Source organism: Pseudovibrio sp. Ad5 (genome assembly GCF_001623095.1).
Lineage (GTDB): Bacteria > Pseudomonadota > Alphaproteobacteria > Rhizobiales > Stappiaceae > Pseudovibrio.
In genome coordinates this window covers 1-55827 of the sequence record NZ_LMCH01000013.1, presented here as the reverse complement: position 1 = coordinate 55827, position 55827 = coordinate 1, and the positions used below count along the sequence as shown (strand labels likewise).

Here is a 55827-nt window from a genome sequence, read left to right as displayed (position 1 = left end):
TCGATGCGTGTTGCCAGCTCTTTCAGGCCTGTGGTGAGGATCTTGATCGTTTCTGGCCGGTTGGCCTGCGGTGAGATCAGCAGGCGGCGTCCCGGTACTGGCGTGAAGGGAATGGAGCATTGCAGTTTGGGATAATAGTTTCCGCCTGCACGCTGAAATGCTTCAGCCCATGGATAGTCGAAAACGTATTCGCCCTGACTGTGGCTTTTTGCATAGGTTGGGATGGCTGCGATGGGCTTGCCATTTTCTTCCCACCAGATGTGTTGCGGGATCCAGCCTGCGTCCCATCCGACACATCCGCTTTCTTCCAATGCTTGTAAAAAAGCGTGTGAAAGCATTGGGTTAAACTCGCAAACTTGAGAAGTTGATTCAGTTTGCGAGTTTGGTGCGGATTGGATCGTTTCAGGTGAATCGATCCAATCCTGTTGATCGTAAAGGATCGGCGGTGTGCCGGGATTTGCCAGTGCGTCCCAGTCGGTGCTGGGTATCTCATCTAATGATGAGAGAACTTTCAGAACGGGTGATGGTGGTACTGGCAAATCAATTGGTCCTAAAGTGGATCTTCGTCTGGATTGAAGCCCTCGAAGACAATCTGGTCAGCGTGTTTGGCCGCGTTGAGACGATCTTCTTTCGTTCTGACAGTCCATGTCATGGTTGGCAGGCCGTAGAACTCACGCAGGAAACTCGGACCATCTGCTGGCAGATCTTTCACGAAGAATGAGACGAAGTGTGGGTCTGTTCTTGCCATGTGCACCATCCAGGAGATTTTCTCGATCTCGTGTTCTGTCAGGTGCAGGTGATCGTTCTCGCTCAGCGTGGTCATGGAGATGCAGCCGCGCGGAATTTGCGGTGCGACGTCCTTCATGGTCCGAAGCATCTTCGGGTCAAAGGATTTTATTGCTGCCGGACCTTTATAATCGCTGAGGATTTTGGCGATGGTTTTAATGAACTCATCCTGACCTTCTGCAAGGTTCAGGGTTTTGATTTCAATAACCAGCGGCACCTTGCCATCGACCAGGTCGAGCAGTTCTTGCAGGGTCCACATTGGATCAGTGGAGCCGCGCATGGAGAGCTTGCGCAGGTCAGCCAAATCGAAGTCGATGACCTTACCTTCGCCGTGTGTCAGGCGCTCAAGGTTCGGGTCGTGAAATACGATGACCTGACCGTCTTTGGTTTCCTGAAGGTCGACTTCAATGGCGAAGTTGTTTTCAACGGCAGCTTTGATAGCAGACGGGGTGTTTTCAAGAATGCCTGCTTCTTTATTATGGAAGCCGCGGTGAGCGATCGGGCGGGCGGTGAGCCAGGAGAGATCTTGCATGGAATATTCGAACTTGTTTCTTCAATAAATGGGAAGTGTTTTGTGTGATCAGAACACAATTAATCAGCAACTTCGAAAATTGCTTCGATCTCAACTGCTGCGTTGAACGGGAGTGAGCCAGCGCTGACAGCAGAGCGTGCGTGACGGCCAGCATCACCCATTGCGGCAACCATGAAGTCAGATGCGCCATTGATGACTTTTGGCTGGTCGCCGAAGTCGCCATTGGAGTTGACGAAGCCAACGATCTTGACGAGGCGTACGATTTTGGAGAGGTCACCGGTGGCAGCTTTTGCCTGTGCCAGCAGATTGATTGCGCAAAGACGTGCTGCTTCCACACCATCTTCGATGCTCAGGTCAGCGCCAACCTTGCCGGTTTTTGCGATCTTGCCGTCCTGCATTGGCAGCTGGCCGGAGATGAAAAGCTGGTTTCCGGTTTTTACGAAAGGCACGTAATTGGCAGCAGGAGCAGCAGCTTCCGGCAGTGTGACACCAAGCTTTGCGAGGTTTTGCTGGATTGTATCAGACATTCGTTTTCCCTCCGGTCGGAATGTTCTTTTGCAATAAGTGATGCAAATCCACGAAAACTCAAGAGTTTATCTCTTCACGAAGCCGTGGTCTGCAAGGTGAGGCGCAGACTCACATTAGAATCACTATGGTTGCAAGAGTGCAGGGGGCGTTGTCTACGTGGGAAACGTGTATCTAATTTGAAAGATTTACCCTAGCACCGATTTCCTTGGTGGAATGTTTGCGTTGGCGGTGGCGTTTATGCACTCTTTGAGGCTGGAAGAGAGGCATGCCCACGTGTCTTTTGTTCCGACATGATCGGAGGTTTTATGCTGAAACTACGCTTGAGACATGGTCTTCGCGGGATTGCAGGTTCTTCCCTCTCTATGAGTTTTCTGCTGTTTCCCTCGTTAGGCAGTGCTGCCGATCTTCAGCCTCACAAAGCCGTTTATGACATGCGATTGTCGAGCGCCCAAAATGGTGCGGACATTTCTGATGTGAACGGGCGCATGGTCTATGAGCTTTCCGGTTCTGCCTGTGATGGATTTACTGTGGACCTGCGGTTTGTGGTGATGAGTGTTGATGACGAGGGGCAGGAGACAATCACTGATCTGCGCAGCACCTACTTTGAAGCTCCGGACAATTCTCAGCTTTCGTTTGCCTATAAAACCTTCATTGATGATTTTTTAGCCGAGCAAGCACAAGGTACAGCGGAGCATCAAAGCTCCAAAGTGGACGTGGATTTGAGCGGACCAGATGAGAAGACGCTGAGCTTTGATGGTTCCATCATGTTTCCGCTGCAGCATCTGCACAGCGTGATTGATGGTGCAGCTGGTGGGCAGCACTTTATGGTTTCCAAGCTGTATGATGGCAGTGTTACTGGTGAGCAGTTGTTTGAGGCCACCACTGTTGTTGGCCGCAAGCTGGCTGATCCTTTGGCGCAGCGTTCCGATCAGCTTTCCCTGCCGAATGCTCTGGGACATGCAGATGCCTGGCCGGTTTCTATCGCTTATTTCAATTTAAGCGATGGTGCGCGCGGTGAGCGGACACCGGACTACCAGTTACGGACAGTGCTTCATGAAAACGGAGTTACCAGAAGCATGAACCTGAATTACGGGGTGTTTGAGCTGGAAGGTGCTTTGGTTGAGCTGGACCTGAAGCCTATAGTGCATGTCAGCACATGTGGAAGCTCCGTGGCGCTGGAGGAAGAAGTGAGCGCACCGTTTGCAGGGGCGATCAAGAAAGAGCAGCTGCGGTAGCTTAGCGTTTGCTCGGTGATTTTATGGAGCGGCCAAGAGAGACGACTGAGCTGTCTTTGAATTTTCCGCGCAAGGCATCCATTGCCCGTTCTGCTTTGGCGCGTTTTTCTGCTTGTTCGTCCAGTAAGTCTTCCGGATCGGCCTGATCTGCCGGGCCTAAATCTCCAATCCCTACACCAATGAGGCGAAATCGCATTTTGCCGTCGGCCACATTGTGCAGCAGATCGTCTGCTGTGCGGAAAATCTTGTCGGCCAGTTGGGTGGGATCATGCAGCATGCGCGAACGGGTGATGGTTTTGAAGTCGGCTGTTTTGAGCTTCAGCGTGACGGACCTGCCGGATTTTTCTGCCTTCTTGGTGCGGTAGGAGACCTTTTCAGTCAGCGCCCAAAGGCTTTTTGAAAGCTGAGTGACGTCAGAGACATCCGTGTTGAATGTGGTTTCGCCGCTGATGCTTTTTGCGCCTCTGTTTGAGGAGACGTGCCGGTCATCTTCCCCCTGACACAGTTTTGCAAGGCGCAAGCCCATGGCGCCGTACTTGCGCGCAAGGTCTGTCGGGTCCTTGAGCTGCAGCTGGCCGATGGTTTTGATGCCGTCCCGTTCCAGCTTGCCCTGAAACACCTTGCCAACGCCCCAGATGACGCTGGTTGGCTGTTTGGCGAGGAATTCTTTCTTCTCTGCATCCCCAATGACCGAGAAGCCGCGGGGTTTGTCCAGGTCAGAGGCGATTTTGGCGAGAAATTTGTTGGGCGCGAGGCCGACGGAGACTGAGAGCCTGAGTTCTGTCTGGATCTTGTTCACGAACTGGACGAGTAGTTCTGCTGGTGTCGCGCCATGAAGTTTCTGTGTGCCGGAAAGGTCTAGGAAGGCTTCGTCAATGGATAGGGGTTCGACAAGCGGGGTGAGTTTTTCCATCTCTTCGCGAATTTGGCGGCCAACCTGAGAGTACAGTTCCATACGCGGTTTGATCACGACTGCGTCCGGGCAGGCATCGAGTGCCTTGAACATGGGCATAGCCGAGCGCACTCCGTAAATGCGGGCGATGTAACACGCTGCGGAGACAACGCCGCGCTGGCCACCGCCGACAATGACAGGACGATCTGCCAGCTCTGGGTTCTCACGCTTCTCGACGGAGGCATAAAATGCATCGCAGTCGATGTGAGCGATTTCGAGTGTATCCAGTTCTGCGTGGGCAAGGATGCGCGGGCTGCCGCATTTGGGGCATCGCGTCAGGTCTGCCCGAAACCTGTGTGTACAGTCCCTGCAGAGTGCTTTGAGGGGAGTGGTGGCCTCAGGTGCCATGGAAGCCAGACCTTAGATTATTTTTGGAGTTCAGGTGCAGGGTCTGTAGCATGACCTAGTCCTCAATCTCCCAGGAAATTCGTGCGCCGCCCACATAAAACACGGAATTGCGCATCTGGTCTTTGTCCCATTCCTCAATCGTCCAGTCTTTTGAGTTGACGGGATCAAAGTTCAGGAAAAACTTGTCTTGTAAAAACATGCCGACAATAGGGTGTTTGATCGTGGTGTAAGCGCCGCCGCCCGGTTCGTGGAGTTTGAACTCAAGACTCTCTTCGACCCTGATCTTCAGCGTGCTAATGGCCCCTTGTGGCGATGTTGCCGGGCGCTGGCAGTCATGTGCGGCAAACTCCAGAAGCATGGAGCCGGGGCCACCGGATACACCGGAGGTGAACAGGGCGCTTTGCAATATCGCCCCGTTTAAATGTCCAAAACGCTCCAGAAAATACTGAAGGGTCGTGCTTGAAAGTTGTTCCACGCTTGGATTCTCTGGTTTTGTGAAAGGTTCACTTACAGCTGTGAGCTTACCTTACCGCAGCGACCAGCAGATTTTCAATAAAATCGCCTGTTTCTTTCCAGCAATTGCTCTTCAGGGCAACGTTTGGCAGATCTCCGGCGGTTGCGAAGAAGCGTGAGTCAGCAATGAAATGTACGAGCTGTACGTGAGGTGTGCTTTTGCCGACGGAGATAATGTTGGTTGGGCTGTCGTCAATGAAAATAACCGGGTGATGGCCCCGTTTAGCGCACAGAGCCGCAACGGCTCCACCTTTCGGGCCTTCGTTGGTGACGAGCGGATAGTCCATGCCAAGACGTGCGAGCAGATTCTCACGGGCGGATTTGTTGTGGCTACCGGGCAAGTTGGTCAGGATGACGATGTCGCAGAGCTTTGACAGGCGCTCAAGCTGTTCAGCTGCATGTGGAACAGCTTCCTGCTTGCCGACTTCGCTTTCGAAGAAATCATGAATGACTGCCATGCAGGCATCGTCTGTCAGGTTCTCGCCAGTCTGCGTGTAGACCATGTTTGCCTTGAGGCGGTAGGCGGTTTCCTTGAAGGCGACGCCATGATCTTTCATGAAACGCTCAAGGTGCGGGATGAATTGCAACAGAACTTCGTCCACGTCGCAGATGAGGAGCGGATGGGCGCGTTTTTCGATCTCTTTGATTTGCTGCAATGCGTTGGCGTTTGCGGTCTCAATGTTGGGCAAGGAAATCTAAGCCTCCAGCAAGTTTAAGATGAGCTGCGGCAATCATGGTCGGGCGAACACCGGCACTTTCTGTGTAGGCGAGCAGTAGTTGCTCGTCCTGCATCAGGAATTCAAGGACGCCTGCCAGGAAGCCCGGCTCGGCTGCCGCGTCGCGAATCTCTTGAGGCCCAATCCCGGCTAAAGACAGGAAGCGACCGAGCTGTTCGGGCTCGCTGCCAAGAAATGTAAGGGCACCAATTGCAATTTCCTGTGCAGTATCTTCGGTCAAACTGCCGGTTTTGCCTAAATTCATTGGTGTTTGCCTTTCTGAAACGAATCCGAATTAACTATGTAGCAGGAAATTTAGTGTGGGACTTGTCCCAATGCCAGTCGCAACGCGGCTGCATCACACCTTTATTTATGGCTAAACCATTTTTGGGGCGGCATTCTGTGCAGGACTGAACTGATGCAAAAGACCGTGCTGATTGTTGAAGACAACGAACTCAACATGAAGCTGTTTAACGATCTGCTTGAAGCTCATGGATACGCGACCTTGCAGTCTCGCAATGGCATGGAAGCGCTTGAGCTCGCTCGTGCACATAAGCCGGATCTGATCCTGATGGATATCCAGCTGCCTGAAGTTTCAGGGCTTGAAGTGACCAAATGGATCAAAGAGGATGATGACTTAAAGATCATTCCTGTGATTGCGGTGACTGCTTTTGCCATGAAGGGGGACGAGGAGCGCATTCGCCAGGGCGGATGTGAGGCCTATATTTCCAAGCCAATCTCTGTTGGTAACTTCCTGGAGACAGTCTCAGGGTTCCTGAAGGACACATAATACAACCGTGATTAGTTGTGATTGTGGTTAATTGGTAAATTGTACTCAGCTAGAAGTTGTGGGTTTGCTGATCCTCAGAAAGCAAAGCTTTAGTAACCTGTTTGATCTTGCCAGTTTTTATTGAGTGAAAGACTCTCATCAAAAGTCGTAGGTCTTTGAAACTAGATGAAATCACCGAGTGAGTCTTGCGGGGACTGTTGGGTTTCTGTGCGTATGCCTCTTGATAATCGGCGGTTTCTTTCCTTTTGTTGTGTATAGGTGAAGAATCCCCTCCATTTTCAGGAGCGCAATTACCTTAAAGCTTTACTAAAGTCGTAAATGTTGCGATGGTGATATACGAAATCATCAACTTCATGAAATTATTGACTGTAAAATTGCAGTATTGGCCTTTGGTTGATTGAATAAGTCCCGGCAATACTGCTTCATAGTTTCCCTACGGAGCGCTCAGGTCCGCCGCATCTCCTGGGTCCGTGGGGTTGGCCGGCGAGTAAGCGGGTTCTGAGTGGCCTCCTCGTGTCATCCGGTTCTCGCCGGCCACCACTTCTTTCCAATAGTAGAGGATTGACGCTTACAGGCATGGGCCTGTGCATCTGGTGCTGTTTGCACTGGATTCTGCGCGTCTATGCCAGAGTTGGTGCGTGGAAGGCTTGCAGGAGGCGTGAAGCTGGTGTGATCGGTCATTCAGTCAGGGCGATTTTCTTATGTGTCAAAGTGATCGTGGTGGCCAATTCTCGTTGAATTTGAAGCGGAATTGACCGTATTGACCGGACTATACTCAGTCCAATTCCTCTTGTGTGAGGAAATGTTGTCCACCCCTGACAATTGAGTGGTTCGAGCGTGCAGGCGAGTTGGTTGAGGAGTGCTCAGTTCGCGATTCTTGTTTGCGCTTGAGTGCTGGAGGGGCTGTCGTGAGAACGCGCGCTTGAGAGCGCATACAAAAAAGGCGCTTGCAGACTGCAAACGCCTTTTTTGAAAATTCAGATGAATCCAAGACTTACTTGATCTTGGTTTCCTTGAACTCAACGTGCTTCTTTACGACTGGGTCGTATTTACGCTTCACCATTTTTTCGGTCATGGTGCGGGAGTTCTTTTTGGTCACGTAGAAGTAGCCGGTGTCCGCAGTGGACTGCAGCTTGATCTTAATGGTGGTCGCCTTGGCCATCGCTAAGGATCCTGTCTGTTTTCGGCCTTTTTAAGAAGTGGCCGGTTGTTTTGTTTGTCCCGGTGGCACCCTCACACCTTCGCTTCGGGTAGGGTGCGCTTCCGGGGAAACTTTGGGAATTCAGCGCGCACATTACTAATCACAGGGCTAAAGTCAAGATGCATTAGGGCGCTGAGCCGAGTCTTGTCCCCCTTATCAGGCATATAATTACATATGCGCCCAAGAATCCTGCAAATACCAGTGGTAGTCCGTCCGCACCCCACGCAGAAAGAGCAAGTCCGGTGCTGGCAGGACCCACCAACTGGCCAATGGAATACATGAGAACGAAGGCCGCATTGGCGGAAGCCAGATTAGCCCCGTCAAAGCGTGCACCAAGGTGTGTGAGGCCAACTGTGTAGAGCCCGGCCACGACGCCGCCCCAGACAAAGAGAAGAGCGCAAATGCCATAAAAACTGCCGGAGAGCGGGATCATAAGCAGTGCGCCGATCACACCAAAGGCTCCGCAATAGACCAACAGATGACGGCGGTTCATGCGATCAGAGAGCATTCCCAGCGGGATCTGGAGTACCATGTTGCCGGCAGCCATTGCAGAGACAAGCAGGGTCGCAGTTTGCGCTGTCAGGCCAATCTTGAGGCCGAACAAAGGAAGCAATGATATGCCTGATTGTTCCACAGCTCCGAAGACAAATCCGGCGAATGTGGCAGCTGGAGCTATCCACAAAAATGCATAGAGCTTTGAGGTCGCTTCACTTTCGATTCTCGGTGCAGCGTTGAAGCCGATCAACACAGGTAAGGCTGCAATAATGATGCCTGCGCTTGCCAGCAAGAATGGGAGTGCGCCTGTTGTGCCCGCAAATGCAAGTACCAGAGGCCCTGAGGCAAAGCCAAGGGCCAGCACAGTGGCGTAAACGCCCATGAGGAAGCCTCTGTGCTTTGAAGGTGCCAGTGCGTTGATCCAGAACTCGGAGAGGATGAAGGCAGAGGTTGTTGCTCCGTGGAACAACAGACGGAGTGGGAACCATGCCCAGAAGTTTTCAAACACAAAAAAGAAGGGCAGGGAGAAACCAGCGACCAACAGGCTGATCAGGAGCGCCTGAGGTGTGCCCAGTTTGCGTGCAAGGTAAGGGCCTACCGGAGTGGCAGCAATAGAGGCAACGCCGGAGAATGCGGTGTTGATGCCGATCCATGTGTCGCTGACACCGCGATACTCAAGCGTGAGTGCAAGCAGAGGCAGGCTTGCGGACAGGGAAAGGCCAACAGCTGTGATAGCCGCGATGGCTGCAATGATGCCGCGAACCTGTTTCGGTGAGAGGGAATTGGCTAAAGTGCCCGATGTCTGAAGCATTTACACAACTGCGTTTCAAGCTCGTTACGAGCAGGTGCTTTCGTCCATGTTGCGCTCATATACATTCACGCGTCATGTTCTAAAGCCGTGTTTCATGCGTGTTCTTGTCCGAAAAACAGATCTGCTTTCCGGGGATACGCTCTAAATGCTTCTATCAGGAAAAGTGCAAGGCGCAACACATAGTATCGTGGCGACATATGTTTGTTGCGCCTTGGGTAATCAGAATTAAATTTCTTCGCGCGCGAAGCCGTCATTCTTCCAGTAGTAGTATGGCACGGGGCCATCTGGAGAAAGATCCGGGTCTTTGGCAAGGCGATTTTCAAGATCTGTCAGGACAGCCAGAGTGATGCGCGGCAAGTCCAGCTCTTTGCACTGCTCAATTGGCAGCCACTGGAGCTCTTCCAGCTCTTCTGTTGGTCCAATGCCGGTTTCCAGCTTGTGCGCAATCTGGTCCGCCCATACAGCGAAGAAACGCGCATCAAAGCGACGGGTCCTGCCTGGAGGGGTGATTGCACGGGCAACGTAGCGAAGTGGCTCAAGATCCGGCAGGATGCCCAGTTCGTCAAAAGCTTCAAAGCCCGGACCTGCTGGTTCGCTTGGGCCTTCGGTTTTGCGGCCAACAAACAGGCCTGCCTCCTCGTAGGTTTCGCGAATGGCAGCAATTGCCAGTGCACGCAGGCGGCTTTCAGTCTTGATCTGCTTTTTGTCGTAGTTGAGCTTGGCGAGAACATCTGGATGATAGTCGCGTACATATCTGACGCGGCTGTCTTCAGAATCGACACGGCCACCCGGGAACACGAATTTGCCAGGCATGAATTTGTGCGCCATATGACGCTTGCCCATCAGCAGATGCAGGGAGCCATCGTCCTTGCGATCCAGAATAAGCAGTGTGGAGGCGTCTTTTGGCCTCAAAGGCTGAGCGGCCGGGTTGTTGTTTTCTTCCGCTCGCTCAACTTTGACTTCTTTCGTCAGGTCTTCCGTGGACATTCCTTACCTCTGATTGGCGCGTGTTGGGCCAAAACTAGGTGCTTTGCCGGCAGTTGCAAAGCCATCCATACGTAGTGCCCATTGCAAACCAACCAAGGCGCCCTTGATTGGGCGCAGTAGAGACAGAGACATGATGATGGTTAAAGGCAGCCAGACGGCCATGTGGAGCCACATAGGCGGTACGTAGGCCATCTCTACCCACATGGCCAGCGCAACGACGACGTGACCAACGATAAAGATTGTGAAGTAGGGCGGAGCGTCATCTGCGCGGTGGTGGTGAAGTTCTTCACCACAGTTGTCGCAGGACTGTTTCACGCTCAAGTAACCGTCGAAGACAGAGCCAATGCCACAGGAAGGGCATTTGCAGCGCATGCCACGCAGCACTGCTTCTCCGGTATTCCGATCTTGATGGGTATTCATTTATACCTGCCTTTTCCGTCCCGTAAATGCAGGGGAGCGCACGGTTTTTTTATGTGCGCTTCCGCTTATTTCCGTTTTTTGACCGGCGTAAACCTTTTGGCTTGCTGTTGTTTCTTGCTTGCCAACCCTTGTGCTTAGCAACCCGTCCCGCTGCTTCGCCCTTGGATTTGCCTTTTGTGAGCATTTCAAACCGTAAAGAGCCCGCAAATGGGGCGGCTTCCACCAGTTTGACCTGCACTGCGTCACCAAGTTGGTAGGTTTCACCAGTTGCTCTGCCCAGAAGGGCATGAGCCGATTCTACATATTCGTAGTAATCCATACCAATGGTAGATGCAGGAATGAAGCCGTCTGCGCCATTTTGTAGCAGTTTGACGAACAGGCCAGATTTGGTCACTCCGGCAATTCGCCCAGAGAATTCAGCCCCAATTCTCTCGCAAAGGTACAGGGCAATCAGTCGGTCAATGGTTTCGCGTTCAGCCAGCATTGCCCGTCGTTCTGCCGCAGAAATCTCTGCTGCAATGGCAGGTAGCTTCTCTTCGATGCCGTATGGCAGGCCATCGTCCCCGAGGCCGAGTGCACGAATGAGGGCGCGGTGCACTATCAAATCTGCATAGCGGCGAATAGGGGATGTGAAGTGTGCATAACGTCGGAGGTTCAAGCCGAAGTGTCCGATGTTCTCGGCATTGTACTCCGCTTGTGCCTGCGAACGCAGCACGACCTCTGACACCATGGTTGCGCTTGCGGTGTCTTTGAACTTGTCGAGAATGTTGTTGAACACAGAAGGACGCAGGCCGCCAATGTGAGGCAGTTTGACGTCCAGCGTGGAGAGAAAATCTCTCAGGTTCTCCAGCTTTTCCGGTGTCGACGCATCGTGCACACGATAGAGCAGGGCAGAGTTGCGTTTCTCAAGCTCTTCTGCGGCTGCGACGTTCGCCTGGATCATGCACTCTTCGATGAGTTTGTGCGCATCCAATCGGTCAGGAACGACGATCTGGTCAACGGTGCCGTCTTCTTTGAGCAGAATACGACGTTCCGGGATGTCGAGTTCCAGTGGCTGCCGTTTGTCTCGGCCACGCTTCAGGATCTCATAGGCAGCCCACAATGGCTCAAGAACCGGTTCCAGCAGTGGGCCGGTTTTGTCGTCTGTCACGCCTTCAATGGCTTTTTGGGCCTGTTGATAGGAGAGCTTAGCCGCGCTGCGCATGATGACGCGATGGAACGAGTGGGATGTTTTCTTGCCGTTCTTGTCAAAGACCATCCGTGTTGCGATGGATGGGCGGTCTTCGTTCTCGCGCAAGGAGCACAGATTGTTAGAGATGCGCTCAGGCAGCATCGGGATTACGCGGTCAGGGAAATAGACCGAGTTGCCGCGTAGCAGTGCTTCCTTATCCATCGGAGAGCCCGGTGTGACATAGGCTGCCACGTCTGCAATTGCGACGTAAACGATGCAGCCGCCTTCGTTCTCCGGGCTGTTGTCCAACTGAGCATAGACCGCGTCATCGTGATCTTTTGCTGTCGCAGGGTCGATGGTGAGAAGCGGGATGTCACGCCAATCTTCACGGCCCTTGTGGCCAACAGGCTTGATGTTTTCCGAAACAGCAATGACAGCTCCTGGGAACTCATTACGAATACCCTGTGTGTGCAATGCGATTTCGGAGACAGCCATTTCCGAAGTGGTGGACCCAAAGCGTTTGACGATGCGGCCACGTGGTGTGCCGTATCGTCCGACTTTGTGGACTTCGATCTTTACGAGGTCACCGTCTTCAGATTCCATCAGCTCACGCGGATCCAGATCGACAGCGCGCTGCTTGCGGTCAACTGGTTCCAAAGTTGCTGCTTTGGTTGCCTTGTTGATGCGCAGGATGCCAAGGACGTCGGTGTCCTGGTTCTCCAGGCGCTTCATCACGCGCACGACGTGTTTGGCTTCGGGGGATCCATCCTGATCGTCCAGCAGTTTCACAAGGGCGCGGTCGCCGATGCCTGGGACGGGGTTGAATTTGTTTTTGTTCTTTTGCGACAAGACGAGAACGTTCGGTGGCTCTCCATGCTCTTCATCCCAGTTCATCGGGATGCCGAGGAGCTCACCGTCAGCAGTTCTGCTTGTGATTTTTACAACAAAGACAGGAGGAAGATCGCCTGGACGCAACATGCGTTTCCGGCGTTTTTCGAGATGACCAGCTTCAGTCAAATCTCTCAGCATTCGTTTGAGGGGGATGCGCGCTGCGCCGACGATACCAAAATGGCGGGCGATTTCGCGTTTACCAGCTTTGCCGGGATTGTCGGCAATAAACTTCAGAATGTCTTCGCGGGATGGCATTTCTGCCGGTCCCTTGTGTCTTTTTTCAGTGGCCTTTTTTCGGCTCAATGTATCTCATCCAGTGCGGCTTTTATGCCGCGAAAAGGGGCTCCCGATGAACGGAAGCCCTTATGTTTCGTTGTCCGGAGAGTAACGGGGATCTTAATCCTTCTTCGCGTTGATCAGCTCGATTGCCTGTTCGCGGGTTACCGTCTCCGGGTCTGTTCCTTTTGGCAGGGAGGTGAACTCCTTGCCCCATTTGATCCGAACGCCGAGGCGGCCGCTGTCGCGCAGCTCCATCGCTCCACCATCCGGATGATCGCCAAGTTCTTTCAGTGCCCCTTTGGGCGCTGCTTTCTTGGCCGTTGTTTTCTTTGCAGCTGCCTTTTTGGCAGGCGCTTTCTTCTTACCTTTTGTTGCTGCCTTGGCGTTTACAAGCTCTGTTGCCTGTTCCAGCGTGACAGCTTCTGGTGCAACGTCCTTTGGAAGGGTTGCGTTGATCTTTTCCCACTTCACGTAGGGGCCATAACGACCGCTGTATACGTTGATGGCGCCGCCATCGGGGTGGTCACCAAGTTCTTTGAGAGGTTTTGCGGCAGCTCCGCGGCCTCCGCCCTTGGCACGCTTTTCTGCCAAAAGGGTTACGGCGCGGTTGATGCCGACGGAGAAGACTTCGTCCGGGCTGTCCAGGTTGGCATAGGTGCCATCATGTAGCACGAACGGTCCAAAACGGCCCAGACCTGCGGAAATGGTCTTGCCATCTTCTGGATGAGTGCCGACTTCGCGTGGCAAGGAAAGCAACTGAAGGGCTTTCTCCAGATCCAGATCGGCAGTGCTCCAGCCACGTGGCAAGGACGAGCGCTTTGGTTTGGCTTCTTCACCTAGCTGTACATATGGGCCGAAACGGCCTGTGCGCAAGGAGACTTCCAAACCGGTTTCCGGATCAATGCCCAAAACCTGAGGTCCGTCTGCTGCTGCACCCGCATCAGATGTGCCGCCTGAGGTGAGCTGACGTGTATAATCACAATGTGGCGGATTTTCGTTTGGTTCTTTGCCGTCTTTCTTGTTTTTGTTGTAGTTGGAACAACCAACAAACGCGCCGAATTTGGAGACTTTCAGTGACAAGCGACCGGTTTCACATTTCGGGCACTTGCGTGGATCAGAGCCATCTTCCTTGTCTGGGAAGACGTGTGCTTTGAGGGTTTCGTTCAGGGCATCCAACACTTCTGTGTTGGAGCGCTTAATCACCTCATCACAAATTTCGTGGAACGGGTTCCAGAAGTCACGCAAGACGGCCTTCCATTCCAGATCGCCAGCTGAAATCTTGTCGAGCTGGTCTTCAAGGCTTGCTGTGAAGTCATACTCCACGTAGCGATTGAAGAAGTCTTCAAGGAATGCAATTACCAGACGACCTTTGTCCTGTGGGATCAGGCGTTTCTTGTCCAGATCTACGTATTCGCGATCGCGCAGAGTTTGCAGCGTTGCGGCGTAGGTGGACGGGCGACCAATCCCCAGCTCTTCCATCTTCTTCACCAGTGTTGCTTCGGTGAAGCGTGGTGGAGGTTCAGTGAAGTGCTGGTTGGCTTCAATGCCTTTACGACCGAGGCTGTCGCCCTTTGTCATTGGCGGCAGGCGTTTGCTTTCCTCGTCTTCCTCATCATCTTTACCTTCCTGATAAAGAGTGAGGAAGCCATCGAAACGGACAACAGAGCCAGATGCGCGCAGGGCAGCTTTCTTGGCGCCGTTTGCAGCTTCAATGTCAACAGTGGTGCGCTCCAGAACAGCAGATTCCATCTGCGAGGCAATGGTACGCTTCCAGACCAGCTCATAAAGGCGTGCGCCGTCTTCGTCGAGGAACTTTGCCATGTCCCGCGGGTGACGGGACAAGTCGGTCGGGCGGATCGCTTCGTGCGCTTCCTGAGCGTTTTTGGCTTTGGACGTATACACCCGTGGCTTTTCAGGAACGTACTCATCCCCATAACGGGAGCCGATGACGGCGCGCGCGCTTTGAATTGCTTCTGGAGCGATCTGCACACCATCGGTACGCATATAGGTGATCAAGCCAGTGGTTTCACCGCCGATGTTCGCGCCTTCATAAAGCTTTTGCGCAACCTGCATGGTGCGTGCTGCTGCAAAGCCGAGCTTACGGGAAGCTTCCTGCTGAAGGGTAGAGGTGGTGAAGGGCGCATATGGATTACGTCGTTGTGGCTTGCTCTCAACATTGCTGACAGAGAAGCTCGCACCTTCAAGCATCTGCTTGATCGCTGTGGCTTCCTGCTCGTTCTTAATGTCGAGGCGCGTAATCTTCTGGCCGTCAAAATTGGTGATGCGTGCCTGAACCGGCGCGTTTTCCGGTGTGTTCAGGTTTGCCAGAATGGACCAGTATTCCTGAGAGAGGAATGTCTCGATCTCGTTCTCGCGCTGACACACAAGGCGCAGCGCAACGGATTGCACGCGGCCTGCTGAGCGGGCACCTGGCAATTTGCGCCATAGAACCGGGGAGAGCGTAAAACCCACGAGATAGTCGAGTGCACGACGAGCCAGATAGGCGTCGACAAGCGGCACATCCAGTTCGCGCGGATTTTTCATTGCTTCCAGAATGGAATTCTTGGTGATCGCGTTGAATACCACGCGCTCGACCTTCTTATCCTTCAGGACGCGTTTCTTTTTCAAAACTTCCAAGACGTGCCAAGAAATGGCCTCTCCTTCGCGGTCGGGGTCAGTTGCGAGAATAAGGCGGTCAGCCTCCTTCACCGCGTTGGCGATATCCGACAGGCGCTTTTGAGATTTGGAATCGACAGACCAAGACATGGCAAAGTCGTCGTCCGGCAGCACGGAGCCGTCCTTTGGAGGCAGATCGCGCACATGGCCGTAGGACGCCAGAACTATATAGTCCTTGCCCAGATATTTATTGATGGTCTTGGCTTTCGCCGGTGATTCCACAATGACTACGTTCATTGATTTCCTGGCTTTCGCGTAAATCTCGTCTTGGAATTGATAAATCAAAAACCGTTTTATGAGTCGAACCGACACAATCTCGGATGACTTCGCGGCTGTCAAATGGCCTTTTCAGATCAATTGGTCAAGAGCGGAAAAGCCACTCCCTTAATTTTCCTTGGGTCATATTTTGGTTGCGCTTGCTAATTTACGCAACCTAAGGTAATGGCTTCACTTGCTGTAACCCTCAGATTGCAAAGCGCTTTTTACCATCTGAGGCTTGTGTCATGGTTGCATAAGAAGGTTAAAAAGCTTGCGTAATTACCCGTTGCCGAAAAATGACAGAACAATCGAAACACGTGACGTAGCAGAGTACTGCGCCAAAATGTGTCGTGAATTGAGTGACATGGCGCGATCGCAGAGGCTCGACCTGCTGGGGTACTTATTGCTTCTGGCTCAAAAAGAAGCGGAAGCTCAAGTCGGTGGATTACCGGACCCTGTTGAGGTTGAGGACCTGGATCTCGAAAACAACGAAACCGACTAAGACGCAAAATTGTCACGCCCTGTCAGAATGTATCAAAGAAAGCTTGTTGGGTTTGTGGCGCTCCAAGCGTCCGGCCAGTTCGATCTCCAGCAGGATGAGTTGAAGCGTCTGTAAAGTGACACCGGTAAATCGCAGGAGTTCATCCTGATCTATGGGTGTCTCACTCAATGCATCGATGACTGCCTGTCTGTCCTGTTCTTTGGCATTGAGTGGGTTTGAGGCCTCGTCTGCATCTGCCTGCTCCAATGCTGGCCAGCTCATAGAAGGTTCATCAATCCCCTGATGAAGTGGCAGGGACATAGAGATTTTGGGTTCCATGATCTCCAAAATATCGTCAGTCGATTGAATGAGCGCAGCGCCTTGCTGGATAAGTTTGTTGGCGCCGACTGACCGAGGATCCAATGGAGACCCCGGGACTGCCAATATCTCTCGATTTTGCTCCAGTGCGTATCGGGCGGTGTGCAGAGATCCTGATTTTTCTGCGGCTTCAATTAAGATAACACCCAATGACATTCCTGAGATCAGGCGGTTGCGGCGGGGGAAATCCCGGGCTCTCGGGTTCCAGCCCATGGGCATTTCGCTGATGGCTGCTCCGTTGGCTGCGATCATCTTTGCAAAAAGCTCCATATTTTCTTTTGGGTAGATGGTGTCGATGCCTCCGGCAAAGGCGGCGATGGTGCCAGATGTGAGAGCGGCCTGATGTGCTGCGCTGTCGATGCCCCGTGCCAGACCTGAGATGATGGTGAAGCCTTCTGCTGAAAGGTCTCCAGCCAGTTTTGTTGCAAACTTTGCTCCGGCGACCGAGCAATTGCGGGCGCCGATGATCGCAAGCGTCTTTTGCGTGCCGGTGAGCTCTTGTTGCAACGGCTCTCTGGCTCGAACTGCGAGCAGAGGCGGCGGTGCATCAATGTGTCTGAGAAGGGGAGGATAGGCGGGCTCGCCCATGGCGACGAGGCGTGCGCCCATTTTATAGAGGGAAGCCAGTTCGGCTTCGGCTTTGTCCATAGAAAAAAGGCGATAAGTTTTCTTACCGCCTCTTCGGGATAACTCTGGCAGGGCATCAAGTGCCGCTTGTGCTGAGCCAAAATGATTAAAAAGCTCCCGAAATGTTCTTGGCCCGACATTCTCAGAGCGGATAAGGCGAAGCCACGCAAGCCGTTGGGTGTCACTTAGGTGTGGTGCCCGGCTTTTGGTGGCTGTCTCCATTTACATCATCCCTTGGAACCGATCTTGCTTTCCTTGCCTTTCAGCAGGCGGGCAATGTTCTCGTGATGTTTTGCCCATAGCAATATGCTGAGTAATCCCATCATTTGCGCAATTTGCCACTGATCGAAAGCCAGCAGAATAAAGGGAGTGACAAGACTTGCTACCAGTGCTGACAGGGATGAGAACTTGGTGATGTAGGCCGTTGCAATCCAGATGGCGATGAAGATGACGCCTACTGGCCAGAAGATGCCGAGCAGGATGCCGATGTAAGTAGCAACGCCTTTGCCGCCTTTGAATTTGAGCCAGACCGGGAAAAGGTGACCAAGGAACGCGCCTAGACCTGCAATCAATGCTGCTTCACCGCCCATGTAAAGAGCTACAAGTACGACTGCAGCAGTGCCTTTGAGCGCATCACACAGCAGAGTGAGGGCTGCGAGTTTCTTGCTGCCAGTGCGCAGGACGTTGGTGGTGCCAATGTTGCCGGATCCGATGTTTCGGATATCGCCGTGACCTGCCATTTTTGTAAAGAGCAGGCCAAACGGAATGGAGCCTAATAGGTAGCCAAAGGCCAATGCAGCCAGATAGTAGGGTAAATCAAGGGACCAGCTGATTGGATCAGGCACGGGTGTTCTCCAGTAGTTGAATATTAAAGCAGTATGCCTGTCCTCGCGGATGAGCATACTGCTTTAAAACTTTATCGTATCGCGTGCATTGTGCCAAAGCCTCGTGGGCTGGTTCAGAGCTACACGTTAAATTGCGTCGTGATCTAGGATGCCGCCTGCAACGATGGTTGTCAAAACCCGGCCTGTCAAAGTTTCGTCCTCAAAAGGGGTATTCTTTGAGCGGGAGCGGATTTTATCTTTTTCTACGATCCATGGTTTTTGCGGGTCGAACACGATCAGGTCTGCTGGAGCGCCTTTTGAGAGGCGACCAGCAGGAAGACCAAGACGGTCCGCTGGATTGCAGGTCATTGTTGCAAGCAGTTTGGAAAGTGAGATGTCCTCATTCAGAACGAGGCGCATTCCAGCTCCAAGCATTGTTTCAAGCCCTAAAGCACCATATTCGGCTTCTGCAAAGGGGTGACGCTTAGTTTCCACATCTTGTGGGTTGTGATCGGACATAATGATGTCGATTGTGCCATCTGCCAGTGCTTTCACCATGGCCTGACGATCATCTTCCGTGCGTAGCGGTGGCGACATCTTATGGAAGGTTCGGTAGGGGCCGATGTCGTTTTCGTTGAGCGTGAGATGATTGATGGAGATGCCTGCGGTGACATTGAGGCCGTCGTTCTTCGCTTTCTGGATGGCCTCAGCGCTTTGTGGGCAGGAGATCAGGCGTGCGTGATACTTGCCTTTTGCCATGGCAACGAGGCGCATGTCGCGTTCGATTGCGACGAACTCGGCTTCGCGTGGGATGCCGCCCAAACCCAGCCATGAAGCGCGCAGACCTGCGTTCATGACGCCGGAGCCTGCCAGATCCTTATCCTGAGCCTGATGAACCACCAGCGCGTCGAAGTCACGAGCGTAGGTCAGCAGACGGACCAGAACGGAGGAGTTGGTGATTGGCAGTCTGTCATTGGAAAAGGCGATGGCGCCTGCTTCCTTAAGCAAACCGATCTCGCTCATGTCCTTGCCAGCCAGGCCCTTGGTAAGGGCGGCCATTGGATGGACGTTGACAATGGCCGTGTCGCGGGCGCGGCGGAGCATGAAATCCACCAGTGCAGGATCATCAATCACCGGGTCCGTGTTGGGGCTGGTGAGGATGGTGGTTACACCGCCAACGGCTGCTGCGCGGCTGGCGCTCTCCAGCGTTTCGCGGTGTTCTGCGCCGGGTTCGCCTACGCTGACGCCCATGTCTATGAGACCGGGTGCGACGACAGCACCGTGGCAGTCAACGGTTTTTGCTCCATCTGGAGCACCTTGATTGAGAGCCTCTGCACCAGCGGCGAGAATGGTGCCGTCCTGTACAATCACTGCACCTGCTTCATCAACATTGTTTGCTGGGTCGATGATGCGGGCGTTTGTCAGGACCAGCGGGTTTACATTCTTGTACATGCGCGTGTCCTCTAGTGGTTGTCAGGAAGGTTTTGGGCAAGAGCTTCAAGCACTGCCATGCGAATGGCAACGCCCATCTCCACTTGCTCGCGGATTAGACTTTGCGGACCATCTGCAACTTCTGCTGAGATCTCGACACCACGGTTCATAGGGCCGGGGTGCATGACCAGAGCATCAGGTTTGGCGTAGGAGAGTTTTTCGGAGTCCAGACCGTGATAACGGAAATACTCACGAACAGATGGTACAAACGCACCGCTCATACGCTCGCGTTGCAAACGCAACATCATGACGATGTCGCAGCCCTTTAGTCCTTCGCGCATGTCTGTGAATACTTCGACGCCCATACTATGAATACCAGAGGGCAGTAGTGTAGAGGGAGCTATGACACGCACGCGGGCTCCCATATTGGAGAGAAGGATGATGTTGGAGCGTGCGACACGGGAATGGCGGATGTCGCCGCATATAGCTACTGTCAGGCCGCCGAGGGTTCCTTTGTGACGGCGGATGGTCAAGGCATCCAGCAGAGCCTGTGTTGGGTGCTCGTGAGGGCCGTCGCCGGCGTTGACGACCGCGCAGCCGACTTTGCGGGCCAGCAGGTGGACTGCTCCAGCGGCGTGGTGGCGAACAACCAGCAAATCAGGGCGCATGGCGTTCAGGGTTGCTGCGGTGTCGATCAGAGTTTCACCCTTTTTCACCGAAGAGGTGGAGACCGACATGTTCATAACATCCGCGCCCAGGCGCTTGCCTGCAAGCTCAAAAGAAGATTGGGTGCGGGTGGAAGCCTCAAAGAAGAGGTTGATTTGCGTTCGCCCACGCAGAACAGCTTTCTGCTTTTCTACCTGTCTGGAGACTTCGACGGCTTCGTCGGCAAGGTCCAAAAGGTAATTAATGTGGGGAGGCTGCAATCCCTCGATACCGAGGAGATGGCGATGCGGGAACGCTGAGGATCGATGTGTGGTTTTCTTGCTCATCGAAGACCCTTCTATAGGCAGAAACACCGAGTTCGTAAAGAGCTCAACAGATGTATAGTTTTTATTGTGCAAATCGCAGTTGCAACGTGCGCGCTAACCTATCAAAATCGCTGGGGCAACTCGCGGGAGGAAAAATGGATAAAGTTTCACAAGCCACTATGACGACAGGGGTAATTAATCAGGCCCCGCCATATTGTGGGTATAACCTTGCCGAGAGTGATCCAATTCTCCTTGCTGATCTGGGTGGCACGGGAACCAACGATTCTGCACGAGAAGAGCTTATCAAGTTTGGCGAGCAGTGTGGAGCCGCAGATGCACTGGATCTGGGGAGATTGGCAAATGTTAATGAACCGGTGCTGAAAACACACGATCCGTATGGTCGCCGTCTGGATGTTGTTGAATTTCACCCGTCCTATCACGCGCTGATGCGCCGCTCGTTTGAAGCTGGCCTGCACAGTGCGTCCGTTGAATCCATGGAACCGGGGGGGGAGCGTGCGTTTTATAATCGTGCGCGCAAGTATTTTTTGATGAGTCAGGTGGAAGGTGGACACCTTTGCCCAGTGACCATGACCAATGCCTCTGCCATGGCCCTCACTCAGGCGCCCGAGCTTGCCAAGGTGTGGAATGAGCGCATCCTGAGCCGTAAGTATGATCAGCGTTTTCGCCCTGCCAGCCAGAAGATGGGTGCAAGCCTTGGTATGGGTATGACGGAGAAGCAGGGTGGGTCCGATTTACGTCAGATCATCACTCGCGCTGAAAAAGTTTCTGACGATACTTATGTGATCAATGGACATAAGTGGTTCTTCTCTGCGCCAATGTGTGATGCGTTCCTTGTGTTGGCGAAGTTGGAAGAGGGGCCGACCTGTTTCCTCGTACCGCGTATTTTGGAATCTGGCGAAGTGAACGGGCTGGATTTCCAGCGCCTGAAAAACAAGCTGGGTAACAAATCCAACGCTTCTTCCGAGGTTGAGTTTAACAATGCTGTTGGCTTCCTTGTGGGGGAAGTGGGTAAGGGCATCAAGACCATTTTGAAAATGGTGACGCCTACCCGTGTGGACTGTTGTATTGGGTCTTCTGCCCTGATGCGGGCGGCGATTTCCAGAGCGGTACATCATACCTCCAACCGCAGTGCATTCGGTGCTCGCCTTATTGAGAAGCCACTGATGCAGCGGGTTCTTGCGGACATGTCTCTGGATATGGCTGCAAGTGAGGCACTGGCGTTGAAACTGTCGCATTGCATGGATTTGGAAGGTGAAGACAGTCAGGCTGCTGACTTCCTGAGGATCATCACGCCTGCTGCGAAATACTGGATCTGTAAGAGTGCAGAGAACGTTGCCGCTGAGGCGATGGAGTGTCTGGGTGGCAACGGGTACGTGGAAGACCACGATATGGCTCGTATCTACCGCGAAGCCCCAGTCAACAGCATCTGGGAAGGCTCAGGCAACATCATGGCGCTGGACCTGCTGCGTGCCATGCACCGCACTCCAGACAGCTTCATGAATGTGCTTGGCATGCTGGAAGCTGATCTTGGCCCTGCGGGCAAGGTGTCTGTTGAAGTGTTGCAGGCTGCCGCGCGCACGTGTCTGGAAGATGAGGGCGGTGCCCGGTTGCTGACGGAACAGCTGGCGATCACAGCTGCGGCTGCGGCGCTGAAAGAAGTTGCTCCTCCAGCGATTGCCAATGCGTTTATTGAGACCCGTATGGCAGGCCAGTGGCGTTCAAGCTATGGCATGCTGGATGCACGCTATGATGCCAAGGGCATTTTGGAGTGGCTTTACCCAATCAAGTAAGCCACGACCACTAACCACGTCGGAATAGTGATTGCGGCGGCGACTGTCTGAAGGGTCAGAATTTCGGCCATCAACTTGGCGTCGCCGCCCATTTTTCTTGCCAGAACAAAGCTTGCACCTGCTGCTGGAACAGAGAACACCAGCGTGACGATGGTTGCCGAGATTTCGTCAAGCCCAAGTGCAAGCGCGAAACTCAAGGCAATGCCCGGTGCAAGTACGTTGCGCAAAAGCAGAGCTGATGTGAGCGCTGGGCCCGGGCGACGTAACGCTCCCAAATCCAAAGCTGCGCCGACGCACAGAACTGCGATTGGCAGGGCGGCACTTCCCAAAAATGTCAGATAGTTTGCAATAACTTCCGGGATATAGCCACCGGAGGCGTTGATGAGGCCACCTGCTGCAACGCTGATGATGAAGGGGTTCTTGATCATCTCTTTTGCAAGCGTCTTTGGTGAGGGGACGGACCCTCCTGCATAGATCGACAATACAATCACGCAGAGCAGGTTTGCTGCTGGGATCATGATTGCCATGATGACCGCCACCAGTGCCACGCCTTCCTCTCCAAAACTATTGGCTGCAATTGCCATGGCGACAAAACCATTCCAGCGCACGACACCTTGAAAAATGGACGTGAAGCGTGGACCTTCGATTGCAAACTTCTGTTTTAGAAAGGGCTGTAAGACGAGGCAGAGAATGGCCAGAAGTGAGAATGTTCCCAGTACTGATATGGTGATTTCCATGACTGGCATTGCCGAGAAATCTGAGGTGCCCACATTGATCAGGATGATCGCGGGGAAGAGAACCCAATAGGCGAGATCTTCCATGCCACTCCATCGTTCTCTTGGGATGAGATTGCGATGACGGAGGAACCATCCTGTGGCTGTGAGGAGCAAGACAGAGATGATGGCTGACAGGGCAGAGAACATGCGTGTGCTTTTCAGGCTGTTGCACAGACAGGAAAGTGTCTTTGCAGGTGGAGGGACAAAGTGCGCATTGATGCGCGTATCCGTCTATTCACCTAGCCTGAAAAAAGCTGAATGGTAAAGCGCAGAGCGCCTTAAATTTTCTCAAGTGTTGTTGCTTGGGAACTGGGTCTACTCGTCTTCAAAGAGAGAAGTGCCGCCATAGTTGATGCGGTCCAGAAAGCCTTGCAGAATGTAGGACGCGGCCATCTTGTCGACCAGTTCGGCACGGCGGGCGCGGGAGCGGTCTGCTTCGATAAGTGTGCGTGTGACGGCAGCGGTGGAGAGACGTTCATCCCAATAGGTGATCGGGATTTCCGTTTTCTGGGCAAGGTTGCGCACGAACGCTCGGGTCGCCTGACAGCGCGGGCCCTCGGTGCCATCCATGTTGAGCGGCAAGCCGATGACGAGGCCAAAGACACTGTGTTCCTGACAAAGATCCAGCAGACGTTCTACATCCTGTGTAAACTTCTTGCGTTTGATGGTCTCCAATGGAGAAGCGATCTGTCGTCCAGAATCAGTAAGTGCCAGACCAATGGTTTTGGTGCCAAGGTCGATACCGATCAGGCGATCATCATCATAAAGCGCGTCGCAGAAATCTTCGAGAGAAAGAGAGGGATCATTTGCCATGGCGGCGGGTTAGCACGGCTTGAGAGCAACGCCAAGCAAGTAATCTATATTTTTTTCTCGGGGACATGCTGTTTCCTGCTGAACTGTACGACGGCTGTTCTGATAAAGGTAAGGGTGCAAGAAGATTGAGCAGGTGGATATAGGCGTGACGCAAGTGCAGTTTGAAGAGGGATGGCAGGGCATTCTGGCTCCTGAAATGGATAAACCCTACTTTCAGAAACTCCAGGCCTTTCTGGATGCTGAGGAAGCGGAAGGAAAGACCATTTTTCCTCCGACAACTGACTGCTACGCTGCCTTTAATGCTGCTGCTCTGAGTGATGTACGTGTCGTCATCCTTGGGCAGGATCCCTACCATGGGGAAGGGCAGGCACATGGACTTTCCTTCTCAGTTCGCAAAGGCGTGAAACTGCCGCCGTCGCTTCGCAATATCTACAAGGAGTTGGAAAGTGACCTTGATTTAGCACCAGCAACTCATGGGTGTTTAACGCATTGGGCGGAGCAGGGTGTTTTGCTGCTCAACACGTCTTTGAGTGTGGAGGAAGCCAAGGCCGGGTCTCATGCCAAGAAAGGGTGGGCGCCGTTTACGGATGCGGCGATCAAGGGCTTGTCCGAGGCACGGGAGCATCTGGTGTTTATCCTGTGGGGCGCACATGCTCAGAAGAAGCTGGATCTGATTGATGAGAGCAAACATCTGGTTTTGATGAGTGCCCATCCATCGCCGTTGTCGGCACGGCGCGGTTTTATCGGGTCGGCTCCATTTTCCAAAACCAATGCCTATCTGAAAGAACATGGTATTGCAGAGATTGACTGGAAGATCTCCTAGGGCATTACCGGAGTTTTGCCTGTGCCCGGTTACATTTAAGGGTTGTGTAACCAAATTCCTACTAGTTTAGATAATATTTTCGGTATCACGGATGTGCCGCGTTTCGGCGCTCCGCATTGGGGGATTGGTAGTATGGATTTACAGTTTCTGGGCCATTCTGCTTTCAAGGTTTACATTCCAGGGGCAACGCTTCTGATTGATCCGTTCTTGTCTGGCAACCCGAGCTTTCCGGCAGAGATGAGTGTGGAGCAGGTGAGTGAAGGTGTTGATCATGTTCTGCTGACTCACGGCCATGATGATCATGTGGGCGATACCATCGATATTTTGAAAGCGACTGGTGCAACGCTTACGGCGAACTGGGAAATCTGTATGTGGGCGCAGGACAAAGGTATTGAGAAGATCAATCCTATGAACCATGGCGGCTGCGTGAACATGGGGGCGTTTGGTGTGGCGCTTACCAATGCAGTGCACAGTTCTGCCTGTTCGTTTGATAGTGAAGGCTGCGTTGCGGATGTGTATCTGGGCAATCCGGCGGGTGTTGTGGTGATGGCTGAGGATGAGCCAACACTGTTACATATGGGTGATACGGATATCTTCTCTGATATGGAGTTGATCAACGAGATTTACCGGCCCCAGATTGGGATTGTGCCGATCGGGGATCGGTTCACCATGGGCGCTCGCACCGCATCGATGGCATGTCAGAGGTTCTTCGAGTTTCAAACCATCATTCCGTGCCACTACGGTACCTTCCCAATTTTAGACCAAAGCGCAGATCAGTTTACCGAATGCATGGAGGATGATGCGTTTCGGGTGGCTAAACTGAAGCCAGGGGAGACGGTGACAGTCAATAACAGTGTTGCTGCTTCATAGCTGCGTCGATTTTTGTTACTGGGACAAGAAAAGGCCTCAGCATGAACTGAGGCCTTTAAAGTTTGAAAGGGACACATTCCGCGTTTTTTTGCTTTCACCGCGGGAGCTACGCTTAGTTGGGGGCACGCGTAGCTTGAATGGCCTTCAAGGGAGCTTGGGTGGGGTTCGCTTAAAGGTCTGCTTCTGGCGTGTGTATGATTGTTGGCCAGTTTTCATTTGCCCGGGCGATGGAAGCGTTCGGGTCTTTCAGGAAGTGACGCTGTGCACCTGCATGGGCATTCAGGTAAAGTTTGCCGTCAACGATCTTCCATTGCTCTGGCTGGATCGGAATTTTTACTCCGAAGCTCACACCAGTTGCACACCAACCGCCATACTGAGGCGCGTACTTGGTTGGATCCTTTTTGAACTTGTCGAGATTTTCAGCAGAAGAGAACAGCCACGTCACGTCCTGATACTGCGTGGAATACTCTTTTTTGCCTGGGACTGGCTTGCCTTCAGTGAAATAAGCGACCGGATCAGTTCCTTTGATTGCGTAGCCTTCTTCAACGAAGTTGGTTACGTCATCGGCCATTGCCGTCATCGGAACAGTTACAAGTGCTGACAGTGCTAGTCCAACTGCAAGAACTGAAGATTTGATCGGCATGGGCAACTCCTTCGGACTGATCATTGAAGCCAAGTCTGGCTTGTTTCGTTTACCAGTTGATTAGGGGGAACCACTGGTTTTTATCTATGTTCTGAAAACACTATGCGTGAATACCTATCTTAAGGCCAATAACGCTTCATCACCGTTTTGAGAACTGGTTGTGAGGGGAAGGTTTACTCACTGCAAAGTGCATTTGAAGATGCGTAACTTGTTGTAGATGCAGCGTTAGTTTTGTTTATGTGTGCTTTGAGCTAATGGGTGCCATAAACGAAAGAAAGCCGCAGATTTCTGCGGCTTTCTCTAGGGCTCAATGCATATGCCACCATGAGATTTGGGGAGATGTCGGAATAGGCGCTAGGCATCGCCTATTGCAGCATATGCACTGAAGGAAACTTAGAGTTTGTCTGCTGGTACGTCGCGGATCTCAACCCAGTTTGTGTCTGCATTGGTGATCGTTTCGATTGTGCGGGACTGCATGCGCTTTACTGCACCATCGTGTGCGTTGAGGTAGAGCTTGCCGTCGACGATGTCCCAAAGCTCAGGCTTGGTTTCCAGCTTGCTGCCGAAGGATGCACCAACTGCACACCAGCCACCGTACTGCGGAGCGAACTTTGCTGGCTCTGCAACGAATTTGTCACGGTTTTCAGCGCTGGAGAATTTCCAGGTTACGCCGTCGTACTGAGCGGTAAATTCAGCTTTACCCTGAACAGGCTTGTTTTGTGTGAAGTATGCAACAGGATCGGTACCACCAATCGCATAACCACCAGAGGTGTAGGTCGAGATTTCATCAGCGAATGCGCCGAATGTGCTTGCGGACAGGGCGGCACCTGCAATAGCCGCTGCAACAGCGATAGATTTGATTTTCATTATATTACCCTCAATGAAACAATGAATTTCGCCGGACAAACAAAACCAGGTCAGGAAGAATGCTTTGTTTGTTCGACAACCTCGGCCTGCGGAAATTGCCCGTTCTTGCGAGGCCCAATCTTCTTGCCCCAGGAGGGTGTACAAGTGCCAATCAAGTGTCTTCACCAAGAGGAGAGCGGCTTTGATTTTTTATGATCGACTTGTAATGCTTTGAATTAACTCGGTAATTTCCCGTAGTGCCGGTTTTCTCCTACGAACGAGGCTGGTGAAAAACACAAAACCGAGAAGTTGGTCGATGCTTGTCTCCATGGTTGCAGTGGTATTCCAGTAAACGAAAACCTGTCTGAAGTGCGTGCGCTGTTCACCTTCAATGAGGGAAAGTTCCTCCACTAACGAAGGCTCTGAGAGCAGGGCAAGCCATGCGGTGCCTAACGGAGTGTCGTGCAGGGCGTTGAGGATGCCTGAAGTGGCGTCCTGCAAGTCATTATGAAAAGAAGACATACCGGGGTAGATGGGGGGAACCTGGCGGAACCCGTAGCGCAGGGCTTCGAGAGCCAGACCTGCTTTGTTTGGCCAGCGGCGATACAGCGCTTGCTTGGACGTGCCTGCTGTCTGCGCAATTTGCTGGGTTGAGGTGCCGTGATAGCCATCCGTTGCCAACGCTTTGAGCGTTGTGGTCAGGATCAGACGGGTGAGTTCGTTGTTTTGTGGGCGGCCTCTTGGTGTGGTCGGCTCAGGCATCAGGAAAATCTCTCTGCATACTCAGAGGGTGTGATGCCAAAGTTTCGCTGGAAGGCACGGCGCAAGTTTTGGATATGCCCGAAACCGGACAAATGAGCTGCCTGCTTGATGGAGCTGCGTTTGAGAAGGGCTGTTCTGGCAAGATCCAACCGAAGACGCTCTACGAACTGAGCTGGGGTTGCGCCAATATCTTCTTTCAGGCGGCGGTGCAGAGTGCGCGTGGAGACTCCAGCTGATTTTGCCATGTTCTCGATGGTCCAGTCTGCTTCCGGCTCTGACAGAATGATCTCAGAGAGTTTTGCGATGTTGGATTGACCGGCGGCTTGCAGGGAAAGGGCGGAGGAGAACTGGGCTTGTCCTCCGTTGCGACGCAGATAGACCACCAGCTCCTGCGCGGTCTTCAGTGAGATCGCTGCCCCTAAATCTTGCTCGATGAGGTGCAAGGTCAGGTCTATGCCCGCAGTGACGCCTGCAGAGCTGTAGACATTACCTGCATTGACGAAGAGTTGGTTGAGTCGCCAGTTCACATTGGGGAATTCTGTTTGTGCTGTTGAGGCGCGGCTCCAATGGGTGCTGGCTTGCTTGCCATCTAAAATGCCAGCGTCGGCCAAAATAAGTGCGCCGGAGCAGATGGAGATGATGCGCTCTCCGTTCGTTCTTGCCGCGGCTTTTTGAAGAAGCGAGCGAAGGGTATTGCTGCCCAGCTCTTTATCGACACGTCCTCCGGGGATGAGAAGATCAGCGGCTGGGTTCCAGTCGGATATCTTGCCATCAACGGCGATTTTGATCCCAGGCTGGGTTTCTACCGGCTGACCATCAACAGAGAGAATTCTGAGCTTATACTTGGGATGATAACTGTCTGCCGTCCAGAAAGCCTGCATCGGGCCTGCCAGATCCAGAAGGTTGATCCCGTGATACACGAGTGCATCGATATGACGGTAATGCTCGATTTGCTTATTTGGCATGATTTGAAGCTTTAATGTCCTAACTGCCAAATGTTGTAAGCGGTAATTTGAAGGAGGTCAAAGTTTCTTCGAGGAATTACTATGGGACTTTCAGAGGTGGCGGAGCCGGGAGCAGCCTACAGGGCACGCAACTTTCCGCTCATTTTAGTTGCAACAGCAATCCTTTCTATGCAGATGCCAATCCTGATTGCGATCAGCGCTTTGGCAGGGTCTTATCTTGCACCCCATCCCATCATGGCAACTGTGCCGCTTGCCTTGCAGATGTTTGGTAACTTTCTGTTTGCTACACCAATCTCGCTGTTTATGGGGCGGTATGGGCGTCGGAACGGGATATTGTTGGGTGTAGTCCTGAGCATTATCGGTTCGTTGCTCTGCGTTTATGCGCTTTATTCCAATCAGTTTGTTGTGTTGCTTGTTGGACATGTTCTTTTAGGCATTGCCACGGCGGCCTACACTTTTATGCGGTTTGCTGCGTCTGATAGCGCCAGCGAAAAGTGGAAGCCCATGGCGATCTCGCTAAGCATGTCTATGGGGTTGCTCTCTGCGCTGCTTGGCCCAAGCCTTGTTGGTGTGGTGAAAGATTTCGGCGGAGTCATTCCGTTTGTGGGCAGTTATCTGGCGTTGGCAGGTGTTGCTGTTGTGGGCGCATTGCCTGTGCTTGGTTTGAGCCTGCCACCTGCTTTGAAGAAAGATCAGACTACCAAAGGGTTTGTCGCGTCCTTGAAGGTGCTGCGCCGACCAGCGGTCTGGAGTGCGACAGCGTGTGCCGGGCTCTCTTTTGGTTTCATGACTATGCAGATGTCTCCGACACCGCTTGCGATGGACTATTGTGGGTTCTCTGTCGGTCAATCCAGCGATGTAATCCGCTGGCATTTGGTTGCCATGTTTGGTCCGAGCTTTGTTACTGGCTTTATCATCCGCCGGATTGGCACGACCTCGGTTATGGTGCTGGGTTTGTTGATGCTTGCTGGGGCTGGTGTGATTGGTGCGCTGAGTGTTGAGATTTGGGCCTTCTATGTGGCTTTGATCCTGTTGGGGGTTGGCTGGAACTTTGGTTTTATCGGCGCGACGTCTCGTTTGATTGAGGTTGTTGCACCTGAAGATGCGCCGCTTGCTCAAGGAGCCAATGATTCAGTCGTGGCGTTGGTTTCTGCAATCTGTGCGCTTTCAACGGGCATTTTGTTCAGCACTGTTGGTTGGGCAGGGCTTTCACTCTCGGCACTTCCCCTCTTGCTGGGGCTGGCGTTGTGGTTGGTGGTGTCGGGTGTTCGTAGCAGATCTCTGGAATATGCTTCTTAGTAATCGGTACTGAATGGTTCCGTAATTTTGAGAATATGAGGGATGAACAGCAGAGCAGTGATTGTTCTGCTGTTTTTTTGTGTTTATAGCTCTTTGCCATGAATTCGAGGCGGGCAGTCTTTTGCCCCCGTAATTTCGGAGTGAAACATGTCGGTTGATCTAAACACCGTAAAACGTGTTGCCGGTCTGGCGCGCATCAAGGTTGATGACGCGCAGGCGGAGAAAATGACTGGTGAGCTGAACACGATCCTTGGTTTTGTTGAGCAGCTGGATGAGGTGAATGTTGACGGCGTTGAGCCAATGACCTCTGTGGTTGAAACCACCATGAAGAAGCGCGCTGACGGCCAGAGCGATGGCGGTTATGCTGACAAGATTGTTTCCAACGCGCCGGTGCATGAAGACAACTTCTTCACCGTGCCTAAAGTTGTTGAATAAGCGCCCGATTTCACAAGGATAATGACTGTGACTGATCTTACCAAACTGACGATCGCTGAGGCGCGCGACAAGCTTGCTGCCCGCGATTTTACTGCAACTGAACTGACTGAGAGCTATCTTGGTGCCATCGAGTCCGGTAATGAGGCGCTGAACGCTTATATTGCTGTAACTGGCGATATTGCCCGTGAGCAGGCCAAAGCGTCTGACGCAAAAATCGCTGCTGGCGAAGCGCGTCCACTGGAAGGTATTCCTCTCGGCATCAAAGACCTTTACGCGACGAAGGGTGTTCACACTCAGGCGTGTTCTCACATCCTCGATGGCTTTAAGCCAGAGTATGAGTCCACTGTCACACAGAACCTGTTTGATGACGGTGCTGTGATGTTGGGTAAGTTGAACATGGATGAGTTCGCGATGGGCTCTTCCAACGAGACTTCCTTTTATGGTGACGTTGTGAACCCTTGGCGCCGCAATGGCACTGAGACTGCACTGGTTCCTGGTGGGTCTTCCGGTGGTTCTGCTTCTGCCGTTGCTGCTCATCTTTGTGCTGCGGCGACAGCATCTGATACCGGTGGTTCCATCCGTCAGCCTGCAGCGCTGACCGGTACTGTTGGCATCAAACCAACATATGGCCGTTGTTCTCGTTGGGGTATGGTTGCGTTTGCGTCCTCATTGGATCAGGCTGGCCCGATTGGCCGCAGTGTGCGTGACAACGCGATCCTGCTGAAGTCCATGGCTTCTGTTGATGCGAAAGACACCACTTCTGTTGATGCGCCTGTGCCGAACTATGAAGATTTCATCGGCAAGTCCATCAAGGGCATGAAGATCGGTATTCCTAAAGAGTACCACATGGACGGTATTCCAGAGGAGATTGAAGCACTCTGGCAGCAGGGTATTGCATGGCTGAAGGAAGCTGGCGCTGAGATCGTCGAGATTTCTCTTCCACACACCAAATACGCTTTGCCTGCTTATTACATTGTGGCACCAGCGGAAGCGTCTTCCAACCTGGCGCGTTATGATGGTGTTCGTTACGGTCTGCGTGTGCCGGGCAATGACATTGTAGAGATGTATGAGAACACCCGTGCAGCTGGCTTCGGTGATGAAGTGAAGCGCCGCGTGATGATTGGCACCTACGTTTTGTCTGCAGGTTATTACGATGCGTACTACCTGAAAGCGCAGAAGGTTCGTACCCTGATCAAGCAGGACTTTGACAATGCATGGGCTGACGGTGTGGATGCAATCCTGACACCGACCACTCCTGATGCAGCATTTGCTCCGGGCGAGATCACTGATCCAGTGACCATGTACATGAATGACGTGTTTACTGTGACAGCCAACATGGCTGGCGTTCCGGGCATGTCCATCCCAGCTGGCCTCAACAAAGACGGCCTGCCACTGGGCCTGCAGCTGATCGGTAAGCCATTCGATGAAGGCACCCTGTTCCAGGTTGGTGAAGTTATCGAACAGGCCGCTGGCCGCTTCGAGCCTTCCGCCAACTGGTGGAGCAAGTAAGCCTCAGCGCTGCTGCTATGAAATGAGAAAGGCCTCGGAGAGATCCGGGGCCTTTTTTGTAAGCAAAACAACTCCCCACCTCTGGTGGAGGTCTTTGACTTGTTGCTTTTGATGATCTGCTTATTTGCTTTGCTTAGGAACAACGTGTGCCTTCATGTAATCTGCCATTGCCGGTTGGGCTCTTTTGCCCGCCCTCATTCCACTTTGCACGCTAATCATTACGAGCTTTTGAACGAGCATTTCTTGTTTTTTCTGAAAGCGCTGGCCTTCAGGTGTTCTCAGTAACTCAAGAGCTTTCTTAAGTTCTTCAACCGTATAGGTCTCAAGTGAGAGAGTGCGGATTTCTTTCATCAGTTCTGGGAGTTCTTTTTTGAATTCGTCAACGAAGATTTCTTCAATCACTTGAAGGTGCTCATCCCCTAATTTTACATTTTTAGCCTTAAATGATGCTTCAATCTGTGTTCTGAAACCCTTCCCTGTTCGTGCTAGTATTGCTTCATCTGTTGCCTCTGTCAGTTGGAACAGTTCCTCCAGTAAGGCTTCTTTTGTGGGTTCTTCTGCATTAGCTAGGCTGAGAGAGAAAATGACAAAAAGTAATCCTAAAAGTAGGCGCATGAGATTTCCAATAGCTGTGTTTATTTAGTTCATGGTCGTATAGTTTAGCTAAGCTCAATTGGACAAGAGAAATCTGGGCCATTTGATCAAAGCGATAGCGTTGGCCTCACAATCATCAACCAAACAATCCCTAGTATCGCAACGAAAGCGGGGAAGCCGCAGGCGAACCAGATGCGGTAGAGGGTGTGGTAGCGGGGTGGTAATGGCGTGCATGTTTGGGCGGCTGATGCGGCGAGGTTTCTGAGTTGGATTTGTATCCAGACCACTGGGAGCCAGAATGCGCCAATAAGCACGTAAAGTGCGAGTGAGAGTACGATCCAACCTTCGGTCAAAGACCAACCAACTTCTCTTGCCAGCAGATATCCGGTGATGGGTTGAACGATCACAGCTGTGGCGGTGAAAAGTGTGTCAGCAATGACGACGGTTCCGGCTGTATGAGCGATGGCCGCAGCGTTTAACGTTCTGGCGGCTATCACCATGAAGAACGCAATGCCTGCCCCAGTTCCGATGAGGACACAGGCGCCGATGATGTGCAAGAACATGAGAAACTCGTAGGTCATCTTTCCTCCAGCAGCAGAATGGGAAAGAGAGCAAGGATCATGGCGGGGATTGTTTTCAGATAAGGGCCAAGCGGATCACCCCAGAGGTCCGTTGCCCACAATGTGCCGGCACCTAAGTAGCCAAGTGTCACCGCGATCATGCCAAGGCAAGCGAGGCGGGTGTATCTTCTAAAGAGGATGAGGCTGCCAAGCGTGACGTCTGCGATGCTGCCTGCAAAGACAAAGAGCAGACTTAGTGTTTGATCCATACCGCGTTCGGTCAGAACTCTCTGTGCATCGCTAAACTGGATTGCTCCGATGATACCAGAGGCAAGCCAGAAGAGAGAAAGGCAGGCGATGGTGAGGGGCAACAGAAGATAAAGTCTGGCAAACCAGCGCTCCTGCGTTGAGCTTGGTAGACACCTCAGTGTTTCATCCAGTGACTTGCATCGGAACCCACCTGCCTTTTGCCATGTGGACGTATCCGCGGTGATGCCGTTTTGCAGGGTTTCGATGGATGTGGAGCGCAGGGGAGCGCGCCATCCAAACGCACCAAGAGCATCCGCCAGTTTGCTTGTCGCAGTTAGGAGCCAGTTTGGTGTTGTGACGGCATAGCGCCATTGCGGGAAGCCTTGCCATGCTCTTATTGCTTTTGTGAGTTGCCAGAGGGATTGAGGTGTTTCTTCTGCGAGGTCTGCCGTTGTCCCTGTCGGTATTTTGCCAAGCGCGCAGTGTGTGACTGCTTGTGCCAGGTCGTCCAAGGCTATGGTTTGAATTTGGCTTTTGGGGAATACCTTAAAGCCGATGAGCGGCATCGCGCTGGCTGCTCGTAGAAGTGCTGTTCCGCCATAGGCTTGTGGTCCAAGAACAAGGGCAGGGCGCAGAATGATTGCATGCTCAAGCTGTTGCTTAATGATTGCATCGCCTTTTGCTTTGGTGCGGAAGAAATTGGTGGTTGCGTCAAGCGCGACGCCTGCAGCTGAGATTTGGATGAACAGCTTATCTGAGTTGATCAAAGCCTCGCACATATGTTCGACGGCTTGCACATGGATTGCTTCCAGATTGTCTTTGGCAGAGTCTTGCAGGGCGCCGGATGCGTTTATGACAACATCTGCTGCTTCAAAGATTTTGCTCCAATCCTCAGTGGTTGCTGTGGCGATATCCAGAAAGCGCCACTGTAATTCAGGAAAGCATTGTCGGGCGGCTGATTGGGAACGCCCAACCCCCGTGACATGAAATCCTGAGTGTTGGAGATGTTTGACGCAGGCTGCGCCGATGAAGCCATAAGCGCCGAGGACAATTGCTGATTTGCGGTTACTCATAAATTGAACTTTAAAAACAAAGACCAGACTCACTTTAATGCCTCAATCTAACACGAGGGCGTTCAGTTGAATGTATCTTATTTGTCAACTTAGTTGACAAATATGCCGTGCAGTGGTTTTGTGCGGGTATGGAAGAGCGGGACATGCAGAGAGATTCTAAACTGGCGGATCCGCTTTTTGAGGGGATACAGATCGCACAGCCTTTGGCGCAGTACGGTCTATTCCTGAAGGGCTTTTGCAGTGCCTGAGTGCTGATGAGGTGCAGGTGCACCTGAAAGTGCCGCGGGCGGTGCTTGGTTGTTTTTCCTCACTGACACAGTCGTAACTTGGAGGCATTGATGAGTATGTGGAGTGTTGTTGGTCTTGTGGTTCTGGTGCTTCTGATTGGTGCGGGATACACCGCGCAGCGCTTGATGCAGTTGCAGGGGCCGACGCAGGGAGACGTGATTGATAAGGCAAGCCGCAGTCAGTCTGCGTTACTGGTGCTGGATGTGCAGGAAGACTTTACAAAGGATACTAAGGCACGACAGTGGCCTGCTGCTTTTGTGGAAGAGCGGATTGCGCGGATTAATGCGCTGGCGGCAGATGCACAGACACGCGGGGAGCTCGTGATCACCACACGGTTGATCTATGAAGGAGGCTATACGAACTTCCTGATTGGATTGCTTGGCGAAGGGCTTGGGACAAAGGGCTCTGATGGACTTGAGTTGGATAAACGGCTCGGGTTTCAGCCGGACATGGATATTGTGAAGAGTGTGGGGGATGCATTTGCCAGTGAAGAGCTGGAGGCTTTCCTGAAGACGCACGGTGTTGGACGGCTCAGGATTGCCGGGCTTGATGGATGTTACTGTGTGAAGAGTACGGCGCTTGGAGCGCTTGGGCGTGGATATGCGGTGGAGTTGGCAGAGGATGCTGTGCTTTCCATTGATCCGAAAGGCTGGACGCAGTGCCGGGCAGAGTTGGTGAGCAAGGGCGTGCAGCTGGTGAAATCGGCAGAGCTGGCTGTGGCTCAGTAGGTTCTGATCTCACCTGCATTGTGCCGGTTGCACATTATCAACATGCACCCTACATGGGCATGGGAAAAGTCTGCGTCTGATGCAGGCTTTTTGCTTGTGTATCTGCGCGATGCATCTGGCTGTGGATCAAATTGAATGAGCTGAACCCTGGTATATTAAGCTGCCTACTAGATGTTGGGTGTTTTGCCGTTTCAAGACATACTGCCTCAAAATCTACACATTTGCCTTGGGGATTAATGCGGGAAAGGCTGTGGGTATATTGTTTAGATTGCTGCGTAATGTGCTATGGGTCTGTCTCCCAACAATAAAAGAGCAAACAGGAATAGCATGGCAGACGTTGAGTGCATCGTAATCGGTGCAGGAGTTGTGGGCTTGAGCGCGGCTTATGAACTAGCGCGCAGGGGACGTGAAGTTATTGTGCTTGAACAGCACGAAATCATCGGCTCCGAAATCAGTGCTCGTAATTCCGAAGTTGTCCATGCCGGAATTTACTACGCAAAAGATTCATTGAAATCAAAAGCTTGCGTGCAAGGTAAGGAGATGCTGTATTCCTTTTGTGAGGAATTTAGCGTGCCGTACAAGCGCGTTGGTAAGCTGATTGTAGCGACTGATGAAAGCCAGGTTTCCATGCTGGATGGCATTCGCGCACGTGCTGCTGCCAATGGTGTTGATGATCTTTTGATGCTCAATGAAGCACAGGCGCGGGGCTTTGAACCGCATCTGGCGTGTAAGGGCGCTCTGTTTTCTCCTTCCACAGGCATTGTGGATAGTCATGCGTATATGATGGCGCTGCAAGGTGGATTAGAGGCGCATGGCGGGCTTGTTGTTGTTGGGACAGAAGTCACCGAGATTGAAACCGGCATGCGCCCAAGTGAGTTGATGGGCGCTGACATTCTGGTGGAAGAGGATCTGGAAGCGGCTGATCATCACTTTGATGATGACGAGCATGAAGAGTTTGCTGCCAAGAACTTCAAAGGCGACGGCTTTACCGTTGTCATGAAGGATGGCTACGCGATCACTTGTCATGAGCTTGTGATCGCTGCAGGTCTTCACTCCAATAAGATGCTCTCCAAGCTGGCCGGGCACATGTCATGTAAAGTGCCGAAGCTTTACTATGCGAAAGGCAACTATTTCAGCCTTGCCGGAGATGCTCCGTTCTCGCATCTGATCTATCCTGTGCCAGAGCCGGGTGGGCTTGGTGTTCACCTCACGCTGGATATGTGCAATCAGGCACGTTTTGGCCCTGATGTGGAGTGGATTGACGAGATCGATTACGAGGTAAATGAAGAGCACGGCGAACGGTTTTATTCGCAGATACGTAAATATTATCCCGATCTGGCCGATGGCAGCTTGCAGGCGGACTATTCTGGTATTCGTCCTAAGTTGGTTCCTGCGGGTGCTGAAGCGGCCGATTTTGCAATTTGGGGTGAGGAAACGCACGGCATTCCGGGGCTGTTGACTTATATGGGTATTGAAAGCCCAGGCCTGACCAGCTCTCTTGCACTGGGCTCCATGGGCGCTGATCGTTTGATCGGCGCGTAACCTATTCCTTATAATCCTCTCGATAATGCTAGGGAAATGTAGGGTTTCCCTGCCTAAGCTGCTCTTTTCGTCTGGAAGAGCAGGTGCGCTTATGAAGCTGAGCCGTCGAGACTTTGTGAAAACCAGCGCAAGCGGCGGGCTTGCCGCAGGTGCAGCTACATTCATTTCCGGCAGTGCTGGCGCACAGCAATCTCAACCTGTTTTGCCTCCTGCTTCTGTCCCACAGGAAACAGCTTGCGCACAATCACTCCTTGGTGCAGGTGTTGCTAAGCCGGATTTTACGCTGGATGTGGATGAGAAACCTTACTCTCAGTATGGTGTCGATCTCAAAGGCATGCTTGTTGGTGGCACATGGCCAGGTACTCCTATCCGATATACGGAAGGGGATATGTTCCGGGTGCTCATCAATAACCGGATGAAACAGCCCACCTGCATTCACTGGCATGGAATCCTTTTGCCGTCTTTACAGGACGGTGTCCCCGATATTGCGCAGTTGCCCATTGAAGCGGGAACCTCTCAGTATTACGAGTTTCCGCTGGTTCAACAGGGGAGCTATTATTACCACTCCCATCTTGGATTGCAGGAGCAGTATGGTCTTCTGGGAGCTCTCATTATTGATCCTAAAGACAATCCATACTCCTATGATCATGATGAAGTGCTGATGTTTAGCGACATTCCACCAGCCGAAGGTAGAGAGATCATCAAAGGCTTACGAAGTGGCAGGCATCGGCCCGAGATCAAAGATGCTTATGAGCCTCCCAATTCCAAAGACTTTGATATTGATGTTGTGAATGCTGGTTACACTCTGAATGGACAACCCAACTCCAAACCGTGGACGTTGACCGTCAAAAAAGGAGCGCGTTTGCGGCTGCGGTTGATCAACTCGTCCGGCAGCACCTTCTTCAGAATTTCTATTGATGGACTGAAGTTCTCAGTCATTGAAGTTGATGGCAACCGTATGCAACCTGTTGAGGGGCAGAATGTGATTGTCCCGACATCAGCCCGTTATGATGTGCTGGTAGATGTGCCGGACAGTGGTAGTTACACAGTCCATGCTGCCGCGCTTGGTGATAATAAGCAGTGTCTTGGGGTTATTCATACTGATGATGTGAAGGCCAGTGTGAATGACAAGCGGCCTTCCTTTGATGGGGTTACTGTTGATTTCAGAAGCCTGAAGTCGCTTGAGGCATCAGGGTTTGGTCGAAAAGTTGATCGTGTTTATGATGTGCTGCTTTCTGGAGATATGAAGGCCTATGAGTGGATGATGAACAATCACTACTGGCCTGAGCCCTATGCGGGGCCTGATCCGCAAAAGACGTATCTGGATGTGAAACAGGGTGAGGTGGTTCAGTTGCGGATGATCAATCGGTCTCCCATGTCTCATCCTATGCACCTTCACGGCCATACATTTCGCGTACTTGGTGGTCCTGATGACGACTATGCGCCAGTGATGGATACGGTTTGGGTGCCTAAGAAGCAGACGGTGACTATCGAATTTCTGGCCAACAACCCCGGCATGTGGGCCTATCACTGTCACAATATCTGGCACTTGGCTGTCGGGATGATGCAGCCCGTGCGCTACGTTGTTGGTGAGCGTGAGATGCTGCGGTAGCTCCGTAATTTCTGTTGGGGGCCGCTCTTGATGTGTTTACGCTGTTGCCGGATTTAGCTGCGTAAAAAGGGGGCTGCTGCGTCTTCCTTTTGCCCGAAGTCTTGGGGAAAGGAAGAATAAATGAAAATTGGAAAGATTATAGTTGTCTGTGCGCTGGCGTTGAGTGTTGGTCTGCCGAGTGCTCAGGCTGACGTTTATTGGGCAGATGAGCCTGATACCCTTGTAGGTAATAGAACTTTGGACTCGCGCTCAAGTTTTACAGGGCCAACTGTTCGGCAGGTGCTGAGTGAATCATCTGATCGCGATATCCAGCGTGCTTACCAGAATCCGGCAGGGACTGATGGTCTGTACTTGCTCCTGCGTGATGAGAGTGGTGTTTGGCATCGTGGCGGACGCCCTCCGGCTACCCATGTGACTGTCGAATTATGGGATCGAGGGCGATATCAAACGACCTGTCATGTCTATTCATATCGCGAGGACCGGGATCGAAGGTTCTTTTACACGACCTGTAACTGATGCTCGTGCTAATCGACCTCGCAGAACGCTGCTGCGAGGTCTCATGATGCTATGCGTTTTTTCCCAGTATTGAGTAAATGTGAGATTTGAGCATCAGATGATCTAGTTTGGCGAGATTTCTATGTTGAGCCAATGCAAAAACTCTTTGATTTCAGGTTCGTTGCGTTTGCAGTAGGACCATTTCAAATGCTTCTGTGCAGTTATAAAGCCAGCTTGTTTTAAAATATCCAGATGCCTGCTGGCCGTGGGTTGGGCAACGCCAAGCGCCTCTGCAATCAAAGTCATGCAAACTCCAAACTCAGAAGGATCAGCTGATTGCTGATGGCTGAAGTGTTTTTGTGGGTCTCTCAGAAGGCGCAGGACCATTAAACGAGGCTCACTGGAGATGGCTTTAATTTGTATTGCTCTATCCATGTAAATATTCATATAGTCATTTAGCTAAATGTCAATGTGAGTCGTGCTATGCTGGAACTTCCAAACATCTCGGTTATTAACGGAAATGCTGTTCGCTGGGGGGTAATGGGGGATGGACCGCCACTGGTTGCCATCCATGGCACACCTTTTTCTTCGCAGGTCTGGCGCAGGATTGTGCCGCATCTCTTCGATCACAGGAGGGTCTATTACTTTGATCTGGTGGGTTACGGGCACTCTGAAAAACGCGAAGGGCAGGATGTTTCCCTCGGGATCCAAAATGAGGTGTTGGCTGCGCTGTTTCAGGAATGGGAGTTAGATCGACCTGATGTTCTGGCTCATGACTTTGGAGGTGCGACAGCTCTGCGGGCTTATTATCTGAATGGTCTGCGTTACGGTTCTCTGACGATATTTGATGCGGTTGCTTTGGCTCCATGGGGATCATCGTTGGTGCAGCATGTGCGCGAACATGCTGAGGCCTTTGCCGGGATGCCGGAGTATATGCATAAAGCGATGCTGCGGGCTTATTTGCAGACGGCTGCTCATAACGAGCTTTCGGAGGAGGCTTTGGAGATTTATGCCGCTCCGTGGATTGGACCCGTTGGGCAACCAGCATTTTATCGTCAGATTGCGCAGATGGACCAAAAATACACTGATGAAGTACAGGGGAGTTATGGGGCTCTGGATTGCCCGGTTTCGGTACTTTGGGGGGCGTGTGATGAGTGGATCCCCTATGAGAAGGGGGAGGTTTTGGCTGGTCTGATTTCCGGGGAAGATTGTATTCCAGTTCCTCAAGCAGGTCATTTGGTTCAGGAAGATTGCCCCGAGGCTATTGTAGCTGCGGTTTTGAAGCAGATTTTGGGTAGATGACACCCAAGCTTTGCTTGATTGAAAACCACCCCGCAGCATGGTGCTGCAGGGTGGTGTTGGTCAGCGATTATCGAGCTGGCTGCGGACGCGGATCAGGCCCAGTTTGGTGATGCGATAAGGGCGGCCTCCTTTTGAGGAGATCAGGCGTCTGTACTTCAGTTTTCTGAAGATGTGCTCGGAAAGACCGGCATAATACCAGCCGTCCCGGGTGACGCAGTTCATTTCTTCCAGAGTGCCATCGTCGTCACGGCGCAATTCAATGCAGCCGCCTTGTGCCAGCACATGCAAAATGCGCTGTTCAGCTTTCGAAATATCCATGGATGTCTTTGAGTTTTAAAGATGCACTTGTCTCGTCTGCCCGCTCATGCGGTCAGCGAGATTGTTTGGATTGTGCATGCCCTGTCTATCTTCGACAGGGCTTTACCGGGACTCTTGTCGAGCTCGCATCAAAACTCCATTGATTGATGGCTGCCTTTACGTAGTTTGCTTGTGCTCTGAAGACAATTGTTTTCTAGTTGAAGAGTATTGTAATAGCTCCATTAAGAAATTGGTGACGAAAAAACTCTGAGTTTATTTGTTGGTATATTATTGTTTTTACGGTGTAATTTGGAATATTTATCACAATCAGTGAACGCGAAGATTATGCTGGATATGTGAGGGGATGATATCTGCAAGATTTCACATATTGAATATAGAACTGTATAAGGAGAGGAAATAAGAATATGAAATTCAAAGGAATGTAAATGAGCCCTAGTGATCCTGATGTTACGCTATGCATTACAAGCTGTGGCCGACTAGATCTGTTAAGAGAGACTTTAGACAGTTTTATGCCCAGACATGTGCAGTTCTTTGCAGATGCGTTCTTGACTGAAGACGCTAATTCTCAAGCAGTGAGAGAGTGGCTTCAAGAAAACTATCCTCAGTTCAAAGTGTTCATGAATGCTCCAAAGCTGGGACATCTTCGTTCGGTCGATACAATGTATCAAGAGGTAAGAACTCCTTATATCTTTCATGGCGAAGATGATTGGTTATTTGAGGATGTTGAAATTATTTCAGCCTGCAAAAAAATTCTTGAAAGCGATAGCAGCATAAGTGTCGTATGTGTTCGTCAGTTCTCTGACTTAAGTGAAAATCAAGTAAAGAATTTTCAGATTAATGAAGTCGATGGTATTAAGTTTGGGTGCCATCCTGTTGAGCGTCATGCTAAATGGGGAGCCTTCACTTTCAATCCTTCTTTGCTGAGACGTAGCTTGTGGGAACAATATGGCCCTTATGTGCAGTATGAAACGGAAGCCGGTATTAGTATCCGAATGAAGCAAGATGGCCTTAAAATTGCTTTTCTTGATCCTGGTTCTTGCAAACATATTGGTTGGGACGCTCATGTGGATGATCCCTTTCAAGGGGGGAAAAGTAGCAAGCTCATCAAAAAGTTAATGAATTCAATTAAGAAACGGAGAACAAAATTTCTAAGTATTCTCGGTTGTCGTTGATTGGGAAATACAAGTTAACACCTAACAATTATTAGTCATGTACTGATGGGACATTTAGACTTTAATGACAGACGATATCTCTGTAATCCTGCTGTGGCCGGGGCTTTTGAATCCGTTTGCCATATTGATCGCCGCCTATATGGGCTACTACGCCAATCAGCGGGGGAAGATCTTTATTGCAGGATTTGCTGCAGCTGCGCTCAGCCTGTTTCTTGAAGGGCTTATCAAGCTTGTTGGGATACCTTTGCCGTGGAACCCTGAAGTGGGGCCGCTGGCGTTGTTCCCGTTCCGCTTTGCGACGGGGCTGATTGTAAGTGCTATTGCTATGAAAATCGGGGCAAGTCGTCGCCGCGCAAAGTGAGTGCTGAGGGATTGTTGTTCAGCGTGGGTCAAGCTCCAGATGCTTCTGCGCGACTTTCTACAAGCTTCTCCCCGAAATTTAGGCACTCTGGTTCAAAAACCCCCGAAGATTCACTTGCCATTGCGGGGTTGATGGCCTACCCAACACCATTGAGAAATTAGGTGGTCTTCGTGGCTGTGCATCGCGTGGCCGGACTTCCGTGAAGACTTATACGAACACAGGATATTGATCGCATGACGCTGCTTGTCGATACGCGCACTCCGGATCCGAAGAAATTCATCAAGGGCGCAACTGGCGACTGGGAAATCGTAATCGGCATGGAGGTTCACGCTCAGGTGACCTCTGAAGCCAAGCTATTCTCGGGCGCTTCTACCAGCTTTGGCAGCGATCCCAATAATAATGTGAGCTTGGTTGATGCGGCGATGCCGGGCATGCTGCCAGTGATCAACGAAGAATGTGTTCGTCAGGCTATTAAGACCGGTTTGGGTCTGAAGGCCGAGATCAACCTGAAGTCCGTTTTTGACCGCAAAAACTACTTCTACCCTGATCTGCCGCAGGGCTATCAGATCTCCCAGTTTAAACAGCCGATCGTTGGTGAAGGTATCATTCACCTTGATATGAAGAGCGGTGAGCAGGTTGAAGTGGGCGTTGAGCGTCTGCATCTGGAGCAGGACGCGGGTAAATCCCTGCATGACCAGCACCCGACCATGTCATTTGTTGACCTGAACCGTTCTGGCGTGGCGCTGATGGAAATCGTTTCCAAGCCAGACATTCGCTGTGCTGATGAAGCCAAAGCTTACCTGACCAAGCTGCGCACTATCCTGCGCTACCTGGGTACTTGTGACGGTAACATGGACCAGGGTTCCATGCGTGCTGATGTGAACGTTTCTGTTCGTAAGCCGGGTGGTGAGTTTGGTACGCGCTGTGAGATCAAGAACGTGAACTCCATCCGTTTTGTTGGTCAGGCGATTGAATACGAAGCACGTCGTCAGATCGGCATCTTGGAAGATGGCGGCGAGATCAATCAGGAAACACGCCTGTTTGACAGCGTGAAGGGCGAAACCCGTTCTATGCGTTCTAAAGAAGAAGCGCATGATTACCGTTACTTCCCGGATCCAGATCTGCTGCCGCTTGAGTTCACTCAGGCGCTGGTTGATGAGATGGCTGCGGATCTTCCGGAACTGCCGGATGAGAAGAAGGCTCGTTACATTAAAGACTTCGGTCTGACGCCTTATGATGCTGACATTCTTGTTGCTGAGCGTGTCTCCTGTGACTTCTTTGAGGAAGTTGCCAAGGGGCGTGATGCGAAACTGGCTGCGAACTGGGTGATCAACGACACCTTTGGCCGCTTGAATAAAGAAGGTCTGGATGTGACCTCCAGCCCGATCTCTTCTGAACAACTGGGCAAGATCATTGACCTGATCAAAGCAGGCACCATTTCTGGTAAGATCGCAAAAGACCTCTTCGAGATCGTCTGGACTGAGGGTGGTGATCCAGCTCAGATCGTAGAAGATCGTGGCATGAAGCAAGTGACTGACCTTGGTGCGATTGAAGGCATCGTGGACGAGATCCTTGCAAACAACACTGACAAAGCAGAGCAGGCGAAAGAAAAGCCAGGCATGCTTGGCTGGTTTGTTGGTCAGGTGATGAAAGCCTCCAAGGGTAAAGCAAACCCGCAGGCTGTGTCTGATATGCTGAAAGCGAAGATCGGTCTGGAATAGACCGTTTTTGCAGCTTTATAGAATTCGAAGGCCCGCCAGTTTGGTGGGCCTTTTTTCTTGGTGAGGCTAGGTCACCTCAACCCACCCTCCTGATTTGTGAGAGCGGCGGGCAGCATCGACAACTTTTGCAACTTCGAGGCCGTCTTTGAAGACTGGCCAATCCGTGGTTCCTGTCGCAATGGCCTCCAGAAAGTCACGAGCCTCGATGATTAGCTGGTCCTGATAACCGGTTCCGTGACCGGGACCGAGACAGAAGGCTGCATAATCTGGATGGTGAGGATTGGTGAGGATCTTTCTGAAACCGGATTGCTCCGGTTCATCCTCTATTTTGTAAAGCCAGTGGGCGTTCTGGTCTTCCTGATCAAACCGCAGAGCGCCTTTGGTGCCGGTGATCTCATAGATAATGCCCATCTTCTTGCCCAGTGCGACACGGCTGAAGAGGAGGTGACCTGTCGCTCCGTTTTCAAAAGTGCACATAAACTGAGCCACATCATCATTGGTGACTTGCTCGACGATGTTTGGTGCGCATTCTGACGGGCGTGTTTTGAAAACGGTCTCAATCTGTGCACTGACTTTCCTGATTGGGCCAACCAGAACATGGGCGCAGTTGATCATGTGAGGGGCGAGGTCTCCCATAGTGCCGTTGGAATCTCCGCTGGAGCGCCATGTGGCAGGGGCATTGGGGTTTGCGAAAAAATCCTCGGTATGTTCTCCGCGAAAGAAAGTGATGTCTCCGATTACACCTTCTTTGATGAGCTGATGGGCCAGTTGTGTTGCGGGTGTGCGGATGTAGTTGAATCCCACCAGATTGACTTGCTCTGAGGCTTGCGCTGCCTGTGCCATTGCGGTTGCGTCTGCAAGGCTCGCGCCCAATGGTTTTTCGCAGAGCACGGGCTTTCCCAGTTTGAAAGCTTCCAGAGCGATTTCCCGATGGGTGGTTTGTGGGCTGGCAATGACTATGGCTTCAACCCGCGGATCGTTGACCAATGTGCTCCAGTCACTGGTGGATCTTGCAAAGCCGAATTGTTCGGCTTTCTCCTGAGCGCCGTTTTCTGTGGTGGTGCAGATCATCTCAAGTCGGGCACGGAGTTTGGTGTTGAACACTGCGGCTGCTGCGTTGAATGCGACGGCGTGCAGTTTTCCCATATACCCTGCGCCGATCAGGCCAATGCCAATTTCCATAGGGCGTCCTTTTATAGATGAGGGAGGGTATGTCGGGGGGGCTTAAAAACTAATCAGGGAAACCGATAAGAATTAGAAATGTTCTGTTGCTTGATCCCTTCAAAGGGACTAGGGAGAGGCATCGACCCCAAGAAAAGTTGACTGGATATCATCTCATTTTGAGTGCGCGTCCCCAGCTGGGTTCAGATTGGTTCTGCGGGTGCGTGTAAAGAAGTTGACGAACAGAGGCGATTGCTTTTGGTGGGTTTGGGGTTAGAGCGTGGTGAAAACGTGTCTCTTGAATGAGTGACCCCTAATATCTCAGTAATCCTAATAGCTTAGAGATGTTTCACAGGGTTAATTTTCGCTGTGAATCATCATCGCTCTGCCTAGCCACGACCATATCTCCGCCTTATTACGCTACGATAAACTTCAGGTGATCGGGCGTTATGGAGACTTGTCTGGTCTGGGGTCTAAGCTCTGCTAGAACTTATAGTTGCGCAGTGTATGCGAACACTGCACTTTGTTGTATTTGAAACCTTGGGGGCGTCTCGTTGCTTAATCAACGAAGTAGTTTTCTTTCCAATATCGCTGTATTAGGCGTCATTTGCTCCAGTGTTGGACTTGGGGCTTTTGCTTCTTCTTCAGTGGCTGCTGCAAGCGAAAGCTCTCAATCTCAGGTGCCCTTCACCTTTGGCGCACTCGTGGCAAAGATGAAGGCACAGGCGCAAGACGCCTATGTTGAACCAACCAGCGAACTGCCGGAAGCACTGGCGGCCTTGAAGTACGATGGCTATCGGAAAATTGGCTATAAACGTGACCGTAGCAAGTGGAAGGACACCGAGAACTTTCGGGTTCATGCCTTCCATCCGGGCTGGTTGTTTAAAAATCCTCTGAAAATTCATGAGGTAAGCGAGGGCGCTGCTCAACCATTCGTGTTTGAAGCTGCTGACTTTGACTATCAGGATGCGGAGCTGACCGCATCGCTGAGCGATGTTTCTTTTCCCGGTGTTGCCGGATTCCGCTTGCTAAATCCACTCAATGTGGAAGGGCGGATGGATGAATTGGTGGCGTTTCTGGGCGCCAGCTATTTCCGTGCTTTGGGCGCGGGCAATGTTTATGGCCTGTCCGCACGTGCGCTTGCCATTGATACAGCCAGCGGTAAGCCGGAGGAGTTTCCGAACTTCACTGCGTTTTATCTTGGCAAGCCAGTAGATGGCTCTGACAAGGTGACGGTTTGGGCTGAGCTTGATAGCCCAAGTGTGACCGGAGCCTATCAGTTTGTTTTTAAGCCAGGCCAGCAAACAGAAGTTGATGTGACTGCACATCTGTTCTTCCGCAGTGATGTGGAGCGGCTTGGTATTGCACCACTGACTTCCATGTATCTTTACGGTGAGAATGACCGTGTCGGGTTTGATGATTTCAGACCAGAAGTGCATGACAGTGATGGGCTGAAGCTGCGCTTTGCCAATGGCAAGACCGCGTGGCGGCCACTTTCCAACCCGGATAATCTGCAGCTTTCCTTTATTGGTGCCAGAAGCCCAGTTGGGTTTGGCCTGATGCAGCGTGACAAAGATTTTGAGAATTATCAGGACCTTGAAGCGCGCTACGACAAGCGTCCAAGCCTTTGGATTGAGCCTCTTGGTGATTGGGGTTCTGGTGCTGTTATGCTGGCAGAAATTCCAACGGATCAGGAAATCAACGACAATGTTGTTGCCTTCTGGTCTCCGAATGATGCGGTGAAAGCGGGTGACGAACTCTCATTCCACTACAAGATGTATTGGGGTGATGAGATTGGCCGTAGTGAGCAGATGCTGATGCCTGTGGTCCAGACCCGTTCTGGCAAAGCCGGACATTCGGCTTCTGAAGAAAGCTCGCTGACCCGTAAGTTTGTGGTGGACTTTGATGCTGAGTTGTTTGCTGAGAGCGGATTGGATGGGGAGCAGCTTGTACGCGCAAAACCATTTATTGAAAACGCTGCTTTAAACGGCACAGTAAACTTTGCTGACGTTCGCTACATTGAAGAACTGGGTGTTTATCGTGTGTTTCTGGATGTTTCCCGCGATGACCTTGAAGTCCCGGTTGAGTTGCGCCTTCAGCTGACTGATGGCGAAAAAGCAGTTTCTGAAGAATGGCTTTACCAGTGGGGGTGGAGCTCATGAGGCCTATGACATCTAATCTATTTTCGACACAAGTTGACTTGAGCAGCGGTCCAGTTGCACCGCTTGCCATGCCAGTGCAGGATCTTTCTGCAGATGATAGCTGGCTTGTTCTGATCTGGCGTCGCATGCGGTTTGGGCGCAGCTACTCTGCGCTTCCTTCCAAACGGACGCGCTTGCAAAAAGCCATCTCTACCTTTTCGGAGCGGTAATCCATGGATAAGCCGTTTCGCGACGGGGTAGGACACCGCCGGCTTGCGGCTTTCGTCTTCTGCCTGGCGTTGTCCCTCAGCTTTACAGGGCTGTTTTATGCAGCCTTGAGTGCTGACTATCTTAATATCTATGAGGTTGTTCGGATTGTGCTGCTGTTTGTCAGCACCCTCTGGCTTTCCTGGGGCGGAGCAACCGTTCTGCTGGGTTTGCTTTATGGTCGCTCTGTTCAACCTCTTGAAACTGATCCGCGATCTCTGCCTGCTGCTGGCACCGCAATCCTCATGCCAATCTACCATGAAGATGCACCGGAAGTTGCCGCTCGTCTTGCTGCGATGATGGATGATCTGCGCGCTAACAATGCAACACACCTGTTTCACTGGCATGTGCTTTCTGACAGCCGTGATGAAGAGATTGCGGCAGTGGAAGAGCAAGTGGTGCGCCAGCTGGTTGCCCGCTATCCGGAACAGAAGATCTTTTATCGTCGCCGGGCTGACAACCATGGCCGCAAAGCGGGCAATGTTGCCGAGTTTGTGCAGCGGTGTGGTGGTGCCTACCGTTACATGGTGGTGCTGGATGCTGACAGCCTGATGCGTGCCGACACACTGGTGCACATGGTTGGACGCATGGAAGCAGAGCCCAATCTTGGGCTGTTGCAGACCGTGCCGATGCTTGTTGGCCTGAAAAGTTATTTTGGCCGCAGCATCATGTTTGCCTCTGGCATGTTTGGCCGGTCCTTTGCTTTTGGCCTTGCAGCGATGCAGGGCGAATGCGGACCATTTTGGGGGCACAACGCGATTATTCGCACACGTGCATTTGCCTCCAGCTGTGGTTTGCCGGAGTTGGATGACACCGCGGCATTTGGCGGGCACATATTGAGCCACGACAGTGTTGAATCTGTACTGTTGGCGCGTGCGGGCTGGCAGGTGGAGTGTGATCCACGGATCACTGGCTCCTATGAGGCTGCACCTGAGAATATTCTGGGCTATGCCGCGCGTGACCGGCGTTGGTGTCAGGGTAACTTGCAGCATTCCCGCGTGGTTGGGGCTCGTGCTCTGAAGCCCTGGGGCCGGTTCTCTCTGATACTTGGTATTATGTCTTACCTGAGTTCTCCGGTCTGGGCTGCGTTTCTTCTGGCAAGTTTGTTTGCGCCTTTGGATCTTCCTGTGCTGCAGGCCTATACCTTCCAGAACCACCTTCCGGTTCTTGGCCACATTCCGATGAGTGCGGCTTATGAAGGGGCAGCTTTGCTCTTTGGCGTGGTTGCCTTGCTGGTGCTGCCGAAAACACTCGTTGTTTTGAAAGAAGTATTTTTGGGCGTAGAGAACACCTCCCGCAAAGGCATACTGGGCGGTTTTGTAGAGCTGATCAGCTCAGCGGTGTTCGCACCGGTTTTGATGGTGTTTCAGTGCCGTTCTGTCTTTGAGGTTCTGATGGGCCGGGACAGCGGCTGGACCAATGCGCACCGCGATGCGGGCCGCTTGCCTTTGCTGGACTGCCTCAAATCTGTCTGGTGGGTGAGTGTGATTGGTGCGATGGCCATAGGGTTGAGCTGGATTGGTGAAGCCTCACTCTGGCTTTGGGTGATGCCGGTTGCTCTGCCGATGTTGCTGGCGCCGTTCATCATCTGGGCAAGCTCTTACAATGTGGGCAGCCGGGCCGCTGAGCGATTGGGTTTTGTGCTTTCCTCTGACCAGGAGGGGGCTGCGCAATTGCTCGCTCATGTGGAAAAATACTCCGCAGATCTCAGGGTATAGACGGCTAATTTGTGCTTTGAGGGCCACATCCACCAGCTGAACCGCTGGGATGTGGCCCTTCTTATATCTGCTGGTGTCTCTCCGACTTAAGCTTTCGGTTCAAGCCTCTGATGGGGATGCAGTGATGCCGGAAGAGACAGTTTCAACCCGATTTTGGTGGCGTCCCGCAGGCGTCTTTGTTCTGATTGCAGGATACTTGCTTCTGCATCTGGTTTTGCGCGGTTATTTCTCTCCCACACTCAGCACGGATGACATGTTTGAGAACGTGTTTGTACAAGAGCTGAAGCTTGGCTACCAGGTGCGGCAGCCTCCGCTTTATGAGTGGATGCTTTATGGGGTTCAGAAGATCTTCGGGCCGACGATCTGGAGCTTTCTGGTTCTCAAGTACGCACTGGTGCTGTGTTTTGCGCTGTTCCTTTACGCTGTTGCCCGGCAGGCGATTGCCAATGCAAAACTGGCTGCGCTTGCCGTGTTTTCCTATGTTGCGCTTTATCAGATTGGCTTCAACCTGCATGAGGGCGTGACACATACTGCTGTGCTGATGGCGGCTTCTGCGGCAACGGTTTACTGCTTCCTCTGGCTTTTGAGGGAGAAGACGGTGACTGCGGCTGTGTGTTTGGGGCTCGCGGTTGGGTTTGGGATGCTTTCCAAGCACTCTTACGTGCTGGTGCCGGCTGCTGTTTTTCTGGCAGCGCTCAGTGATGGGCATTGGCGCAAGCAAGTGCGTCTTCCGATGTTGATCGTTGCTGGTGTGATCGCGGCTGCGGTGTACTCGCCCTATCTTTACTGGGTCACGACCGGCGAACAGGCCCTTGTCGGTTCCGCGTTGACTGTGATGCGCGAGGGAGAGCAGGGGGCAGGATTTGCCCGCGTTGTGACAGGTGAGCTGCGACTGCTGGTGAGTGTGCTCGGGTTCTCCGTCCCGTTTTTACCACTGGTGCTGCTGCTGTTTTTGCCGGCGCTGTTTCGCGGCGCAAAAGCAGGGGGGACCGATCCTGATGTGCAGCAGGTTGGCAGACTGCTTCAACGGGCATTGCTTGTTTCTCTGGCTCTGGCGTTTGTGGGCGTGTTGGCCAGTGGGGCGCAATACATCAAGGAACGGCACATGCATCCGGTGCTGCTCTTGCTGCCCATCGTGATGTTCACCCTTATTTCCCAGAGGCGCTATTCGCCGAGATCGGTGAAGATCTACAGCAGTGTGCTGGCCCTGCTGGTTCTTGTGGTGCTGGGCATCCGCATCTCCGGCTTCCTCGCTCCGGACAAGAAAATGTGCGGTGGCTACTGCCGGCATATGAAGCCCTACGAGGAGCTAGGGGAGCAACTCAAGGCTCAGTTCCCGGAAGCTGCGCAAGCGACGATTGTCTCACTGGATGAATACACTGGCGGAAACCTGCGCGTTACCCTGCCAGATGCCCGGCACATCATCCAAAGTTTCCAACCGAGCACCCGGCAACGGCGAGACTGCTTCGTTGTCTGGGATATGGGAGACAACGGCGCACAACGCGGCATGCAAGCAGCCTTGACCAGCAGTGGTTTCGCACCTGGCAAGGCACCTGCAAACCGAAATACTTTACTTTCAAATCAGATAGATGTGAGTTGGCCTCATTTGTGGAAGAAGGATAACTTCCGTAAAACCACATTCGGCGTCGCGAAGATTGATCGCGATTCTGAAATTTGCCGCTAACTCATATTGGGTGTTTTGATGCTGAAGATACGTGTTGCCAAAGACGAAGACATTGAGGCTGTAGTGCAGATGATGAACGGAGGGGCTTCTTCCCAGCGTGTTCATCTGGAAAACGGGGAGACCGACACATATAAGCCAGCGTTTCACGCGATCCAGCAATGCCCTAATACCGATATTTATGTGGGTGAGACAGATACGGGCGAGGCGGTCGCAACTTTTCAGCTGACTTACGTGAAGGGCCTTGCCTTCAACGGCAAACCACGCGGTCAAATTGAAAGCATGCACACTCGTGCTGATATGCGCGGCCAGGGAATTGGGCAGGAAATGCTTGCCCACGCGGTCAAGTTGGCACGTGATAAAGGCTGCTGTATGGTGCAGTTGACCTCAAACAAAGAACGCAGTGGCGCACATCGCTTTTATACCAGCAACGGATTTGTGCCGACGCATGAAGGCTTCAAGCTGATTTTCTAGGCGTTAACTGGCATGAAAGCCGGATGTTTTCGCCGAAAGCTTCTCGAAATATCTGCATCCCCGAATCGGGGGGATGAAACTTTCCTTTATCCGCCCATTTCAAGTGTTTTCTTACAGGTGATCAAATGGCCGTATCGCAGACCAAACCCATTGAGCTTTATTATTGGCCAACACCGAATGGCTGGAAGATTTCCATCATGCTTGAGGAACTTGATGTTCCCTACGACTTGAAGCTGGTGAACATTGGGCGTGGTGAGCAGTTTGAGCCAGACTTTCTCAAAATAGCGCCAAACAATCGGATGCCTGCGATTGTTGATCCTGAAGGACCGGGTGGTGAGCCGATTTCGATTTTTGAGTCAGGTGCTATCATGCAGTATCTGGGGCGGAAGTTTGAGCGGTTTTATCCATCAGAAGAACGTGCTCGTGTTGAGACGGAAGAATGGTTGATGTGGCAAATGGGTGGGTTTGGCCCCATGCTTGGGCAAAACCATCATTTCCGCGTCTATGCACCCGAAAAAATTGAGTATGCCATGACCCGTTATTTTAACGAGACACATCGGCTGTATGGTGTGCTTAATAAACGGCTTGCTGATCGGGCTTATGTTGCAGCCGGGGAATATACGATCGCAGATATGGCAATATTTGGCTGGTCTCATCGCTGGGAACGGCAGGGAATGGATTTGGAAGAGTTTCCGCATGTAAAGGCTTGGCGCGAACGTTTGTTGGCTCGCTCTGCAGTTGTCAGAGGGTTAAATGTGGGTGACACAGAAGCTAAAACCTCAAATATTGCAGAGGACAAGCAGGCACAATCAGTGCTGTTTAATCAACGTGGATCATAGCCTGACGACATAGCAGTCTCTTCCAAAGCTGTTCGACGTATATGCCTTGGGGGTATCTACAAAGGAGACTTCCGCCTTCGATCCCTTTTTAGGCCATTTATTCATCACGTCACCGGCACTTTAAGTTGATTTGAACCGGAGGTCTCTCAAACCTAGGCTCACGCAGAATGATAGATTGAAATCACTTGCGAATGGACCTTGGAACTATGCGGGCTCATAAATTCTTCCTGACCTCTCTTATTCTGGCTGTTTGGGCGTTTGCCTCGCCTGTCTCAGCCGCTTCTTTTGAAGACCCTAAGTACAGTCTTGAAGTGAAAGACGAGGCAGGTACTAAAACACTGCGCGATGCTTTCACCAAAGGACCTGCTATTTTGCATTTCTGGGCAACATGGTGCCCGAACTGCCGTGTTGAACTGCCAGCAATGGAACGGTTTGAAGATGAGTTGAAGGCGCAAGGTCTGGATGGTCAATTTGTTGTCGTAGCATTGGAAGATGTTCCGTATGGCCGCATCCAAAGTTTCCTTCAAGATCGTTTGGAACTGGAGCGCTTCACCAGCTATCAAGCCGTTGATATGCAGGCGGTTGGAACCGCATTTCAGGTTGCGGCGATGCCTTACACGCTCTTTATCGATGAAAACGGGGATGTGCTTGGCGGAATTCCGGGATCTCTTGAATGGGATGCCCCACAGATCAAAGAGACCTTTATTGGCCACCTTCAAGGCAAAGGTACGATCGCCTCTGGTAACTGAGTCTGTTTTCCGGCTTTCTGCAGTTTCGAACTTGGAACCCAGGGAAAGTTGATTATCCTTTGATACATGAGAGCCCTCTTGCCGGACTACTTAAGTCCGGGCAAGTTTGGGCTCTTTTTCATACGAGTTGAAAGAGCTTCCATGGTGATGTCGATTGCAGGGAAAATCTGATCCAGTGGAGTTTCGAACTTGACCATCTGGATGATCCCTTCAAAAGCCATCATAAAATAATGCACCAGATGGTCTATGTCCTCTGGTGCTTGCAGATCGCTTTCAAACTTTACCAGGCGCCGCCGGATCTCAGCTGCCCATTGGAAACGCAATGCGAGGTACTCTTGATCCCAGCTCCGGATCAAGCCGACCAATCTCGCCAATGGTGGACCAGTAAAGGCTACCTTCGGTACGGTTTTGCTCCTCGCATAGCTCTGCAAAATCAGTCAGCATCAGGTACATGCAGGAATAAATATCAGCGTACATCGCGGAGCTTGAGCTAACTTGCTGGCTAAATCGCATGAAGTACCAGCGCATAGCCGGGGCGATGAGATCCCGTTCCCCCTCAAATCTTTGGCGCAATAAGTCAGGAGCAATCTGTGCTGCTTCAGCAACTGCGTCGATGCTTGCAGCTTGTCGACCTTTTTCCAAAAGAAGTTGGAAAGCTATTTTGAACACCTGTTCCAACCTGTGAGGCGGAATTAAGTCGTCGGGATTTTTGTTGCTGATCATAAAACTACAGACTCATCCTTAGCACTTCAACCTTAGCAAATTGCGATAATTGTTGTGCGTCTTCCTGAGCGTCTTCGAGTTCAATTTAGCCTTCGAAGCGAGTATCCAGAGTGCCTGAGCTGTAGCCGATAGCATAAAGCCGAAAATGATCCGGAAAGTAATGCAACGAGATATGTTTCAATTTGTTGGGGTTGTCCTAATAAGGCAGCTCTTTAAGATGTTTCATCGCAGGGGGTGGCAAGCAGCAGGATTGATTTTATTATTTGAGTTTAGGGCGTTGCCAGATCACATTTTCACAAAAATTCAGGAGGATCTTTTTGCAGCCTGTCATTTTTAGAAGGCCACTGGGCAACAGGTGAATATTGATAGCAATTTCGTATCCACGCCGAGGATCATAGCCTTCTGCGTGCCATTTGTTTTCTCCAGCTGCCTTTATATTCCAGAGTACCTTTAATCCAAGGACTTTGCGCTCCCGTTTGGTCGTATCGTGATTTCGGAGGTCCAGAATATCTTGCTGACGTTTACCGTCGGGTGGTTTGAAGGACTGAAGCTGCCCACACATGGTCGAACCACATTGTGAGATACTGATAATTGCACCCTTGGTTGTTCGCCACAAACCGTGCAGGTCAGAGCCTTTGGCTGTTGTCACCAATGAAGTTGAGAGAAAAATAAAGCCAAAGATGAAACCAGAACGGACCATGCCAACCAGCTTGCTTGATCACCTGCTCAATCTCAGGAGCAGGTGACTAGCTATCATAACAGGCCAGTTTCGGCTTGCTGCCTCTGGGCTTAAGGTAAATTTACTTTGTACGGGTCCAGGTGTCGCCTTTACAGAAGATCAGCACGCAACCCTCAAGTTTCAATTTATCGCTGGAAACCAGTTCCATTTTGCCGGAGTATGTTTTGCCATCTTCCGCATTGTAAACCTTGCCCTTCCAGCTGTTTTTTCCGCTGGGTTTCATACCAAGAATGGTTCTTGAGCCAATTAAGGACCGATCGCGGAGCTTGGGATCCGGGTTCTCTGTATCCTTACGTGGTTTTTTTAACCAAACAATGTTGCCGCAAAGATTCCCCCCGCACTTGGAGATCTTAATCTTGGCGGTTCCGTTTGCCCTCAGCCAGGTGCCGGTTGCATCAGCGGCAAGGGCTGATGTGGCCAAGCCAATTGAAAGTATCGCTGCCGAGGATGATTTCAATAAGGGTGCTTTCATGGTTCCTCCCAAAACACTGAAGCTTGCTAATAATGGCTTTACCTTATCGTAAAGCTGGGAATGTGCAAGGCAATCAAACAGAGGACTGGACAAGCTCTCATTGATTTCGATTCGCACAACCCACCAATTCAATCAGTGCGATATCCCTTGGTTTACAGCGTGTCAGAACTGCGTAATTTTTGACTTTAAAGCAGCTTTTTTCGTTTCAATCATGGTTTTTAACCGCCTTTTTAGAGTGTCAAAATCTAATAGTCCGCGACGTCAATTAGATTTCGGGGAGGCGTCGGCTTCCTCTTATCTCATGAAAAATTACGAGCAAATCCACACGAGTTCACTGTGTTTAGGAGAGAGATTTAATGACTGTGTTGCAGTTTGATGGCGTAATTCATCGGCATGTGAAGCAAAACCTATGCGAAGTAGAGTCTCTGTTACGGCGTGGTCTGGATGCGGCATCTGGAAAAGCCGGTGCTTGCGATCTGATCGAAGCCCATAAGTGGTTTAACCTTGCAGCGATGCGAGGTAGCACGCAGGCAGTAAGATATCGTCGTGAGGTATCTCAGGAAATGTCGAATATAGAGATTGCTGAGGCACAACGCGCGGCTAGAGACTGGCTTTCTGTACACTGATATGAATTCTACAGCTTGTCGCGATTGGTATGCGGCAAGCTTATGATCCGAGGCTTTGGGAATCCTCTGCCAAGATAGAGCCGGGGACACTGGTTTGACCGAGAGTTGTTTTTGAACAGACAACGTATGAGTGTCTCCAACACCTAAAGTTAAGAACCTGTTTTTCGCGTTGGTTTTGCGATGTTCGCAGCAGAGCGCGATCTACTTAATAAGTTCATTATTCGATTATCAAAGAACTCGGATTTTACCGATAGTCGGGTTGTCTGGTGTTGGCTTTGATAGTGTAGCTTGTTTTGATCTTGGTCTATTCCTGTAATGTTCTCCTTGAGTCTTTGTTGGTGGTGATTGGGTTGCCGAGATTGGGTTGAT

Annotated in this window: 59 protein-coding genes (1 of these 59 only partly in view); 26 read left to right on the top strand and 33 right to left on the bottom strand. The window is 51.8% G+C overall.

Annotated elements, in window-relative coordinates:
• The 3 genes in view from PsAD5_RS08070 to PsAD5_RS08060 are tightly spaced (at most 59 nt apart) and all read right to left on the bottom strand, a layout consistent with a single transcriptional unit that may run on beyond the window.
• Positions 1-539 carry the beginning of a GNAT family N-acetyltransferase gene (locus tag PsAD5_RS08070; RefSeq protein ID WP_446737482.1) on the bottom strand. The gene continues 724 nt to the left of window position 1, outside the view, so only the first 539 of its 1263 coding nucleotides appear in the window; the start codon lies at positions 537-539; its stop codon lies beyond the left edge, outside the window.
• 11 nt (positions 540-550) lie between these two features.
• Complete coding sequence (locus PsAD5_RS08065; protein ID WP_063291722.1) at positions 551-1318, bottom strand: glycerophosphodiester phosphodiesterase family protein; 768 nt, start codon at positions 1316-1318, stop codon at positions 551-553.
• A 59-nt stretch (positions 1319-1377) separates the two neighbouring features.
• The gene (locus tag PsAD5_RS08060; RefSeq protein ID WP_063291721.1) at positions 1378-1845 is read right to left on the bottom strand and encodes a RidA family protein; all 468 of its coding nucleotides are present in this window, start codon (positions 1843-1845) and stop codon (positions 1378-1380) included.
• A 306-nt stretch (positions 1846-2151) separates the two neighbouring features.
• Between PsAD5_RS08060 and PsAD5_RS08055 the strand changes: the two genes are divergently transcribed.
• Positions 2152-3081, top strand: a complete 930-nt coding sequence (locus PsAD5_RS08055; RefSeq protein WP_159096806.1) for an EipB family protein — start codon at positions 2152-2154, stop codon at positions 3079-3081.
• A 1-nt stretch (position 3082) separates the two neighbouring features.
• Here the strand turns inward: PsAD5_RS08055 and PsAD5_RS08050 are convergent, their stop codons facing one another.
• From PsAD5_RS08050 to PsAD5_RS08035, 4 genes are read right to left on the bottom strand one after another with little or no spacing between them, the layout of a single operon-like run.
• Positions 3083-4381 carry a DNA polymerase IV gene (locus PsAD5_RS08050; RefSeq protein WP_063291720.1) on the bottom strand — a complete coding sequence of 433 codons (1299 nt, stop codon included), beginning with the start codon at positions 4379-4381 and terminating at the stop codon, positions 3083-3085.
• Between the two features lie 55 nt (positions 4382-4436).
• Positions 4437-4856, bottom strand: a complete 420-nt coding sequence (locus PsAD5_RS08045; RefSeq protein WP_063291719.1) for a hypothetical protein — start codon at positions 4854-4856, stop codon at positions 4437-4439.
• Positions 4857-4902: 46 nt separating this feature from the next.
• The gene (locus PsAD5_RS08040) at positions 4903-5583 is read right to left on the bottom strand and encodes a hypothetical protein (RefSeq protein WP_057463370.1); all 681 of its coding nucleotides are present in this window, start codon (positions 5581-5583) and stop codon (positions 4903-4905) included.
• Positions 5570-5875, bottom strand: coding sequence for a DUF3572 domain-containing protein (locus PsAD5_RS08035; protein ID WP_063291718.1), 306 nt, complete (start codon positions 5873-5875; stop codon positions 5570-5572). Before PsAD5_RS08035 ends, PsAD5_RS08040 begins: the two co-directional genes overlap by 14 nt.
• Positions 5876-6028: 153 nt before the next feature.
• On the opposite strand from PsAD5_RS08035, the gene PsAD5_RS08030 reads away from it, so the two are divergent.
• Positions 6029-6400 carry a response regulator gene (locus tag PsAD5_RS08030; protein WP_057463368.1) on the top strand — a complete coding sequence of 124 codons (372 nt, stop codon included), beginning with the start codon at positions 6029-6031 and terminating at the stop codon, positions 6398-6400.
• A gap of 994 nt (positions 6401-7394) precedes the next feature.
• Here the strand turns inward: PsAD5_RS08030 and rpmG are convergent.
• The 6 genes from rpmG to topA all read right to left on the bottom strand — a co-directional run bounded on the left by rpmG (position 7395) and on the right by topA (position 15568).
• Positions 7395-7562 (bottom strand): 50S ribosomal protein L33, encoded by a 168-nt coding sequence (gene rpmG / locus PsAD5_RS08025; RefSeq protein WP_008552972.1) that lies wholly within the window; start codon positions 7560-7562, stop codon positions 7395-7397.
• A 163-nt stretch (positions 7563-7725) separates the two neighbouring features.
• Entirely contained in the window at positions 7726-8907 is a 1182-nt protein-coding gene (locus tag PsAD5_RS08020) for an MFS transporter (protein ID WP_063291717.1), read from the bottom strand.
• Positions 8908-9132: 225 nt separating this feature from the next.
• Complete coding sequence (locus tag PsAD5_RS08015; protein WP_063291716.1) at positions 9133-9894, bottom strand: NUDIX hydrolase; 762 nt, start codon at positions 9892-9894, stop codon at positions 9133-9135.
• A gap of 3 nt (positions 9895-9897) precedes the next feature.
• The gene (locus PsAD5_RS08010; RefSeq protein WP_057463365.1) at positions 9898-10314 is read right to left on the bottom strand and encodes a DUF983 domain-containing protein; all 417 of its coding nucleotides are present in this window, start codon (positions 10312-10314) and stop codon (positions 9898-9900) included.
• A 49-nt stretch (positions 10315-10363) separates the two neighbouring features.
• Positions 10364-12631 carry a ribonuclease R gene (gene rnr / locus PsAD5_RS08005; protein ID WP_063291715.1) on the bottom strand — a complete coding sequence of 756 codons (2268 nt, stop codon included), beginning with the start codon at positions 12629-12631 and terminating at the stop codon, positions 10364-10366.
• A 141-nt stretch (positions 12632-12772) separates the two neighbouring features.
• Positions 12773-15568: a type I DNA topoisomerase gene (topA, locus tag PsAD5_RS08000; RefSeq protein ID WP_057463364.1), complete on the bottom strand. Its 2796-nt coding sequence runs from the start codon at positions 15566-15568 to the stop codon at positions 12773-12775.
• Between the two features lie 385 nt (positions 15569-15953).
• Between topA and PsAD5_RS28005 the strand changes: the two genes are divergently transcribed.
• On the top strand, positions 15954-16091 hold the full coding sequence (locus tag PsAD5_RS28005) for a hypothetical protein (RefSeq protein WP_193778142.1): 138 nt from the start codon (positions 15954-15956) through the stop codon (positions 16089-16091).
• A gap of 12 nt (positions 16092-16103) precedes the next feature.
• Here the strand turns inward: PsAD5_RS28005 and dprA are convergent, their stop codons facing one another.
• From dprA to PsAD5_RS07980, 4 genes are all read right to left on the bottom strand, one after another.
• The gene (gene dprA / locus PsAD5_RS07995) at positions 16104-17297 is read right to left on the bottom strand and encodes a DNA-processing protein DprA (protein ID WP_063291714.1); all 1194 of its coding nucleotides are present in this window, start codon (positions 17295-17297) and stop codon (positions 16104-16106) included.
• 5 nt (positions 17298-17302) lie between these two features.
• A complete protein-coding gene (plsY, locus tag PsAD5_RS07990) occupies positions 17303-17920 on the bottom strand; it encodes a glycerol-3-phosphate 1-O-acyltransferase PlsY (RefSeq protein ID WP_063289430.1) in 618 nt (205 codons plus the stop codon).
• A 126-nt stretch (positions 17921-18046) separates the two neighbouring features.
• Complete coding sequence (locus PsAD5_RS07985; protein ID WP_063291713.1) at positions 18047-19351, bottom strand: dihydroorotase; 1305 nt, start codon at positions 19349-19351, stop codon at positions 18047-18049.
• 11 nt (positions 19352-19362) lie between these two features.
• Complete coding sequence (locus PsAD5_RS07980; protein ID WP_082827010.1) at positions 19363-20322, bottom strand: aspartate carbamoyltransferase catalytic subunit; 960 nt, start codon at positions 20320-20322, stop codon at positions 19363-19365.
• A gap of 134 nt (positions 20323-20456) precedes the next feature.
• On the opposite strand from PsAD5_RS07980, the gene PsAD5_RS07975 reads away from it, so the two are divergent.
• On the top strand, positions 20457-22112 hold the full coding sequence (locus PsAD5_RS07975) for an acyl-CoA dehydrogenase family protein (protein ID WP_084404504.1): 1656 nt from the start codon (positions 20457-20459) through the stop codon (positions 22110-22112).
• Here PsAD5_RS07975 and PsAD5_RS07970 read toward each other — a convergent pair.
• The gene (locus tag PsAD5_RS07970; RefSeq protein WP_063291712.1) at positions 22097-23035 is read right to left on the bottom strand and encodes an AEC family transporter; all 939 of its coding nucleotides are present in this window, start codon (positions 23033-23035) and stop codon (positions 22097-22099) included. The genes PsAD5_RS07975 and PsAD5_RS07970 overlap by 16 nt on opposite strands.
• Positions 23036-23203: 168 nt before the next feature.
• A complete protein-coding gene (ruvX, locus tag PsAD5_RS07965) occupies positions 23204-23701 on the bottom strand; it encodes a Holliday junction resolvase RuvX (RefSeq protein WP_063291711.1) in 498 nt (165 codons plus the stop codon).
• Positions 23702-23840: 139 nt separating this feature from the next.
• Between ruvX and ung the strand changes: the two genes are divergently transcribed.
• A complete protein-coding gene (gene ung, locus PsAD5_RS07960) occupies positions 23841-24524 on the top strand; it encodes a uracil-DNA glycosylase (protein WP_208981967.1) in 684 nt (227 codons plus the stop codon).
• Positions 24525-24656: 132 nt separating this feature from the next.
• Positions 24657-25394, top strand: coding sequence for a metal-dependent hydrolase (locus PsAD5_RS07955; protein ID WP_063291710.1), 738 nt, complete (start codon positions 24657-24659; stop codon positions 25392-25394).
• 169 nt (positions 25395-25563) lie between these two features.
• On the opposite strand, the gene PsAD5_RS07950 is transcribed toward PsAD5_RS07955, so the two are convergent.
• From PsAD5_RS07950 to PsAD5_RS07935, 4 genes are all read right to left on the bottom strand, one after another.
• Positions 25564-26037, bottom strand: a complete 474-nt coding sequence (locus PsAD5_RS07950) for a YHS domain-containing (seleno)protein (protein WP_063291709.1) — start codon at positions 26035-26037, stop codon at positions 25564-25566.
• Positions 26038-26430: 393 nt separating this feature from the next.
• Complete coding sequence (locus PsAD5_RS07945; protein ID WP_057463357.1) at positions 26431-26904, bottom strand: YHS domain-containing (seleno)protein; 474 nt, start codon at positions 26902-26904, stop codon at positions 26431-26433.
• Between the two features lie 189 nt (positions 26905-27093).
• Positions 27094-27645, bottom strand: coding sequence for a TetR/AcrR family transcriptional regulator (locus tag PsAD5_RS07940; RefSeq protein ID WP_063291708.1), 552 nt, complete (start codon positions 27643-27645; stop codon positions 27094-27096).
• Entirely contained in the window at positions 27645-28610 is a 966-nt protein-coding gene (locus PsAD5_RS07935) for a GlxA family transcriptional regulator (protein ID WP_063291707.1), read from the bottom strand. Before PsAD5_RS07935 ends, PsAD5_RS07940 begins: the two co-directional genes overlap by 1 nt.
• 81 nt (positions 28611-28691) lie before the next feature.
• Between PsAD5_RS07935 and PsAD5_RS07930 the strand changes: the two genes are divergently transcribed.
• The 3 genes from PsAD5_RS07930 (at position 28692) to gatA (ending at position 31853) form a co-directional block, all read left to right on the top strand.
• Positions 28692-29909, top strand: a complete 1218-nt coding sequence (locus PsAD5_RS07930) for an MFS transporter (RefSeq protein WP_063291706.1) — start codon at positions 28692-28694, stop codon at positions 29907-29909.
• Positions 29910-30056: 147 nt separating this feature from the next.
• Positions 30057-30344, top strand: coding sequence for an Asp-tRNA(Asn)/Glu-tRNA(Gln) amidotransferase subunit GatC (gene gatC, locus PsAD5_RS07925; RefSeq protein ID WP_057463353.1), 288 nt, complete (start codon positions 30057-30059; stop codon positions 30342-30344).
• A gap of 27 nt (positions 30345-30371) precedes the next feature.
• A complete protein-coding gene (gene gatA / locus PsAD5_RS07920; protein WP_153040801.1) occupies positions 30372-31853 on the top strand; it encodes an Asp-tRNA(Asn)/Glu-tRNA(Gln) amidotransferase subunit GatA in 1482 nt (493 codons plus the stop codon).
• A 120-nt stretch (positions 31854-31973) separates the two neighbouring features.
• Here gatA and PsAD5_RS07915 read toward each other — a convergent pair whose 3' ends face one another.
• The 3 genes from PsAD5_RS07915 to PsAD5_RS07905 form a co-directional block, all read right to left on the bottom strand.
• Positions 31974-32468 carry a DUF2059 domain-containing protein gene (locus PsAD5_RS07915; RefSeq protein WP_063291704.1) on the bottom strand — a complete coding sequence of 165 codons (495 nt, stop codon included), beginning with the start codon at positions 32466-32468 and terminating at the stop codon, positions 31974-31976.
• Positions 32469-32554: 86 nt separating this feature from the next.
• Positions 32555-33028: a DUF2269 family protein gene (locus tag PsAD5_RS07910; RefSeq protein ID WP_063291703.1), complete on the bottom strand. Its 474-nt coding sequence runs from the start codon at positions 33026-33028 to the stop codon at positions 32555-32557.
• A complete protein-coding gene (locus PsAD5_RS07905; protein WP_063291741.1) occupies positions 33025-34329 on the bottom strand; it encodes an SDR family oxidoreductase in 1305 nt (434 codons plus the stop codon). The genes PsAD5_RS07910 and PsAD5_RS07905 overlap by 4 nt, the downstream gene beginning before the upstream one ends.
• A 338-nt stretch (positions 34330-34667) precedes the next feature.
• On the opposite strand from PsAD5_RS07905, the gene PsAD5_RS07900 reads away from it, so the two are divergent.
• The 4 genes from PsAD5_RS07900 (at position 34668) to PsAD5_RS07885 (ending at position 39015) form a co-directional block, all read left to right on the top strand.
• Positions 34668-35345, top strand: a complete 678-nt coding sequence (locus tag PsAD5_RS07900) for a cysteine hydrolase family protein (protein WP_063291702.1) — start codon at positions 34668-34670, stop codon at positions 35343-35345.
• A gap of 327 nt (positions 35346-35672) precedes the next feature.
• The gene (locus tag PsAD5_RS07895) at positions 35673-36887 is read left to right on the top strand and encodes an NAD(P)/FAD-dependent oxidoreductase (RefSeq protein WP_063291701.1); all 1215 of its coding nucleotides are present in this window, start codon (positions 35673-35675) and stop codon (positions 36885-36887) included.
• A 91-nt stretch (positions 36888-36978) separates the two neighbouring features.
• On the top strand, positions 36979-38499 hold the full coding sequence (locus PsAD5_RS07890) for a multicopper oxidase family protein (protein ID WP_063291700.1): 1521 nt from the start codon (positions 36979-36981) through the stop codon (positions 38497-38499).
• A gap of 120 nt (positions 38500-38619) precedes the next feature.
• Positions 38620-39015 (top strand): hypothetical protein, encoded by a 396-nt coding sequence (locus tag PsAD5_RS07885; RefSeq protein WP_063291699.1) that lies wholly within the window; start codon positions 38620-38622, stop codon positions 39013-39015.
• Positions 39016-39117: 102 nt separating this feature from the next.
• Here the strand turns inward: PsAD5_RS07885 and PsAD5_RS28735 are convergent, their stop codons facing one another.
• Positions 39118-39300: an ArsR/SmtB family transcription factor gene (locus PsAD5_RS28735; protein WP_342585837.1), complete on the bottom strand. Its 183-nt coding sequence runs from the start codon at positions 39298-39300 to the stop codon at positions 39118-39120.
• Positions 39301-39477: 177 nt separating this feature from the next.
• Between PsAD5_RS28735 and PsAD5_RS07875 the strand changes: the two genes are divergently transcribed.
• A complete protein-coding gene (locus PsAD5_RS07875; protein ID WP_063291698.1) occupies positions 39478-40296 on the top strand; it encodes an alpha/beta fold hydrolase in 819 nt (272 codons plus the stop codon).
• 60 nt (positions 40297-40356) lie between these two features.
• Here PsAD5_RS07875 and PsAD5_RS07870 read toward each other — a convergent pair whose 3' ends face one another.
• The gene (locus PsAD5_RS07870; protein WP_063291697.1) at positions 40357-40614 is read right to left on the bottom strand and encodes a YjhX family toxin; all 258 of its coding nucleotides are present in this window, start codon (positions 40612-40614) and stop codon (positions 40357-40359) included.
• A gap of 425 nt (positions 40615-41039) precedes the next feature.
• On the opposite strand from PsAD5_RS07870, the gene PsAD5_RS07865 reads away from it, so the two are divergent.
• From PsAD5_RS07865 to gatB, 3 genes are all read left to right on the top strand, one after another.
• The gene (locus PsAD5_RS07865; RefSeq protein ID WP_063291696.1) at positions 41040-41786 is read left to right on the top strand and encodes a hypothetical protein; all 747 of its coding nucleotides are present in this window, start codon (positions 41040-41042) and stop codon (positions 41784-41786) included.
• A 64-nt stretch (positions 41787-41850) separates the two neighbouring features.
• A complete protein-coding gene (locus PsAD5_RS07860; protein ID WP_057463341.1) occupies positions 41851-42147 on the top strand; it encodes a hypothetical protein in 297 nt (98 codons plus the stop codon).
• Between the two features lie 233 nt (positions 42148-42380).
• Entirely contained in the window at positions 42381-43868 is a 1488-nt protein-coding gene (gatB, locus tag PsAD5_RS07855) for an Asp-tRNA(Asn)/Glu-tRNA(Gln) amidotransferase subunit GatB (protein ID WP_063291695.1), read from the top strand.
• A 66-nt stretch (positions 43869-43934) separates the two neighbouring features.
• Here gatB and PsAD5_RS07850 read toward each other — a convergent pair whose 3' ends face one another.
• A complete protein-coding gene (locus tag PsAD5_RS07850; RefSeq protein WP_063291694.1) occupies positions 43935-45050 on the bottom strand; it encodes a Gfo/Idh/MocA family protein in 1116 nt (371 codons plus the stop codon).
• 533 nt (positions 45051-45583) lie between these two features.
• On the opposite strand from PsAD5_RS07850, the gene PsAD5_RS07845 reads away from it, so the two are divergent.
• The 7 genes from PsAD5_RS07845 (at position 45584) to PsAD5_RS07815 (ending at position 52898) form a co-directional block, all read left to right on the top strand.
• Positions 45584-47191: a glucan biosynthesis protein gene (locus PsAD5_RS07845; RefSeq protein ID WP_063291693.1), complete on the top strand. Its 1608-nt coding sequence runs from the start codon at positions 45584-45586 to the stop codon at positions 47189-47191.
• Positions 47192-47196: 5 nt separating this feature from the next.
• Positions 47197-47400, top strand: a complete 204-nt coding sequence (locus PsAD5_RS07840) for a hypothetical protein (protein WP_057463442.1) — start codon at positions 47197-47199, stop codon at positions 47398-47400.
• A 3-nt stretch (positions 47401-47403) separates the two neighbouring features.
• On the top strand, positions 47404-49155 hold the full coding sequence (gene mdoH / locus PsAD5_RS07835) for a glucans biosynthesis glucosyltransferase MdoH (RefSeq protein ID WP_063291692.1): 1752 nt from the start codon (positions 47404-47406) through the stop codon (positions 49153-49155).
• A gap of 124 nt (positions 49156-49279) precedes the next feature.
• Positions 49280-50839: a glycosyltransferase family 39 protein gene (locus PsAD5_RS07830; RefSeq protein WP_063291740.1), complete on the top strand. Its 1560-nt coding sequence runs from the start codon at positions 49280-49282 to the stop codon at positions 50837-50839.
• A gap of 18 nt (positions 50840-50857) precedes the next feature.
• On the top strand, positions 50858-51310 hold the full coding sequence (locus tag PsAD5_RS07825; protein WP_063289409.1) for a GNAT family N-acetyltransferase: 453 nt from the start codon (positions 50858-50860) through the stop codon (positions 51308-51310).
• 125 nt (positions 51311-51435) lie between these two features.
• Positions 51436-52149 (top strand): glutathione S-transferase N-terminal domain-containing protein, encoded by a 714-nt coding sequence (locus PsAD5_RS07820; protein ID WP_063291691.1) that lies wholly within the window; start codon positions 51436-51438, stop codon positions 52147-52149.
• Positions 52150-52355: 206 nt separating this feature from the next.
• Positions 52356-52898 (top strand): TlpA family protein disulfide reductase, encoded by a 543-nt coding sequence (locus tag PsAD5_RS07815; protein ID WP_208980809.1) that lies wholly within the window; start codon positions 52356-52358, stop codon positions 52896-52898.
• A gap of 86 nt (positions 52899-52984) precedes the next feature.
• On the opposite strand, the gene PsAD5_RS28250 is transcribed toward PsAD5_RS07815, so the two are convergent.
• From PsAD5_RS28250 to PsAD5_RS07800, 4 genes are all read right to left on the bottom strand, one after another.
• The gene (locus PsAD5_RS28250) at positions 52985-53221 is read right to left on the bottom strand and encodes a hypothetical protein (RefSeq protein WP_208988537.1); all 237 of its coding nucleotides are present in this window, start codon (positions 53219-53221) and stop codon (positions 52985-52987) included.
• The gene (locus PsAD5_RS28245) at positions 53199-53621 is read right to left on the bottom strand and encodes a hypothetical protein (protein ID WP_208988536.1); all 423 of its coding nucleotides are present in this window, start codon (positions 53619-53621) and stop codon (positions 53199-53201) included. The genes PsAD5_RS28250 and PsAD5_RS28245 overlap by 23 nt, the downstream gene beginning before the upstream one ends.
• Positions 53622-53880: 259 nt before the next feature.
• On the bottom strand, positions 53881-54321 hold the full coding sequence (locus tag PsAD5_RS07805) for a DUF2147 domain-containing protein (RefSeq protein WP_063291690.1): 441 nt from the start codon (positions 54319-54321) through the stop codon (positions 53881-53883).
• Between the two features lie 100 nt (positions 54322-54421).
• Complete coding sequence (locus PsAD5_RS07800) at positions 54422-54781, bottom strand: DUF2147 domain-containing protein (RefSeq protein ID WP_244271769.1); 360 nt, start codon at positions 54779-54781, stop codon at positions 54422-54424.
• Between PsAD5_RS07800 and PsAD5_RS28455 the strand changes: the two genes are divergently transcribed.
• Together PsAD5_RS28455 and PsAD5_RS07795 are read left to right on the top strand one after the other, a co-directional pair.
• On the top strand, positions 54717-54884 hold the full coding sequence (locus tag PsAD5_RS28455) for a hypothetical protein (protein WP_244272073.1): 168 nt from the start codon (positions 54717-54719) through the stop codon (positions 54882-54884). The genes PsAD5_RS07800 and PsAD5_RS28455 overlap by 65 nt on opposite strands.
• 304 nt (positions 54885-55188) lie before the next feature.
• Positions 55189-55458 carry a hypothetical protein gene (locus PsAD5_RS07795; protein WP_063291688.1) on the top strand — a complete coding sequence of 90 codons (270 nt, stop codon included), beginning with the start codon at positions 55189-55191 and terminating at the stop codon, positions 55456-55458.
• The last annotated feature ends 369 nt before the right edge of the window (positions 55459-55827 follow it).

Coding starts and splice junctions, on each gene's coding strand:
- PsAD5_RS08065 (WP_063291722.1), bottom strand. CDS start 1,318: ATGCAAGATCTCTCCTGGCTCACCGCCCGCCCGATCGCTCACCGCGGC.
- PsAD5_RS08060 (WP_063291721.1), bottom strand. CDS start 1,845: ATGTCTGATACAATCCAGCAAAACCTCGCAAAGCTTGGTGTCACACTG.
- PsAD5_RS08055 (WP_159096806.1), top strand. CDS start 2,152: ATGCTGAAACTACGCTTGAGACATGGTCTTCGCGGGATTGCAGGTTCT.
- PsAD5_RS08050 (WP_063291720.1), bottom strand. CDS start 4,381: ATGGCACCTGAGGCCACCACTCCCCTCAAAGCACTCTGCAGGGACTGT.
- PsAD5_RS08035 (WP_063291718.1), bottom strand. CDS start 5,875: ATGAATTTAGGCAAAACCGGCAGTTTGACCGAAGATACTGCACAGGAA.
- PsAD5_RS08030 (WP_057463368.1), top strand. CDS start 6,029: ATGCAAAAGACCGTGCTGATTGTTGAAGACAACGAACTCAACATGAAG.
- rpmG (WP_008552972.1), bottom strand. CDS start 7,562: ATGGCCAAGGCGACCACCATTAAGATCAAGCTGCAGTCCACTGCGGAC.
- PsAD5_RS08020 (WP_063291717.1), bottom strand. CDS start 8,907: ATGCTTCAGACATCGGGCACTTTAGCCAATTCCCTCTCACCGAAACAG.
- PsAD5_RS08015 (WP_063291716.1), bottom strand. CDS start 9,894: ATGTCCACGGAAGACCTGACGAAAGAAGTCAAAGTTGAGCGAGCGGAA.
- PsAD5_RS08010 (WP_057463365.1), bottom strand. CDS start 10,314: ATGAATACCCATCAAGATCGGAATACCGGAGAAGCAGTGCTGCGTGGC.
- rnr (WP_063291715.1), bottom strand. CDS start 12,631: ATGCCATCCCGCGAAGACATTCTGAAGTTTATTGCCGACAATCCCGGC.
- topA (WP_057463364.1), bottom strand. CDS start 15,568: ATGAACGTAGTCATTGTGGAATCACCGGCGAAAGCCAAGACCATCAAT.
- PsAD5_RS28005 (WP_193778142.1), top strand. CDS start 15,954: ATGGCGCGATCGCAGAGGCTCGACCTGCTGGGGTACTTATTGCTTCTG.
- dprA (WP_063291714.1), bottom strand. CDS start 17,297: ATGGAGACAGCCACCAAAAGCCGGGCACCACACCTAAGTGACACCCAA.
- PsAD5_RS07985 (WP_063291713.1), bottom strand. CDS start 19,351: ATGTACAAGAATGTAAACCCGCTGGTCCTGACAAACGCCCGCATCATC.
- PsAD5_RS07980 (WP_082827010.1), bottom strand. CDS start 20,322: ATGAGCAAGAAAACCACACATCGATCCTCAGCGTTCCCGCATCGCCAT.
- PsAD5_RS07975 (WP_084404504.1), top strand. CDS start 20,457: ATGGATAAAGTTTCACAAGCCACTATGACGACAGGGGTAATTAATCAG.
- PsAD5_RS07970 (WP_063291712.1), bottom strand. CDS start 23,035: ATGTTCTCTGCCCTGTCAGCCATCATCTCTGTCTTGCTCCTCACAGCC.
- ruvX (WP_063291711.1), bottom strand. CDS start 23,701: ATGGCAAATGATCCCTCTCTTTCTCTCGAAGATTTCTGCGACGCGCTT.
- PsAD5_RS07955 (WP_063291710.1), top strand. CDS start 24,657: ATGGATTTACAGTTTCTGGGCCATTCTGCTTTCAAGGTTTACATTCCA.
- PsAD5_RS07950 (WP_063291709.1), bottom strand. CDS start 26,037: ATGCCGATCAAATCTTCAGTTCTTGCAGTTGGACTAGCACTGTCAGCA.
- PsAD5_RS07945 (WP_057463357.1), bottom strand. CDS start 26,904: ATGAAAATCAAATCTATCGCTGTTGCAGCGGCTATTGCAGGTGCCGCC.
- PsAD5_RS07940 (WP_063291708.1), bottom strand. CDS start 27,645: ATGCCTGAGCCGACCACACCAAGAGGCCGCCCACAAAACAACGAACTC.
- PsAD5_RS07935 (WP_063291707.1), bottom strand. CDS start 28,610: ATGCCAAATAAGCAAATCGAGCATTACCGTCATATCGATGCACTCGTG.
- PsAD5_RS07930 (WP_063291706.1), top strand. CDS start 28,692: ATGGGACTTTCAGAGGTGGCGGAGCCGGGAGCAGCCTACAGGGCACGC.
- gatC (WP_057463353.1), top strand. CDS start 30,057: ATGTCGGTTGATCTAAACACCGTAAAACGTGTTGCCGGTCTGGCGCGC.
- PsAD5_RS07915 (WP_063291704.1), bottom strand. CDS start 32,468: ATGCGCCTACTTTTAGGATTACTTTTTGTCATTTTCTCTCTCAGCCTA.
- PsAD5_RS07910 (WP_063291703.1), bottom strand. CDS start 33,028: ATGACCTACGAGTTTCTCATGTTCTTGCACATCATCGGCGCCTGTGTC.
- PsAD5_RS07905 (WP_063291741.1), bottom strand. CDS start 34,329: ATGAGTAACCGCAAATCAGCAATTGTCCTCGGCGCTTATGGCTTCATC.
- PsAD5_RS07900 (WP_063291702.1), top strand. CDS start 34,668: ATGAGTATGTGGAGTGTTGTTGGTCTTGTGGTTCTGGTGCTTCTGATT.
- PsAD5_RS07895 (WP_063291701.1), top strand. CDS start 35,673: ATGGCAGACGTTGAGTGCATCGTAATCGGTGCAGGAGTTGTGGGCTTG.
- PsAD5_RS07890 (WP_063291700.1), top strand. CDS start 36,979: ATGAAGCTGAGCCGTCGAGACTTTGTGAAAACCAGCGCAAGCGGCGGG.
- PsAD5_RS07885 (WP_063291699.1), top strand. CDS start 38,620: ATGAAAATTGGAAAGATTATAGTTGTCTGTGCGCTGGCGTTGAGTGTT.
- PsAD5_RS28735 (WP_342585837.1), bottom strand. CDS start 39,300: ATGACTTTGATTGCAGAGGCGCTTGGCGTTGCCCAACCCACGGCCAGC.
- PsAD5_RS07875 (WP_063291698.1), top strand. CDS start 39,478: ATGCTGGAACTTCCAAACATCTCGGTTATTAACGGAAATGCTGTTCGC.
- PsAD5_RS07870 (WP_063291697.1), bottom strand. CDS start 40,614: ATGGATATTTCGAAAGCTGAACAGCGCATTTTGCATGTGCTGGCACAA.
- PsAD5_RS07865 (WP_063291696.1), top strand. CDS start 41,040: ATGAGCCCTAGTGATCCTGATGTTACGCTATGCATTACAAGCTGTGGC.
- PsAD5_RS07860 (WP_057463341.1), top strand. CDS start 41,851: ATGACAGACGATATCTCTGTAATCCTGCTGTGGCCGGGGCTTTTGAAT.
- gatB (WP_063291695.1), top strand. CDS start 42,381: ATGACGCTGCTTGTCGATACGCGCACTCCGGATCCGAAGAAATTCATC.
- PsAD5_RS07850 (WP_063291694.1), bottom strand. CDS start 45,050: ATGGAAATTGGCATTGGCCTGATCGGCGCAGGGTATATGGGAAAACTG.
- PsAD5_RS07840 (WP_057463442.1), top strand. CDS start 47,197: ATGACATCTAATCTATTTTCGACACAAGTTGACTTGAGCAGCGGTCCA.
- mdoH (WP_063291692.1), top strand. CDS start 47,404: ATGGATAAGCCGTTTCGCGACGGGGTAGGACACCGCCGGCTTGCGGCT.
- PsAD5_RS07830 (WP_063291740.1), top strand. CDS start 49,280: ATGCCGGAAGAGACAGTTTCAACCCGATTTTGGTGGCGTCCCGCAGGC.
- PsAD5_RS07825 (WP_063289409.1), top strand. CDS start 50,858: ATGCTGAAGATACGTGTTGCCAAAGACGAAGACATTGAGGCTGTAGTG.
- PsAD5_RS07820 (WP_063291691.1), top strand. CDS start 51,436: ATGGCCGTATCGCAGACCAAACCCATTGAGCTTTATTATTGGCCAACA.
- PsAD5_RS07815 (WP_208980809.1), top strand. CDS start 52,356: ATGCGGGCTCATAAATTCTTCCTGACCTCTCTTATTCTGGCTGTTTGG.
- PsAD5_RS28245 (WP_208988536.1), bottom strand. CDS start 53,621: ATGATCAGCAACAAAAATCCCGACGACTTAATTCCGCCTCACAGGTTG.
- PsAD5_RS07805 (WP_063291690.1), bottom strand. CDS start 54,321: ATGGTCCGTTCTGGTTTCATCTTTGGCTTTATTTTTCTCTCAACTTCA.
- PsAD5_RS07795 (WP_063291688.1), top strand. CDS start 55,189: ATGACTGTGTTGCAGTTTGATGGCGTAATTCATCGGCATGTGAAGCAA.